The 50,706-nt window shown below is 61.4% G+C and carries 37 protein-coding genes and 1 rRNA gene; 11 read left to right on the forward strand and 27 right to left on the reverse strand.

The genetic code is table 11. The annotated features are described in order from the left end of the window. Positions 1–267 precede the first annotated feature (267 nt). From F4X08_01380 to dnaA, 14 genes are all read right to left on the reverse strand, one after another. Entirely contained in the window at positions 268–1,320 is a 1,053-nt protein-coding gene (locus F4X08_01380) for a [LysW]-lysine hydrolase (GenBank protein MYD24454.1), read from the reverse strand. Further along, positions 1,317–2,540 (reverse strand): aspartate aminotransferase family protein, encoded by a 1,224-nt coding sequence (locus F4X08_01385; protein MYD24455.1) that lies wholly within the window; start codon positions 2,538–2,540, stop codon positions 1,317–1,319. The genes F4X08_01380 and F4X08_01385 overlap by 4 nt, the downstream gene beginning before the upstream one ends. 127 nt (positions 2,541–2,667) lie before the next feature. Further along, the gene (locus tag F4X08_01390) at positions 2,668–3,465 is read right to left on the reverse strand and encodes a [LysW]-aminoadipate kinase (GenBank protein ID MYD24456.1); all 798 of its coding nucleotides are present in this window, start codon (positions 3,463–3,465) and stop codon (positions 2,668–2,670) included. Beyond that, positions 3,462–4,727, reverse strand: a complete 1,266-nt coding sequence (locus tag F4X08_01395) for a histidine--tRNA ligase (GenBank protein ID MYD24457.1) — start codon at positions 4,725–4,727, stop codon at positions 3,462–3,464. Before F4X08_01395 ends, F4X08_01390 begins: the two co-directional genes overlap by 4 nt. A 21-nt stretch (positions 4,728–4,748) precedes the next feature. Further along, positions 4,749–5,795 carry an N-acetyl-gamma-glutamyl-phosphate reductase gene (locus tag F4X08_01400; GenBank protein MYD24458.1) on the reverse strand — a complete coding sequence of 349 codons (1,047 nt, stop codon included), beginning with the start codon at positions 5,793–5,795 and terminating at the stop codon, positions 4,749–4,751. After that, positions 5,789–6,628: a lysine biosynthesis protein LysX gene (gene lysX, locus F4X08_01405; GenBank protein ID MYD24459.1), complete on the reverse strand. Its 840-nt coding sequence runs from the start codon at positions 6,626–6,628 to the stop codon at positions 5,789–5,791. The genes F4X08_01400 and lysX overlap by 7 nt, the downstream gene beginning before the upstream one ends. Next, the gene (locus tag F4X08_01410; protein MYD24460.1) at positions 6,625–7,479 is read right to left on the reverse strand and encodes a RimK family alpha-L-glutamate ligase; all 855 of its coding nucleotides are present in this window, start codon (positions 7,477–7,479) and stop codon (positions 6,625–6,627) included. The genes lysX and F4X08_01410 overlap by 4 nt, the downstream gene beginning before the upstream one ends. Positions 7,480–7,735: 256 nt before the next feature. Beyond that, positions 7,736–7,903 carry a lysine biosynthesis protein LysW gene (lysW, locus tag F4X08_01415; GenBank protein MYD24461.1) on the reverse strand — a complete coding sequence of 56 codons (168 nt, stop codon included), beginning with the start codon at positions 7,901–7,903 and terminating at the stop codon, positions 7,736–7,738. Positions 7,904–8,036: 133 nt separating this feature from the next. Then, positions 8,037–10,535, reverse strand: coding sequence for a DNA gyrase subunit A (gyrA, locus tag F4X08_01420; GenBank protein ID MYD24462.1), 2,499 nt, complete (start codon positions 10,533–10,535; stop codon positions 8,037–8,039). Positions 10,536–10,592: 57 nt separating this feature from the next. Then, positions 10,593–13,043 (reverse strand): DNA topoisomerase (ATP-hydrolyzing) subunit B, encoded by a 2,451-nt coding sequence (gene gyrB / locus F4X08_01425; GenBank protein MYD24463.1) that lies wholly within the window; start codon positions 13,041–13,043, stop codon positions 10,593–10,595. A gap of 5 nt (positions 13,044–13,048) precedes the next feature. After that, a complete protein-coding gene (locus F4X08_01430) occupies positions 13,049–13,354 on the reverse strand; it encodes a DUF721 domain-containing protein (protein ID MYD24464.1) in 306 nt (101 codons plus the stop codon). A gap of 9 nt (positions 13,355–13,363) precedes the next feature. After that, complete coding sequence (gene recF / locus F4X08_01435) at positions 13,364–14,473, reverse strand: DNA replication/repair protein RecF (GenBank protein ID MYD24465.1); 1,110 nt, start codon at positions 14,471–14,473, stop codon at positions 13,364–13,366. 1 nt (position 14,474) lies between these two features. Next, positions 14,475–15,605: a DNA polymerase III subunit beta gene (gene dnaN, locus F4X08_01440; GenBank protein ID MYD24466.1), complete on the reverse strand. Its 1,131-nt coding sequence runs from the start codon at positions 15,603–15,605 to the stop codon at positions 14,475–14,477. Between the two features lie 782 nt (positions 15,606–16,387). Then, complete coding sequence (gene dnaA / locus F4X08_01445; protein MYD24467.1) at positions 16,388–17,767, reverse strand: chromosomal replication initiator protein DnaA; 1,380 nt, start codon at positions 17,765–17,767, stop codon at positions 16,388–16,390. A gap of 343 nt (positions 17,768–18,110) precedes the next feature. Here dnaA and F4X08_01450 point away from each other — a divergent pair, with 343 nt between their 5' ends. The 7 genes from F4X08_01450 (at position 18,111) to rsmG (ending at position 24,844) form a co-directional block, all read left to right on the forward strand. Continuing rightward, positions 18,111–18,245: a 50S ribosomal protein L34 gene (locus F4X08_01450; GenBank protein ID MYD24468.1), complete on the forward strand. Its 135-nt coding sequence runs from the start codon at positions 18,111–18,113 to the stop codon at positions 18,243–18,245. Between the two features lie 32 nt (positions 18,246–18,277). Next, entirely contained in the window at positions 18,278–18,649 is a 372-nt protein-coding gene (rnpA, locus tag F4X08_01455) for a ribonuclease P protein component (protein MYD24469.1), read from the forward strand. Then, entirely contained in the window at positions 18,634–18,915 is a 282-nt protein-coding gene (gene yidD, locus F4X08_01460) for a membrane protein insertion efficiency factor YidD (protein MYD24470.1), read from the forward strand. The genes rnpA and yidD overlap by 16 nt, the downstream gene beginning before the upstream one ends. A 39-nt stretch (positions 18,916–18,954) precedes the next feature. Next, positions 18,955–20,754, forward strand: coding sequence for a membrane protein insertase YidC (yidC, locus tag F4X08_01465; GenBank protein ID MYD24471.1), 1,800 nt, complete (start codon positions 18,955–18,957; stop codon positions 20,752–20,754). 87 nt (positions 20,755–20,841) lie between these two features. Beyond that, positions 20,842–22,224 carry a tRNA uridine-5-carboxymethylaminomethyl(34) synthesis GTPase MnmE gene (mnmE, locus tag F4X08_01470; protein ID MYD24472.1) on the forward strand — a complete coding sequence of 461 codons (1,383 nt, stop codon included), beginning with the start codon at positions 20,842–20,844 and terminating at the stop codon, positions 22,222–22,224. Between the two features lie 27 nt (positions 22,225–22,251). Continuing rightward, complete coding sequence (gene mnmG, locus F4X08_01475) at positions 22,252–24,189, forward strand: tRNA uridine-5-carboxymethylaminomethyl(34) synthesis enzyme MnmG (GenBank protein ID MYD24473.1); 1,938 nt, start codon at positions 22,252–22,254, stop codon at positions 24,187–24,189. Position 24,190: 1 nt separating this feature from the next. After that, positions 24,191–24,844: a 16S rRNA (guanine(527)-N(7))-methyltransferase RsmG gene (rsmG, locus tag F4X08_01480; GenBank protein MYD24474.1), complete on the forward strand. Its 654-nt coding sequence runs from the start codon at positions 24,191–24,193 to the stop codon at positions 24,842–24,844. Between the two features lie 182 nt (positions 24,845–25,026). Here the strand turns inward: rsmG and F4X08_01485 are convergent, their stop codons facing one another. The 9 genes from F4X08_01485 to F4X08_01525 all read right to left on the reverse strand — a co-directional run bounded on the left by F4X08_01485 (position 25,027) and on the right by F4X08_01525 (position 40,341). Next, positions 25,027–26,268, reverse strand: coding sequence for a molybdopterin molybdotransferase MoeA (locus F4X08_01485; protein MYD24475.1), 1,242 nt, complete (start codon positions 26,266–26,268; stop codon positions 25,027–25,029). Positions 26,269–26,290: 22 nt separating this feature from the next. Then, positions 26,291–27,562 (reverse strand): molybdopterin molybdotransferase MoeA, encoded by a 1,272-nt coding sequence (locus F4X08_01490; GenBank protein ID MYD24476.1) that lies wholly within the window; start codon positions 27,560–27,562, stop codon positions 26,291–26,293. Positions 27,563–27,636: 74 nt separating this feature from the next. Beyond that, the gene (locus F4X08_01495; GenBank protein MYD24477.1) at positions 27,637–29,316 is read right to left on the reverse strand and encodes an aminopeptidase P family protein; all 1,680 of its coding nucleotides are present in this window, start codon (positions 29,314–29,316) and stop codon (positions 27,637–27,639) included. 38 nt (positions 29,317–29,354) lie between these two features. After that, positions 29,355–30,566: a bifunctional glutamate N-acetyltransferase/amino-acid acetyltransferase ArgJ gene (argJ, locus tag F4X08_01500; protein ID MYD24478.1), complete on the reverse strand. Its 1,212-nt coding sequence runs from the start codon at positions 30,564–30,566 to the stop codon at positions 29,355–29,357. Positions 30,567–30,568: 2 nt separating this feature from the next. Continuing rightward, positions 30,569–33,808: a carbamoyl-phosphate synthase large subunit gene (gene carB, locus F4X08_01505; GenBank protein ID MYD24479.1), complete on the reverse strand. Its 3,240-nt coding sequence runs from the start codon at positions 33,806–33,808 to the stop codon at positions 30,569–30,571. Positions 33,809–33,955: 147 nt separating this feature from the next. Further along, complete coding sequence (locus tag F4X08_01510; GenBank protein MYD24480.1) at positions 33,956–36,688, reverse strand: tetratricopeptide repeat protein; 2,733 nt, start codon at positions 36,686–36,688, stop codon at positions 33,956–33,958. Between the two features lie 56 nt (positions 36,689–36,744). After that, positions 36,745–39,285 carry a DNA internalization-related competence protein ComEC/Rec2 gene (locus F4X08_01515; GenBank protein MYD24481.1) on the reverse strand — a complete coding sequence of 847 codons (2,541 nt, stop codon included), beginning with the start codon at positions 39,283–39,285 and terminating at the stop codon, positions 36,745–36,747. 175 nt (positions 39,286–39,460) lie between these two features. Beyond that, positions 39,461–39,676, reverse strand: coding sequence for a hypothetical protein (locus F4X08_01520; GenBank protein MYD24482.1), 216 nt, complete (start codon positions 39,674–39,676; stop codon positions 39,461–39,463). Between the two features lie 17 nt (positions 39,677–39,693). Next, a complete protein-coding gene (locus F4X08_01525; GenBank protein MYD24483.1) occupies positions 39,694–40,341 on the reverse strand; it encodes an ABC transporter ATP-binding protein in 648 nt (215 codons plus the stop codon). A 141-nt stretch (positions 40,342–40,482) separates the two neighbouring features. Here F4X08_01525 and F4X08_01530 point away from each other — a divergent pair, with 141 nt between their 5' ends. Further along, positions 40,483–41,715, forward strand: a complete 1,233-nt coding sequence (locus tag F4X08_01530; GenBank protein ID MYD24484.1) for a TonB family protein — start codon at positions 40,483–40,485, stop codon at positions 41,713–41,715. A gap of 38 nt (positions 41,716–41,753) precedes the next feature. Here the strand turns inward: F4X08_01530 and F4X08_01535 are convergent, their stop codons facing one another. The 4 genes from F4X08_01535 to F4X08_01550 form a co-directional block, all read right to left on the reverse strand. Next, positions 41,754–43,637 (reverse strand): sigma-70 family RNA polymerase sigma factor, encoded by a 1,884-nt coding sequence (locus tag F4X08_01535; protein ID MYD24485.1) that lies wholly within the window; start codon positions 43,635–43,637, stop codon positions 41,754–41,756. A gap of 337 nt (positions 43,638–43,974) precedes the next feature. Beyond that, positions 43,975–45,846: a sigma-70 family RNA polymerase sigma factor gene (locus F4X08_01540; GenBank protein MYD24486.1), complete on the reverse strand. Its 1,872-nt coding sequence runs from the start codon at positions 45,844–45,846 to the stop codon at positions 43,975–43,977. Positions 45,847–45,879: 33 nt separating this feature from the next. After that, complete coding sequence (locus tag F4X08_01545) at positions 45,880–46,884, reverse strand: DUF4932 domain-containing protein (protein ID MYD24487.1); 1,005 nt, start codon at positions 46,882–46,884, stop codon at positions 45,880–45,882. A 58-nt stretch (positions 46,885–46,942) separates the two neighbouring features. Then, positions 46,943–47,833, reverse strand: a complete 891-nt coding sequence (locus F4X08_01550; protein ID MYD24488.1) for a hypothetical protein — start codon at positions 47,831–47,833, stop codon at positions 46,943–46,945. Between the two features lie 350 nt (positions 47,834–48,183). On the opposite strand from F4X08_01550, the gene F4X08_01555 reads away from it, so the two are divergent. The 3 genes from F4X08_01555 to F4X08_01565 form a co-directional block, all read left to right on the forward strand. Then, positions 48,184–48,678, forward strand: a complete 495-nt coding sequence (locus tag F4X08_01555; GenBank protein ID MYD24489.1) for a TlpA family protein disulfide reductase — start codon at positions 48,184–48,186, stop codon at positions 48,676–48,678. A gap of 70 nt (positions 48,679–48,748) precedes the next feature. Beyond that, on the forward strand, positions 48,749–49,813 hold the full coding sequence (gene lipA / locus F4X08_01560) for a lipoyl synthase (protein ID MYD24490.1): 1,065 nt from the start codon (positions 48,749–48,751) through the stop codon (positions 49,811–49,813). A 343-nt stretch (positions 49,814–50,156) separates the two neighbouring features. After that, positions 50,157–50,706, forward strand: a 16S ribosomal RNA gene (locus F4X08_01565); the annotation flags it as partial.

Raw genomic sequence — 50,706 nt, forward strand, 5'->3', positions numbered from 1 at the left:
GCAGGTGTCAAAAAAAATGTGCAATCGGCGGATAATATGCGCGACAAGTTGTTTTGGCATTGGGAGTTTACATGCCTTCAGCAACGATTCAGGTTAGCCGCAAGCTCGGCGAAGATGCCGGCAAGCCGCGCTCCGATTAATCGAACGAAGGGTTGGCTGGCGTATGGGCAGGCAGGGAGAACCGTGGCGGCCTTCAAGCCGAACGGGAGAACAGTAGATGCTTCTTGCGGGTCGGAGAGGGGATCAGTGCGGCCGACCTGAGGCCGGTTAGGCGGCTGAAGTGAGCTGCTTCAGCGCGGCCGTCAACACCTCGACGGAGCGCAGGTACTCTTCCAGGACGATGTGCTCGTCCGGCGTATGGTCCAGGCTGGAGTCACCGGGTCCGTAGGCCGCGATCGGGCACTTCCAGGCCGGACCGACGATGCACATGTCGGACGTGCCCGTTTTCTTCTTGAAGGTCGGCCGGCCGCCTTCCTGGCGGATACCACGCAGAAGGGCGCGGACCAGCGGCGTGTTCTTCGAGGCGACGACCCCTTCCAGCCGCTGGTCGCATACGATTTCGGCCGGCCCCGCCTGGTCCATCACGAACCCGTTCAGGCCATCCATGTCGTAACCGGGCGGCACGCGCACCGAGAAGTACGCTTCGACGCCCTCGGTCAACCCCTCGTCCGTAGTGTTGAACCGTCTCAACTCGAGCCGGGGAGACTCGAATTCGCTTTCCGTGGCCTGGCCGGCGACGCGCGCTTGTATGGCGTTGTACAGGTCGATCGCCCGTTCGGTCGCGCGCCTGTGGTCGCCGGCGTGATGGGCGTTGGGCTGCTCGAGGCGGTAGTCGAACCCCACGTGGCCCTTGTACCCGATGGTAACGCTGTCCCAGCCGCTCGGTTCGCCGATGAACACGCAGTCGGGGCGCATGCGGTCCACCAGGTGGCGGGCGCCCTTCGAGGTGGGGCATTCCTCCTCCACGGCGCCGACGACGGTGATCCGGCCGCCGGTGGTTTCCGTGAGCCGGCTCGCGGCAGCCGTGAAAGCGGCCAGGGACCCCTTGGCGTCTACCGTGCCGCGGCCGTAGAGACGGCCCCCGTCCTCCCGGATGGGAACGATCCCGGGCACCGTGTCGATGTGCCCGACCAGGGCAATATGCGGTTCGCCGCTGCCCGCCTCGCCTACCGCGTTTCCGGCTTCGTCCACGCGGGCACGGAGCCCTCTCCGGTCCATGGCGTCCACCAGGTAGGAGACAGCCTCGCCCTCGTTCGTGGAAGGGCTGTACCGTTCGACCAGGCCCCGCAGCAGCGCGATGTCGTCGTGGGCGGTACTCATTCGGTCTCCGGGGCGGCTACCTGGCTGGATCCGGCCCGGCGGCCCGCCGAACTTCCCTCCAACAATCCCAGCACCGCGCCCACGGTCTCCACGACCTGATCGATCTCCTCCCTGGAAATCGTCAGGGGCGGAAGGAAGCGCAGCACCGTGTTGCCCGCGGGCAGGGCCATCACGCCGCGTTCCATGAGTCCGCGGAGGACGGGGGTGACCCGTCCCTTCATCTCGACGCCGATGATCAGGCCCACGCCCCTGATCTCCCGGACGAAAGGCGCATCCAGCGCCGCGAGGGCATCCTGGAAGTACGCGCCGTTCTCCCGGGCATTTTCGACGAGTCCTTCCTCCTCAAGCACGCGTAGCGTGGCCAGGCCGGCCGCGCAGACCACCGGACTGCCGCCGAAGGTGTTGCCGTGGGACATGGCGGGGACATCCCGGACCGTTTCGGCGCAGAGCGTCGCGCCCACGGGCAGGCCGCCGGCCATGGCCTTGGCCAGGCAGAGCATGTCCGGACGCAGGCCATGGTGCTCGCAGGCGAACAGGGCGCCCGTCCTCCCGAATCCGGTCTGTACTTCGTCCACGATGAACAGGGCGCCACGCTCCCGGCACAGGTCCGCCACGCGGTTCAGATACGCACCGTCTCCGATGCGAACGCCACCCTCGCCCTGCACCACCTCCAGGATCACCGCGGCCGTCTCGTCGCCGATGGATTCCTCCATGGCGGTGGCATCGTTGTATTTCACGTGGGTGAAACCGGGAACGAGGGGTTCGAAGGGGGCGCGGTACTTGGGATTCCAGGTCGCGCTCAGGGACCCGAAGGTACGTCCGTGAAATCCGCGCTGGGCCGCGATGATGCCGGTCCGGCCCGTGGCGACACGGGCGAATTTAAACGCTGCTTCCACCGCCTCCGTACCTGAATTGCACAGGAAAAGCCGGTCCAGCCCCTCCGGGGCGACCCGGGTCAGGGCCGTGGCCAGTTCCGCCCGGAGGTCGTTGTAGAAGGTGTCCGGACAGATCACGAGCCGCTCCGCCTGCCGCGCGACCGCCTCCGTCACGGCCGGATGGCAGTGGCCTACGTTGGCCGTGCCGATCCCGCCGATGCAATCGATGTACTCCTTGCCGTCACTGTCCCAAAGGCGGGCGCCGCTGCCCCGGACGATCACCACGTCCCGCTTGGGCAGAATGCCCATCGACGCCTGGTTTTCCATGGCCTGGTAGTCAGTCATTTTCTGTGCTCCGATTTACGATTCCGTGTCGCCTCGAGTCGTCCTGCGCGGTGCGCTGGGCTACACCGGATGGCCGCTTCGTTCGGCCGCCGCTGTCCGATCATGCTGTCCGCGCCGCGCAGGGCCGCTACCCGATCACCGTGCCCGCACCGCGCAGGGCCGCCGTGACCGGTTCGGGTATCCGGCCGTCCCCCAGGATCACCTGGCCTACGCCGACCTCCAGCGCCTCCTTCGCGCCGAGCAGCTTCTTCTTCATACGGTCCCTGGCATGGGTCTCGATCTCCCGGTCGATTTCGTCGCGGGCTATCCGGGGTATCAGCGTACTTTCATCGTCCGCATCCTCGAGGAATCCCGGCGTGTTGGACAGTATGACCAGCCGTTCCGCGCCGAGGGCATCGGCGATCACGGCGGCCGCCCGGTCCCCGTCAATGTTGATCACCTCGCCTTCGTAGCTGATGGCGGGGGGACTGACGACGGGCAGGTAGCCCTGGTCGAGGAGCGTGGTCAGAAGCGAGACATTCGCCTTTTCTACCCGGCCGGTGTAGTCGTCCCGCAGGATCTTCGTCCTGCCGTCCTCCACGATGCGGATATTGGGCTTCCGGCGGCCCTCGAGCAGGCGGCCGTCCACACCGCTCAGGCCGACGGCGTTGACCCCCAGCTGCTGCAGTTTCTCGACGATGCGGGTGTTGCGCTTTCCGCAGTACACCATGGTGAAGATGTCCAAGGTTTCCTGATCGGTGACCCGGCTCGTGTATCCCGACGGCGACGTGACCATGCGGGGCGGCTTGCCCAGTTGCTCGGAGATCTGGTTCAATTCGTCGGAAGCGCCGTGCACCAGCACCAGCGGTTCGGTCTGCCGGGCGATGTCCTCCAGAACGCAATCCAGGTTGATGCCCCGGCTTCCGCCCGTCTTCACCACAATCATGAAGTATTCCCTTCCTTAACGGCGGCCACGGCCTGAGGTCGGGGCACGGACGCCTGCGTGCTGTCCGCCATGCGCCGGATCATCACGACGCCGTTTCTCACCTCTTCTTCGCCGAGGATCAGAGTAAAGGCGGCGCCGAGCCGGTCGGCCTGTCTCATCTGGGCCTTCAGGCTCCGGTCTTCCCACAGCGCCGTCGCACCCACGCCGGCCGCGCGCAGCTCCTGCGCCAGGACCACCGCCGCAGACTTGGCCTCCGCACCGAGATAGGCGACGAATACCCGCGGCTTCGGCACTCCGGGAGGCTCGATCCCCTCCTGCTTCATCGTGAGTATGATGCGTTCGATGCCGGAGGCGAACCCGATTGCCGGCGTCTCCGGACCGCCGACCATGCCGATCAGCCCGTCGTACCGGCCGCCGCCGCACACCGCGTTCTGCGCCCCGATGCCCTCGGCCCAGACCTCGAACACGGTCTTCGTGTAGTAGTCGAACCCCCGCACCAGGCGATGGTTGACCTGGTAGGGCCGCCCCAGATCGTCCAGGTAGGACCTCAACCGGTCAAAGTGGGTTCTACATTCGTCGCACAGGGAATCCGCGATCCGCGGAGCCTCGTCCGCGATCGCGCGGCAGGCCTCCTTCTTGCAGTCCAGCAGCCGGAGCGGGTTCTGCTCGTAGCGGCGCGCGCATTCGCCGCAGATCCCGTCCAGGCGGTCCGCGTACCAGGCCCGCAGCGTTTCGATGTATCCCGGCCGGCACGCCGGGCACCCCGTGCTGTTCACCTGGAAGGACAGGTTCTTGATGCCCACCGCTTCGTAGATCTGCCAGGCGACCTGCATGACCTCGAGATCGATGGCCGGGTCCTGGCTGCCCAGCACTTCCACGTCGATCTGGTAGAACTGGCGGTACCGGCCCGCCTGGGGACGCTCGTACCGGAAGGCCGGGCCGATGGTGTAGAGCCGAAGAGGCTGGGGCCGGCCGTGCAGCTTGCGCTCGGCGTAGGCCCGGCAGATCCCGGCGGTGAACTCGGGGCGCAGGGTCATGCGCTCCTCGTTGCGGTCGAGGAAGGTGTACATCTCTTTCTCGACGATGTCCGTGGATTCGCCGACGCTCCGCTCGAAGAGGCCGGTCTGCTCGAAGACCGGCACGTCGATCTGCTCGTAGCCGAAGAGTTCGCAGACCCGGCGCGTGGTCTCGGTCACGTGACGCCAGTGGGCCTGGTCTTCGGGCAGGATGTCGTAGGTGCCTCTCGGTGCCCTGTAGTTCATATTCGTCCTATACCGGGTGGACTATACCGGGTGGAGGCCCGGAAACTCCAGGCCCGTCCGTTCGTCCCACCCGTGCATGATGTTGAGGGCCTGCACGGCCTGTCCGGCCGCGCCCTTGACCAGGTTGTCCAGCGCGCCCATGACCACGACCCGGTCGCTGTGCTCGTCGCGCTCGAACCCGACGTCGCAGTAATTGGTGCCCGCGAGAAACTTCGGATCGGGATAGCGGAACACGCCCTGCCGTTCCTTGATGATGCGGATGAAGGGCTCCTGGTCGTAGGCTTCCCGGTAGATGCCCCAGATATCCCTGTCGGACAGGTTGCCGTTTGCGAAAGCGTGCGTGGTCATCAGGATGCCGCGCACCAGCTCGATGGCCGTCGCCGAGAAATGCACCGTGGGCGCCGGCCCGCCGAAGGTGAGCTCCTGCACGATCTCCGCCGTGTGGCGATGGCCTGTGGGCTTGAAGGACCGCACGGCCCCGCTGCGGTCCGGGTGGTGGGTGGACCGGTCGGCCCGGTGTCCCGCCGCGGAGGAGCCGATCTTGCCCTCCATGAACAGCCGGGAGGGGTCGACGGCGCCGGCCCGGACGAGGGGCGCCAGCGACAGGATCGCCGTGGCGGCCAGGCACCCGGTGCACGCGACGCATTCGGCGTCCCGGATCTCGTCCCGGTAGAGTTCGGCCAGGCCGTACACGAACCGGCCGAGGACGTCGGGATGGGCATGGGCATGTCCGTACCAGGTCGGATAATCCGCCGGATCGCGCAGGCGGAAGTCGGCGCTCAGGTCGATGACGCGGGCCGACAGGCCGGAGAAGTCGTCCCACCTCTTCATCGCCTCCCCGTGGGGCAGGCACAGGCACAGGACGTCGCAGGGATCGAGGTCGGCCAGGGCGCTGAACTTGAGGTCCGTGACCCGCCGAAGGTTCGGATGGGACCGGCCGACGGGCTTGCCCGCGAGCGATTCAGACGTCACCTGCCCGATTTCGATTTCCGGGTGGAACAGGAGCAGGCGGAGCAGTTCCCCACCGCCGTATCCGGACGCGCCGGCGATAGACACCTTGATCATGATTGGGCCACCTTTACCAGATAGTCGATGATTCGGCCGGGAATGTCCACGCCCGTCGGCTTAATGCTGTTCCGGAATTCCATGGTGTAGTTGACCTCGTTGACCATGATCCCGTCCGGCGATTCCAGCAGGTCGACGGCCACCACGCCGCCGCCCACCGCTTCCGCGGCGCGGGCGGAAAGCATCCCCACGTCACCCTCCACGGGACAGTCGGCCGTCGTCCCGCCCAGGGCGGTGTTGGTCTTCCAGTGGTCCGAATACCGGTAGACGGCGCAGATGGTCTCGCCGTCGACCACGAAAGACCGGATATCGCGTCCGGGCTTTTCGACGTACTCCTGGATGTAGATCACCGAATGCTGATAGGACCCCAGGGTCTCCTTGTGCTCGAGCACCGCTTCGGCGGCATGACGGTCGTTGACCCGCGCGATGAGGCGCCCCCACGAGCCGATGGGCGGCTTGACCACGACGGGATAGCCCATGGATTCCATTTCCTCCAGGGCCGACTCGGCCGTGAACGCGACGCGGGCTTTCGGCGTAGGCACCCCGTGGTCTACCAGCGCCATGGTCGTCAGGAACTTGTTCCCGCACACGCGGGCTACCTCGTAGGAGTTGACGGTCCTGATGCCGCTGGCGTTGAGTATCTTCAGCGAGTTGAGGGCCCTGGAATGGTTGATGCACCGCTCGAGTATGACGTCGTGGTCGTACCGGTGGTTCTCCAGGTCGAAGACGATGCGCCGGTCGTCCAGCCGGTCGAAGACGATACCCCGTTTCGCCGCGGCCTCGAAGAGCATCTTCTGTTCCGTGGAAACGATGGACAGCAGCATGCCGATCTTCACGAGTTTCGTACCCCCTGTGCCACCGAGTCCGCCACGTAGTCCATGATCTTCCCCGGTATATTGACGCCGGTGACGTCCGATGCGTCCGAAAGCCCGGACGGCGGGCCCATCTCCTGCACGAACCAGGCATCCTTCGTGCGAACCATGTCCACCACCGCGATTCCGCCGCCGATCGCCCGGACGGCTGCGACCGCCAGGTCGTTCAGTTCCTCCGTGACGGGCTCCTGCTTCATCAGGCCGCCGGCGGTGATCGTTCCGATCCAGTGGTGGGTCAGCACCGATACGGCGGCCACCGTCTCGTCGCCGACCACGTACGCCCTGATGTCGTGTCCGGGCGAATCGATGTGCTTTTGCATGAAGAAGATGGAGTGGTGATAGGCGCCGAGGATGCGTTTGTGCTCCAGGACCGTCGCCGCCGTATACTTGTCCCCGATACGGGAAACGAGCTGGCCCTCGGGACCTTCCACGGGCCGGAGGACGACCGGGTATCCCATGTCCTCCATGGCTTCCAGGGCGGAACGCGGCGTGTAGGCCACACGCACTTCCGGCACCGGCACGCCGTTCTCCCGCAAGGCCAGGGACGTCAGCAGCCGGTTCCCGTACGTCTCCACCACCGACTGGCGGTTCACCGTCGGAATGCCCCAGTGGTCGAAGACGGTCAGCGCGTACACGGCGCGATGGTGATCGATACAACGCTCCAGGACCACATCCAGGTCCATATGGCGCCGATCCAGTTCGAAGACCAGCCGCGTGTTGTCGATCGTCGTCACGTCGATGCCGCGGCGGCCCGCCTCGGCGATCAACCGCTTCTCGTCCTTCCTGATACGCGACAGCACGATGCCCAATTCCATGAATTCCACTTCCTCCGGATATCCCGGACCTTTCGGATATCCCGCGTCCACTTGCCCGTCATGCAAAAAAAAAGAGCCGGCCTCTTCGCTCAATCGAAGAGGAACACGGCTCCCAACTGTTCCCGTGGCCCCATTATCCCTTTCGCAGGATTACCGCGGGGCCCGATGAGCGGACGAACGCAAATCACAATCATGTTTACCATGTTTATGTTTCATTCGTTTGCTCATCTTGATTTCCTTCCATCCGTCCGCGGGCTTATTCGCCCCAGTCTTCCTCTTCTTCCGGTGCCAGCGCGAACTCCAGCGGGTCTACGCTGACCACTTCCAGTTCCGCGCCGCACTCCGGGCACGTGATTATTTCGCCTACCACGACATCATAATCCAGGGTGATCTCGGCGCCACATTCCGGGCAGATCCCGCTCATGATACCCCCGTTTTACACACATGCAGCCTTGGAACGAATCTTTTTCGAAGGCCCTTTCACCCTTCGGGGAAGGCCTTTCCTCCTGAAGAACGGACGCAATATAGGGTGCGCGCTAAGGGTGTCAAGCGCTTTTTTATTCTTCCTCTTCGCCGTCCGTACCGGGTGATTCAGCCGTTTCGGAAGTCTCCGGATCGTCCTCTTCGTCGCCTGGCGTAATCCTGGAAACATCGATCACCCGGTCCCCCTCGCCCAGGTTAATGAGCCGGACGCCCTGGGTGTTCCGGCCGATGGGGCGCAGGTCGCGGACCGGCAGGCGTATGATGAGGCCGTTCGTGGTAATGATCATCAGCTCGTCTTCGTCGGAGACCGCGTGAATCGACACGACGGGGCCGTTGCGTTCGCTGGTGCGTATGTTGCTCACGCCCTTGCTGTGGCGGCGGGTCAGCCGGTAGTTCTCGATGTCCGTCCGCTTCCCGTAGCCGTTCTCCGTCACGGAAAGCAGCGTGGAGTCCCGATCCGATGCCAGCATGCCCACGACCCGGTCGCCTTCGCCGAGGCGTATGCCCCGCACCCCCTGTGCGCCGCGGCCCATCGTCCGGACGTCGCTCTCGTGGAAGCGGACGGCCTGGCCGTTCCGGCTGGCGATGACGATGTCGTTGTCGCCGTCGGTCAGCAGGGCCTCGATAAGGGCGTCGCCCTCGAGGATGTTCAGCGCCACGATGCCGTTCCGTCGGGGATTCCCATAGGCCGACAGCACGGTTTTCTTCACCAGGCCACCCCGCGTCACCATCAGGATATAATGCTCGTCGTCGAAGTTCCTGATCGGCAGGAAGGCCGCGATGCTCTCTCCCTGGTCGAGCTGCAGCAGGTTGACGACGGCCTTGCCGCGGGCGGTGCGGCCGGCTTCGGGGATCTCCCACACCTTGAGCCAGTAGCATTTGCCGCGGTTCGTGAAGAACAGGATGTAGGAGTGGGTCGAGGCGGAGAAGAGGTGCTCGACGAAATCCTCTTCCCGGGTCTTCATGCCGGTGATCCCCTTGCCGCCGCGGTTCTGGCTGCGGTAGGTGTCCATGGGCAGGCGCTTGACGTAGCCGGCGTGGGATATGGTGATGACCATCTCCTCGTCGGCGATCAGGTCCTCGATGCTGAGATCGCCCTCGATGTCGATCAGTTCGGTACGTCGCTCGTCGCCGTAGCGCTCCTTCAGGTCGATCATCTCGTCCTTGATGATCTGCATCCGCCGTTCCAGCCGCGAGAGGATGTCCCGGTAATCGGCGATCCGCGCGACCAGCTCTTCGTATTCTTCCTCCAGCTTGTCTCTTTCCAGCCCGGTCAGGCGCTGCAGGCGCATGTCCAGAATGGCCTCGACCTGTGCGCGGGACAGGCCGAACTCGTCTCCCAGGACCTCCATGGCCTCCTCGCCGGTATGCGATCCGCGGATGACTTCGATCACGCGGTCCACGTTGTCCAGCGCGACGCGCAGGCCTTCCACGATATGGGCCCGCTGCTCGGCTTTCTCGAGGTCGAAGGTGGTCCGGCGCACCAGCACCTCGTGGCGGTGGTCGATGAAGTGCTGGATGCACTCCTTGATGTTCAGGACCCGGGGCCGCCCGTCCACGAGCGCCAGCATGGTGACGCCGATGGTGGTCTCCAGCGGCGTCATCTTGAAGAGGTGGTTGAGCACGATGTTGCCCGGGATGTCCCGCCGCACGTCGATGGCGATGCGCATGCCCGACCGGTCCGACTCGTCCCGTATGTCGGTAATGCCCAGTATCTGCTTCTCCCGGACGAGGTCGGCGATCTTCTCGATCAGGCTGGACTTGTTGACCTTGTAGGGGATCTCCGTGACGACGATGGTTTCCTTTTCGCTTTGCTCGTGCACCTCGATCGTCGTGCGGGCGCGCACCTTGATCTTCCCGCGGCCGGTGTGGAAATACTCGTTGATCGCGTTGCGGCCGTAGATGATGGCGCCGGTGGCGAAATCGGGTCCCTGGATGTGCGCGGCGAGCTCCCCGATGGTGATTTCCGGGTGGTCGATCACCGCCACGATGCCGTCCACCACTTCGCCGAGGTTATGGGACGGGAGATTGGAGGCCATGCCCACGCCGATGCCGAGGGAGCCGTTGCAGAGCAGGTTGGGGAACTTGCCCGGAAGCACGGTTGGCTCGTCTTTCGACTCGTCGTAGTTGGGCATGAAATCGACCGTGTTCTTGTCGATATCCTCCATCATCTCGATAGCCAGGCGGGACATCCGCGATTCGGTGTACCGCATGGCGCCCGGCGGATCGCCGTCGATGGACCCGAAATTGCCCTGGCCGAAGACCATGGGGTAGCGCATGCTGAAGGGCTGGGCCATCCGCGCGAGGGTATCGTACACGGCCAGGTCGCCGTGGGGGTGGTAGTCCCCGATCGTCTGGCCGACGATCTTGGCGCACTTCCGCGTGGGCCTTCCCGGCGTGAGGTTCAGGTCGCGCATCGCCACGAGAATGCGCCGCTGGGACGGCTTGAACCCGTCGCGGACGTCCGGAATCGCCCGGGACAGGTTCACGCTCATGGAGAAATCGAGATAGGAACTCTTCATCTCGTCTTCGATGAAGATCGGCTGGATGTTGTCGTGTTGTTCTACCGCCATGCTTTCCCCTTGAACGTGTTAATTTGTGATGTGGTCACGCCGGGCGGGTGCCGGATGTCAGTGCAGGTCCAGGTTGTTGACCAGCAGGGCGTTCCGCTGGATGAAATCGTTTCGCGCGGCCACGTTGTCGCCCATGAGGATCGTGAAGATCCGGTCCGCCTCCACCGCGTCGTCCAGGGTGACCCGGAGCAGCGTGCGGGTTTCGGGGTTCATCGTGGTCTGCCACAGTTCCTCGGCGTCCATCTCCGCCAACCCCTTGTACCGCGAGATGGTGGCGCCTTCGCGTCCCACGTCCAGTACCGCGTCGATCAGCTTGCCGACCCCCCTGACCCGCTTCTCGGTCTTGTCCGTGCTGACCACCATCTCGCTGTCGATGACGTCCTCCAGCCGGCGGCACAGCTTCCGAAGCCGGCCGTACAGGGAGGGGTCCAGGGCCTCTTCGACCGGATCCACGGGCACCGGGACTTCGCCGGCTTCTTCCTGCGCTTTGCGTGCTGCCGCCCGGTCGCGCAGATCTCTGCGGTATGCGTCGTACTGGTCCCGGTCTCTCAGCATATCCAGAATGTGCTCGCGCTTCATGCCCGTCTTGACCAGTCGTCCGATCTGCTCTTCGAAGTCCATCATCTCGCGGAGATGGGCCAGCAGCTTGTCTTCGGTCAGGGCGTGCCCGTTGCCGTTCGCGTCCGCCCGCTGCACCTTCGTGCGGTCCACGCTCTGGTTCAGGAGGTATTCCCAGAGTTCCCGGTCGTTCTTGAGATAGTCCTCCCGGCGTCCCTTGCGCACGCGGTAGAGCGGCGGCTGGGCGATCAGGACGTGGCCGTGCTCCACGAGCGGACGCATGTAGCGGAACAGGAAAGTCAGCAGCAGCGTGCGGATGTGCAGACCGTCATGGTCGGCGTCCGCCATGATGATCACGCGCCCGTAGCGCAGCCGGGACAGGTCGAAATCCTCGTCGATGCCGACCCCGAGCGCGGTGATGATGGGCTGGAGCTTGTCGTTGCTCAGCACCGTGTCGATGCGGGCCTTCTCCACGTTGAGCGGCTTGCCCCAGAGGGGGAGGATGGCCTGGAAGGTCTTGTCGCGGCCCGACTTGGCCGTGCCGCCGGCCGAATCGCCCTCGACGAGGTAGATCTCGCAGGCCATGGGATCCTTCAGGGTGCAGTCGGCCAGCTTGCCGGGCAGGGTGGTGTTTTCGAGCGCGCTCTTCCGACGGGTCAGTTCCCGCGCCTTGCGGGCGGCGTCTCGGGAAATCGCCGCCTGGATGCATTTCTCGACGATCCTCTTCGCCGTGGCCGGATGTTCTTCCAGGTACACGGAGAGCCCCTCGCCGACCACCGACTCCACGACGCCGCGGATATCGCTGTTGCCGAGCTTCTCCTTGGTCTGGCCCTCGAACTGGGGGTCGGGGATGATCACGCTCACGATGGCGGTGATGCCTTCCCGCGTGTCGTCTCCGGTGATGGGCACCTTGAGGTTCTTCAGCAGGTTGTTCCGCTGGGCGTAGTTGTTGATGGAACGGGTGAGGGCCGTCTTGAAGCCCACGAGGTGGAAGCCGCCCTCCGAAGTCCGCACGGTGTTGGCGTAGGTGAAGATGTTCTCCTGGTAGCCGTCGTTGTACTGGAAGGCGACGTCGATCTGGTTGCCGTCCCGTTCCTGGCGGATGCCGATGGTGTCATGGATGGCCGTCTTGTTCTCGTTCAGGTACTCGACGAACTCGACGATGCCGCCGCGGTACTCGAATATGGCGGATTTGTCCCTGGCCTCCTCGTGCAGCTCGATGCGCATGTGGCGGTTCAGGAAGGCCAGTTCCCGGAAGCGGTGGGCGATGTGGTCGAAGTCGAACTCCGTCGAGTCGAAGATCTCGTCGTCGGGCTTGAAGGAGACGGTCGTCCCGTTCTCCGTCGTCTCGCCCCGGACCTCCAGGTCGCATACGGGAATGCCCTGCTCGTACCGTTGGTAGTAGATCTTCCCGTCGCGGCGCACCTCGACGACCAGCCATTCGGCCAGGGCGTTGACCACCGACACGCCCACGCCGTGCAGGCCCCCCGATACCTTGTAGGACTTGTTGTCGAACTTCCCGCCGGCGTGGAGCATGGTCATGACGACTTCCACGGCCGGCCGGTTCTCCGTGGGGTGCATTTCGACCGGTATCCCGCGGCCGTTGTCGATCACCGTGATCCGCCCGTCTTCTTCGATGTACACCTTGATCGTATCGCCGAAACCCTGGAGATGCTCATCGATGGCGTTCTGCATCACCTCTTCCACGAGATGATGCAGGCCGGAGGCGCTGGTGCTCCCGATGTACATGGCGGGCCGCTTGCGAACCCCCTCGAGCCCCTTGAGGACCTGGATGTTCTCCGCGTCGTACTGATCGTTATCCGGGGCGCCGGGACCCGTCTCCGGCAAATCCGGGCCGTTCGAGTGTTCCGGACGGCCTGGGCGATCCAGGTTTTCCGGTTGATCCGGGCGGTCCAAGCGGTCCGATGAGTTTTCGTGTATTTCTGACATCGATTTTACCTTCTGGTATTGGTGAATATGATGTCCCGGACCAGGGGTCTTCCGAAAGACCGGTCCAGTCGGTTCAGAATGTCCGGCTTCATGTAGTGCAGCTCCTGGCTCCAGGTGGCGCTGTCGCACTCCACGAACAGCTTTCCGCCGTCGAAGAAGACCGCCCGCGCGTGCGCCGCGACACGCTCCCCGACGACCCGGGGCCAACGTTCCACGGCCTGCTGTTCCTCCAGCTTGCCTTCCATGCCGAGGTTGCGCACCAGTTCCCGGAGTGCGTCGCCGAGGGTGGTGCTCTTCTTCAGTCGCGTCATGCCCGATCCTCAGTCATAGGGCGTCACCGCGCCTTCGTGGACTCGGAACCGGGTGATCCCCCGGCGGTAGTCCCCGATATCGCTTTCCTTGGCCGTCGTGATGAAGGTCTGGCCGTAGGCGGGTACCATTTCCATCAGGCGGCCCGTCCTGGCGGCGTCGATCTCCGCGAATATGTCATCCAGCAACAGCAGCGGGGGGGCCTGCAGCCGGTGCCACAGAAAGCGGGCTTCCGCCAGCTTGAGGGCCGTCGCCGCCGTCTTGTGCTGTCCCTGCGAGCCGAAGGCCTGCAGCGAGACCCCGTTCATCCGGATGGACAGGTCGTCCCGGTGGGGCCCCACCTCCGTCATGCACCGCGCCTTCTCTCGCAACGCCGCCCGGTCCAGCGCCTCCTCGAAGGCGTGCTCGAGATCGGCGAGGACCTCGTATTCGAAGGAGGGCGCGTAGTCGATCTCGAGGCACTCGTTGTCGTCACTGACGGCGGCGTGAATGCGGCTGGCTTCTTCCTTCAGGTCCTCGACGACTTCCACCCGCTTTCTCATGATCCGGCTGCCCAGCGCGACCAGGGGGGCGTTCCAGACCTCCAGGCCCTCCGTCCTCCCCGGCCGCTCCTGGCATGCGCGCAACGCCTCGTTGCGTTGGCGGACCACCCGCCTGTATTCCTGCAGGGCCGAAAGATACGCCGCGTTGGACTGCGAGATCGCGATATCCAGGAATCGCCGGCGCGAACCCGGCGAGCCCTGGACCAGCCTCCGGTCGTCCGGCGAGATCACGACGGCCGCCAGGATACCGTACAGGTCCGACAGGTTCCGTTGGGGCGACTCGTTTACAAAGACCTTCTTCCCCGAAGGGCGGGCGTACCTGATCTGTACCTCGACCTCCCTGCCCTCCGCGGAGCGTCCCTGCCCCTGTATCAGGAAGTGGTCCGCCCCCATGCGCACGAGATCCCGGTCCTGTGCCTCGCGGCAGGACCGGGCCACGCAGAGGTAGTAGACCGCTTCCAGGAGGTTGGTCTTTCCTTGTCCATTCGATCCGATGAAAACATTCGTTTGCAAATCACAGGCCAGCGACAGGGATGCGTAATTCCTGAAATGACTGAGGGACAGCCCTTGAAGGTGCACCTTAGCTTTCCGCCTCGGTCGTCCTGAAGGGCATGATCAGGCACTGGTAGTCCTCGCCCTCCGCTTCCTCCCCGGACGGGGTGATGATCCCTGCGCTGACCGGCGTATCCAGTTTGAAAACCACTTCTTCGCTCTCGATCCGCTCCACGACGTCGAGGAGGTAGCGGAAATCGTAGGTCGTATCCATGGCTTCGCCTTCGTATTCGGCCGGCACTTCTTCCCGGGCCTCGCCGCCGATATCGTGGCTAAAGGAACTCAATTCGACGAAACCCGGTCGGAAGGAATACCGAATCTGCCGGGTGGAGGGGTTGGACAACACGGACACGCGGCGGACGGCGCTCTCCAGCTCCTCGCGGTTCACCTTGACCACCTTGTCGTTGCCCGTGGGAATTACCCTCTCGTAGTCCGGATAGGTCGCTTCGATCAGCCTGGCGAACAACCTGGCGTTCTCCAGTTCGAACAGGACGTGGTTCTCGCCGATGGTGATCCGGGACGGCGAATCCGATTCCCCGATGAGGCGCGAGAGATTGTTCAGCGCCTTGGGCGGCACGATGATCCCCTCCGTGGCCGCATCGGAAACATCGCAGGGGAGCGTCGTCTTGGCCAGCCGGTGCCCATCGGTGGCCACCATCCGGACGGCGCCGCGGCCTATGCGTAGGAACGCGCCCCAGAGACTCGGGTGGATCTCGTCCTTCGATACGGCGTACACCGTCTTCCGGATCAACCGCTGCAGCGAAGACGACGGAATCTCTATGGTCTGTTCGGACGTCACATCCGGCAATGCCGGGTACTCGTCCTTGCTGATGCCCACCAGACGGAATACCCCGCGGTCACACCGGATGATCACCTTGACCCCGTCCACCTCGATATCCACGGGCGCGTCCGGCAGCTCGCGCACCATTTCCGCGAATTTCCTTCCGGGCACCGTGATCGATCCCTCCCCCGATATCTGGGCGGGGATCTTCGTCATGATGAATATGTCCAGGTCGGTGGCCCCAATGCTCAGGTGGCCGTCTTCCGTCTCCAGCAGCATGTTGGACAGGATGGGCAGGGTGGTCTTCGGCGGAACGACATTCAGAACGGTCTGTATTCCGCTCATCAGGGTGGAACTGGACGGAATGGTGATTTTCACAGAGTACTCCTTTGGGCAGTCTACTGGGCGTTCTTCGCCGGTTACCTCGTAGGGTCCGAACTGTACAGAATGAACCGGGGAGGTTTCTTGTACAGTAACCTATTACTATTATTGAATATAGATCACGCTCAGGACAGCGCAAGGGTTTTGTGAGTCAAAACCACCCTATATTGTATAACGTCGCGGTATGGCGCTAAAAACGTACAATATATTGTGTATACTATGAATTTTAATATGTATGTATAAGAAAGGAATAATACTAATAAGGAATGTGGATATGTGCATAAACACGTATTTATGATGATAAGTAATAATAAAACCAAACATTTGCGGGGAAAAAAAGATGTGGAGAAATTGGCAACTAAACAGGTGTTTATCCACATAATCCACACACTAGAAACCGAAACGGGATAAAACCCCCGTTTATACACAAATCATCGACACACCCCATCCCCTTATCCCCCGGGTTATCCACATCATCTCCAGCCCGTAAATGCGCCAGATGTGCGCTGGCGTGCAATCGGGCGTATGAAAGCCGATTTGAAGCCGGTTCCAGGTCGAAACGAGGCCATTTTGCGCCGCGGCCGGAGACCTTTCCACACCGAGGTGGACTAACCCTGGTGGATTGGTGTGGAAATTCGGTATATACAATATGCAACATTATGCCGGGGCGGGAGTTACGACAGGCGCGATTTGTTGACAAAATGTGGATAAGTTGTTGGTTATCCACACATACCGGAGCGAATTAACCGTGTGGTGTGCGTTGCTGAACGTCAGGCGGGCTAAGAAAGCGAATTTCTGATCTTATCGAGGTCTTCCTGCAGGCTTTCGTCGTGCAACAGGAGCTTTTTGACCGTCTGGCAGGCGTGAATGACGGTGGTGTGGTCTCTCTTGCCGAAAACCGCGCCGATATCCTTAAGCGACGCACGGGTCATGTCCCGGCAAAGGTACATGGCGGCCTGGCGGGCTGCCACCACGTGCTTCTTACGCGTCTTCGCGGCGAGATCCTCGACGGACACGCCGTAGTGGCCGGCCGCGGCCTTCTGTATGTCTTCCATTCCCACGGAGCGCTGTTTTCTGCGGATCTTGTTGCTCAGCACCCGTTTCGCCACTTCGATGGTAATGTCGCAGTGACTCAGCGACGCGTAGGCCAGCAGGCTGAGCACGGCGCCTTCCAGTTCCCGGATGTTCGATGCGACGCGGTCGGCGATATAGGCGATGACGTCCGGGCTGAGGGACAGTCCGTCCTTGTCCGCCTTCTTCTGTAGAATGGCTTCCCGGGTCTCGTAGTCGGGCGGCTTCATGTCCGCGAGAAGCCCCCATTCGAACCGGGACACCAGCCGTTCCTCCAGGCCGGAAAGCTCCTTGGGAATCCGGTCGCTGGTCAGGACGATCTGCTTGCCCTTCTGCCGGAGCACGTCGAAGGTGTGGAAGAACTCCTCCTGGGTGCGGTCCTTGTGCCCCTTGCAGAAGAACTGGATGTCGTCCACGATCAGCAGGTCGACGTTCCGGTAGGTCTGCGCGAACTCCTTCGTCTTCTTTTCCTGGATGGACTCGATGAATTCGTTGTAGAAGATCTCCGACGTGACGTACCGGCTGCGGTCGACGGTGCCGAGCCGCTTCGATTCGTGGGCGATCGCCTGCGCCAGGTGGGTCTTGCCCAGGCCGACGCCGCCGTAGATGACCAGGGGATTGAAGGTCTGCTGGCCCGGGGATTTCACTACGGCCAGGGATGCCGCGTGGGCGAAGTCGTTGCACTCCCCCACGACGAAGTTCTCGAAAGTGTAGTTGTCGTAGAGGTTGTCCGTTTCCGCTTCGCCCGCGGCCAGTTGTTCCCGGTCCGCCCGGTCCGCCCGGTCCGTCACGTAGGAGGGCAGGTCGGTAAGCACGGGGATGATCTGTGAATTGCCCTCGAAGATGTGGTAGTCAATGACGACCTGGCGGCCGAGCTGGGTCGTCACGACCTGGCTGATCTTGTCGTGAAACCGCTTCAGCATACGTTCGCCGGAGAACGGATTCGGTACCTCGATCGTGAATTTTTCCGGGGTTACGTTATGCCCCCTGGTACGCTCGAACCAGGTCGCGAACGTCTGTGCGGGCATCATGCCCCTCAGTTCCGACAAGCACACCGACCAGAGCTGTGCAGGATCTTCCTGCTTCATCGCGTATTACCTTGTGGACCGAAGGGAATGAAACGCCTTTGAACGGACCGGTGCTTTTCCGGCCCGAAAACACACTCGTACGCTTGCATGCAACATGCTAAATTGTTGAAATTACTACATTTAAGGTGGTATTAGGTGCGACAACAAATCCACGGCAGGCGGAAACGTTGCGGGTCGTATCTTCATCTTAGTATGTATGGTGAGTGGGGTGCTGTCAAGAGAATATCTCGAAAAGATTTGCTACCCGGGACCGACCAAAAACAACTTGACTTTAACGCGCTCCGGGGGTAATATGGAGGGCTGTTGTTTTTGCGAAAACAGGTAGAAAAAACGGGAGTAAACGATGAAGCGGACCTTTCAGCCGAGCAATCTCAAGCGGCACCGCAGGCACGGGTTTCGTCGAAGGATGAGCACCAGGGCGGGACGGTTGATTCTGAACCGCCGACGAGCCAAGGGAAGGGTACGCGTTGCCGTTTAGGCGCCGCCCGAACGCGGCAGGACCGATGCATCATGGCCGCCGGTTCCCGACGTTTTCCCCACGACGAACGCATGAGACACCGGTGGGAGTTCGAACGGGTCAGGAAATGCGGACTGACCGTCCGCGGACGTTCGATGACCCTGTCTCTGGCCGCGTGTCCGGACCGGCTTGAGCGCCGGGTAGGTTTCATCGTGACCCGGCACTACGGCGGTGCGGTCAGGCGTAACCTGGTCCGCCGGAGAATGCGGGAGATCTACCGGTTGAACAGGTGCCGCCTGAAGAGGGGGGTGCACTTGGTGCTTATCGCCCGCAGTCCCGGCCGGGAATGGACCTACCGCCAGATGAACGAAGAGTTCCTGTCCCTCTACCGTACCGCGGTGACACGCTTATGTGGAAACGGCTGACCAGGGCAATCACGGCCACGCTCGTCTGGGGCGTCCGCGGCTATCGGCTCGCAGTCTCCCCGCTCCTCCCGCCAAGCTGCAGGTTTACCCCCACCTGTTCGAATTACGCCATCGAAGCACTGGAACGCAAGGGCCTGTTCACCGGGGTCCGCATGGCCGCGTGGCGGCTGCTGCGCTGCCATCCCTTTCACCCGGGCGGCTACGATCCGGTGGAGCGACCGGACGGGCCGGCTGGAACTGGCGGATCTGGCGGACCACGCGATTAGCCGCAGGCCACGGCTTGAAACCCCGGAATCACAACGACCATGGAAAAACGGGTACTCGGCGCATTCGGACTGATCATACTGACCTGGATCGGTTACTACTACATAATATACCCCATGTACGCGCCCCAGCGTCCTGCCCAGGTCGACCGGGTGGTCCCGCAGGGGCAGCCGGGGGATTTCGCGACCGGGGACGATCCCGCGGGCGCCTACCCTCCAGTCGAGACACCCGGACAGGCTTTCGACGCGCCGCAGGATGCCACAGGGCCGTCTTTTGACGCGCCGCCGGACGCCGCCGTAACCGAGCCCGGGCGGACGCCGCCTCCCCGCATCGAAGATCGCCCCCGGCAGGACGTGGCCGCGGACAGCTGGGACCGATCCGAGCGCGTGTTGTTTCTCCCCCCGGTCGAAGGCACGCCGGCGCCCCGTGAAATCGTCGTCGAAAACCAGTACTTCCGGGGTGTGATCAATACGATGGGCGGTGTGATAACCAGCTGGAAACTCAAGGGTTACAGGGGAATCGGCGGGGAAGAAGTGGAACTCGTCCCCCCCGATCGGGAGTCCGGCCCCGACATCGTGCTTACCACGGAGCGGGGGCCCCGCAGCACCCGCGCCCTGCGCTTCGCCGCGGACCGCGACGCGGTCGTGCTGGGTCCCGGACAGTCCTCGGGATCCGTGACGCTGACGGCCGACGCGCCGGGAGGCCTGACCATCACCAAGGCCTTCGTCATCAACCGGGACGATTACGCCGTGGATCTCCAGGTGCGGATCGACGGCGGACAGGACCTGGCCCTGGGCAGCAAGTACTATCTCCGGTGGGGCGGCGGGATCAACGTGACGGAGCAGGACTGGGACCAGGATCTGTATGCCTTCAGGGGATTCGCCTCGCTCAACGATACGGTGATCGACGAAGACCTCGGGACCGAGTTCGAAGATCCGCGGCCCGAGACCACGGGAGAGACCCACTGGGTCGGCGTGCGAAGCAAATACTTCTTCACCGCCATGGTGCCGGTGGACCGAAAGGCCAGGGGATACCGGCTGAACGGCCGGCCCGTGCAGCGCCCCCAATACGACGACCGGCAGATCGCCGTGGAACTGTCCATGGGACTCGCGTCACCCCTGGTGGACAACTTCCTCCTCTATCTCGGCCCGGTCCACTACGATACCCTGGAAAGTTACGGATACGGCCTCGAGGGCGCCGTCGATCTCGGTTGGACGATCATTCAACCGATCAGCCGGATCACGCTCATTTCCCTGGTCTGGCTGCACCAGTTCATCACCAATTACGGCGTCGTGATCATCGTGCTCTCCATCATCGTGAAGATCCTGCTCTTTCCCCTGACCCACAAGAGCATGAAGGCCACGCAGGGCATGGCCGCGCTCCAGCCGAAGATGGAATCGCTCAAGGAGAAGCACAAGAACGACTCGACCAAGCTTAACCAGGAGATGATGAAGCTGTACCGGGACGCGGGGGTGAACCCGCTGGGCGGCTGCCTGCCGCTGCTGCTGCAGATGCCGATCCTCATCGCGCTCTACACCATCTTCAGCAGCACGATCGAACTGCGGGACGCGCCTTTCATCGGGTGGATCCAGGACCTGTCCCTCCGGGACCCGTACTACGTGCTGCCCGTCCTCATGGCGGCCACGATGCTGATCCAGTCCAAGATGACGATGAAAGACCCCCGGCAGGCCATGTTCGTCTACATCATGCCCGCGGTGCTGTTCTTCATCATGATGAACCTGCCTTCCGGACTGATCCTGTACTGGACCATGATCAACGTGCTGACCATCGTGCAGCAGGCCTTTCAAAACCGGTTCTTCCCCGTTCAACCCGCCAAGTGACGCACCCAAAGGGCACCGCCGCAGGCACCGGGCCCAAGGGCACCGACCCGCAGTGCACCGGGCGCGGCAGCAAGCCTCGTTAACCCCATGACCTCGCAGGCCCCGAACGATACCATTGCCGCGATCGGAACGCCGCCCGGCGAGGGCGGACTGTGCGTGGTGCGCATGAGCGGTCCCGACACTTTCGCCATCGCCGACCGGGTGTTCGGAGGCACCAGCCGGCCTTCCGAGTGCGGGACCCACACCATCCATCACGGCCACGTCATCGATCCCCGGAGCCACGAGCGGGTCGATGAAGTGCTCATGTCCGTATTCAGGTCGCCCCGTACCTACACCCGGGAGGACCTGATCGAGTTCAGCGGCCACGGCGGCATGGTTCCGGGCGGGATGATCCTGGACGTCCTGATCAGGTCGGGCGCCCGGCTGGCGGAGCCGGGGGAGTTTACAAAGCGCGCCTTTCTCAACGGAAGGATCGACCTGCTGCAGGCGGAAGCGGTGGGCGAGTTGATCCGGGCGCGGACCGATGCCTGCGCGCGGGCGGCCCTCAGGCAGCTGAACGGGACCTGCTCGCAACAGATCGACGAATTCAGGATCAAATTAATACAAATAATTGCATATATTGAAGTTACGCTTGATTTCACCGAGGAGGGCATCCCCGATATGACGCCGCGGACCTTCCTCGACCAGCTCCGACCCGTCCGGGAAGCGCTCGGCCGACTCATCAAGTCTTCCCACGAAACGCGCGTACTGAGGGACGGGGTCCGGGTCGCGTTGCTCGGCAAGCCGAACGTGGGGAAGTCCAGTCTGCTCAACATGCTTACGGCGCGTGACCGGGCGATCGTGCATCCGGAATCGGGGACGACGCGGGACACCATCGAGGAAAGCGTCGACATCGAGGGCGTGCCCGTTGTCTTCGTGGATACGGCGGGTATCCGGAAGACCTCGAACCGGGTGGAACAGCAGGGCGTTATCCGGTCGCGCACGGAACTGGAACAGGCCGATATCCCGCTGGCCGTCTTCGACGCCACAAGCCCGCCGGACGACGACGACCGGCAACTGGTGAAGATGTTGTCCGGGCGGACCGCCGTGTTTATATTCAACAAGTGCGACCTGGATGCTTACGATCCGGACGCATACCTGGAATTGACCGCGGGCGGCCGGTGGATCCGAACCTCGGCAAAGCACGGCGAGGGTCTGGAGAATCTCAGGGAAGCGATTCTCCAGACCGCGCGGTTCGATCCCGCCGGTTTCGAGTCGGGACTCGTCGTCAATGCTCGTCAGGGCGAGCTGCTTGACCAGGCGAAAACGAGTCTTGACCGGGGTATCGGGGTACTGGAAGAAGGGCTCGGCGCCGAAATGGCCGCCGTCGATCTGAGGGAATGCGTGCACCGGCTGGGTGTACTCGTGGGAAAGGAAATCGGCGATGCGGTACTCGATCATGTGTTCTCCAGGTTCTGCATCGGGAAATGATGTTCCACGTGGAACAGGGACCGGGTAATGGCTGAAAACGAACGGCTGACATCGGTTGAAGTCCTCGTCATCGGCGGAGGCCACGCCGGATGCGAAGCCGCCCTGGCTTCGGCGAGAATGGGCGTAAAGACGGCGCTCGTAACCCTCGATGCTTCGAAGATCGGGCAGATGTCCTGCAATCCTTCCATCGGCGGCCTGGGCAAGGGACAGCTCGTGAGGGAGGTCGACGCGCTCGGCGGGGAGATGGGCAAGGCCGCGGACGCGACGGCCGTGCAGGTCAGGATGTTGAACACGCGCAAGGGTCCGGCGGTACAGTCTCTGAGATCCCAGAATGACCGCGTGGCATACCGGGATTATATGCAGCGGGTCATCGGGGAAACGCCGAACCTGACGGTAGTGGAAGGCGAGGTCGCGTGCCTGGACGTCGACCAGCGCTGCGTGACGGGGATCCGGACCAACGATGGGCGCGCCATATCTTGCCGTGCCGTGGTCGTGGCTTCAGGCACTTTTCTGAACGGCGTCATGCATCGGGGCGCGAGCAGTTCCTCCGGAGGACGTCTGGGAGAAAGGGCGGCCACGGAGCTGTCCGACTCCCTGCGGGATCTGGGGTTCGACATCGGCCGGCTGAAAACCGGCACGCCGCCCAGAGTAGATGGTAAATCCATAGATTACAATGAGTTGGAAATCATTGCGGGCGATGAGCTTCCCGAGCATTTCTCCCAGGAAAGGCTGTCACCGGCCGATGAGCAACTGCCCTGCTACCTGACCTTCACGAACGCCCGGACCCACGACATCATCCGTTCCGCCCTGGATCAGTCGCCCATGTACTCCGGCCGGATCACCGGCCGCGGTCCCAGGTACTGTCCATCCGTCGAAGACAAGATCGTACGGTTCCCTGATCGGGACAATCACCAGATCATCCTGGAACCCGAGGGGTGGAATACCGACGAGGTATACGTAAACGGCTTCTCCACCAGCCTTCCGGAACCGGTGCAGGACCGGGCGCTGCACACGATAAAAGGCCTGGAGAAGGCGGAGATCCTTCAGTTCGGATACGCCGTCGAATACGATTTTATCCCTCCCGAAAACCTGACACGTTCCCTGGAAACGCGCCAGGTAGACGGGCTGTTCCTCGCGGGTCAGATCAACGGTACCACGGGCTATGAGGAGGCCGCGGCACAGGGTATACTGGCCGGCATCAATGCCGCGCTGAAGGTCGGTAAACGCCCGGCGTTTACCCTCGACCGGGGAGAGGCTTACATTGGCGTGATGGTCGACGATCTCATCACGAAGGGAGCGGACGAACCTTACCGGATGTTCACTTCGCGTGCGGAGTACCGCCTGCTGTTGCGGCACGACAACGCGGATATGCGCCTGTCGGACCGGGCCTTCGAGATCGGTGTGATTTCAAGAGAACGTCACGAGGCCACAGTAACCCGTCGCCAGCTGGTGGAATCGGAATCAAACCGGCTGAAAGGGGAATACGTGGCTCCGGACCGGATAAACCCCATACTCGAGACCAGGTTCTCGACGCCGGTATCGGAGCCGGTGTCCCTGCACAAGCTGCTGTCCCGCCCGGAGATACAGTATTCCGACCTCTATACCGTAGACCCGGATCCCATGGACCATGAACCGTCTGTCATCGGCCAGATTCAGACAACGGTCAAATACGCCGGGTACCTCGAACGCCAGCACAAGGAAATTGAACGCATGCGGTCCTGGGAATCCCGTGCGATCCCCGGGGAATTCGATTACGCTTCCATCCGGGCCATGTCCCACGAAGCACGTGAAAAGCTGGCCATCATCCGGCCGGCAAACGTGGGGCAGGCGTCGCGGATCCCGGGCGTAACACCCGCCGATCTGTCCATCCTCGTCGTACATCTCGAACGCTTTACGGCGAAGTCCCGCACCGAAAAGTCCAGCCCCGAGAACCAGGTGTTCCACGTGGAACATACCAAGACATGACATGGACACTTTCGAGCATTTCGTCCATGGTATGGAGAATCTCGGTCATCGGCTTGACGCCCGTAAAATCGGGGCATTCGAGCGATACCTGTACGAAATCCTGCGTGTAAACCACGTACTCCGCATCATATCCACGAACGATCTGGAACGCATACCTTCGCGCCATTTTTGCGATTCGCTCATGCCCGCACTGAAGGGTGTCCTGCCCACGGGCGGCGTGATCGTGGACATCGGAAGCGGTGGCGGTTTCCCCGGGATACCCCTCGCCATTTTCGTGCCTGGAACACGCTTTGTTGCGGTCGAATCAAATCAGAAGAAGTGCGCTTTTCTGAAGTTGGCACGGCGTGCGTTGTCGCTGGATAATCTGAATGTCTGCAATATACGGATAGAGCAATTACCGGAACGTGCGCCGGATGGCATGTATGACGGCGCGGTGGCGCGGGCGGTCAGTTCTATCGGCCAACTCGTGGAATGGAGTAGTCCCGTCTTGAAACCCGGAGGGAAGCTGGTCTGCTACAAGGGGCCCGGTCCGGAGGAAGAGATCGAATCGGCTGCATCGATCATGGAGGCGCAGGGCATGGTATGGGAAGCTATCGTTCCATACGAAGAAGGGGTTGTTAGCTCTCCTACCCTCGTGGTGCTTAAGAAAGTGTGAGATGGTAGACCGTTGATTCAGGAAGGGTTATCGTATCGAAAAATTATCGTCAGATGGCAAGAAACCCGCCGATGAAACAGGCTACCCCTTCCCCGATCGCCCCATGTGGAAGGTATACGGATATACATAATAATATACGTATTTATGAAGCGAATTTGAAAATGCCGTAAGTTATATAATTATCAGTAGTTACGATCAGCAGAGAGCCCGCTGTAACCCCCGAGTAACATGACCTCGATTTCCTGGCCGGCCGGCATGAATTCCTGATCTTCGTGACTTACGGCCAACCCGTCGGCGATGGACATGGATCTCAGAATGCCTGAGCCCTGCGCGCCGGTACGCGACGCGAAGTATTGGTCTCCCCGCTTCTGGAGGGTCACGCGAATGAACTGTTTGCGTCCAAGCGATTTCGTCAGGTCTTCCAGCAGGCGTGCCTTGATCGTGGGGCGGAAGATACGGGTGTATCCCTGCATCGTGAGCAGGGCGGGACGCATGAAGAGCTCGAAGGTAACCATGGAGGCTACCGGGTTGCCGGGCAGGCCGAATACGATGGTGTCGTCAATTGAACCGAAGGCGAGGGGGCGACCGGGCGTCATGGACACCTTCCAGAAGGCCATGGAGGTGCCGACGGCCTCGAGGGCGGCCTTGACGTAGTCGTATTCTCCCACCGAGACCCCGCCCGAGGTGATGACCGCGTCCGCAAGGAGTCCGTCGCGCAGCGCCTCTTCGAGCGCTTCCTGGGTATCGGGAATGATGCCCAGCCGCAGGGGTATGCCGCCGGCGTCCGCCACCAGCGCGGAAAGGGCGTATCCGTTGCTGTCCACGATCTTGCCGTCCTCGAGGGGTTCGTCCACGTCGACGATCTCGTCGCCGGTGGACAGCACGGCAACCCGCGGCCGGCGGTAGACCGTTACGTGGGAGCGGTTGGTCGAGGCCAGCAGGCCGACTTCGGCCGGCCGGATCAGCATGCCGGACGGGATGATGAGATCCCCTTCGCGGATGTCTTCGCCGGCACACCGGAGGTCCGTTCCGGGTTCCACGGCCTGGAGTATGCGTACGCGGCGCGCATCGATCCTTAGCGTGCGTTCGGCGCGGACGATGGTATCCGCGCCTTCGGGCACCGGCGCGCCCGTCATGATGTGTATCGCCTGTCCCGGTCCGACGGAACGTTTGGCCACGTATCCGGCGGGTAGGTCTTCGACGATCTCCAGTTCCGCCGGGGAATCGGGCGACGACGGTACCGTATCCGCGGCCCGCACCGCGTAGCCGTCCATGGCTGAATTGTCCCAGGGCGGCTGGTTTCTCGTGGCGTGTACGTCCTCGGCCAATACCCGGCCGCGCGCCGAGGCGATATCGACGCGCTCCACGCCGATCGGCCGGATCCGGTTCAGAATGGTGTCCCGGGCTTCGATAACGGAGATCATCGCGCGTTCCTCACGGTAAATCCTATCGGGCCTCGCCCTGTCCGGCCGCACTCTGCTCGGCCGCGCCCATCAGCAGCACCTGGACCTTGGATCCGCGGGGCACGGAGGTTACGCCCGTTTCCACGACGACGAGACCGTTGGTCCCGGTCATGGAGCTGAGCATGCCGGACCCTTGGCCCGCGACGGTCGAGGCGTAGAACCGTCCGCCGGTAGCGGTGATCCTGGCGCGCAGATAGTGCCGCCGGTCTCCGCCGGCCGTCAGATCGTTCTCGAGTTCCGCCTGGACCGTGGGCAGGCCCCAGTCATGGGGGCTGTAGCCCATCATCTTACGCATGGCGGGCCGTGCGAAGAGGAGGAAGGAGACCATGCAGGAGACGGGATTGCCCGGCAGGCCGAAGAACGGCTTCCCCTGCAGCAACCCGTAGGCGAGAGGCTTGCCAGGTTTCATCTTCACCCGCCAGAATCTCATGTCCGCGCCGAGGTCCTCCAGCACCTTTTTCACGTAGTCGTAGTCGCCCACGGAAACGCCGCCGGTGGAAAGGACGATATCCGCGCTCAGCGCCGACCGGATGGCCTTCGCGATCTCCGCTTCGCTGTCCCTGGCGATGCCCAGGTTGACCGGCCGGCCATTGCATTCCCGCACGAGCGCGGCCAGGGAATAGCTGTTGCTGTTGACGATTTTTCCCGGTACGAGCCGTTCGTCGATTTCGACGACCTCGTCGCCCGTGGAGAGGATGGCCACGGCCGGACGTCTGCGCACCGCGACCTGGGACCGTTGGAAGGCCGCCAGGAGGCCGATCTCGCCGGGACCGATTTCGGCGCCGGCGAAAAGGACCCGCTGGCCCTGTTTTACGTCTTCCCCCCGGTAGCGCACGTTCTGACCCGGCTCTACCGCCTTCAGGATCTCCACGCCATCCGCATGCTGCCTGGTGTTCTCCACCATGACGACGGCGTCCGCGCCTCCGGGGAGGAAGGCGCCGGTCATGATGCGCGAGGATTTGCCGGGAACCACGTGCGCGGACGGAACGGTGCCCGCGGGAATCTCTTCGAGGACCTCGAGGCGGCAGGGGGCGTCCTCGGATGCGCCCGACGTGTCCGTTGCTATTACGGCATAACCGTCGACGGAGGAATTATCCTGTGGCGGCACGTCGAACCTGGGCGCCACGTCTTCGGCGAGCACCCGGTCCTGGCTCTCGTACAGCGGTACGCGCTCGACGCCCGAGACGGAGACCGAATCCAGCACGATCTCCTGGGCCTCCTCCACGGTGAGCATTCGGTCCGCTGTCATGTTCATGTGTCCATCCCGGAAACCGGAGGTACGGTTTGCCGGCCGTCTGTGGGTGAAGCGCCCGGCTATCGGCCGGGTCTTCAAGGAGCGGGTTGCGCCATGAAGGCTTCGACGTCCTCGATCGACCGGGGCGTGCCTTCCGACAGCACACGGTGTCCGTCTTCAGTCACCAGCACGTCGTCTTCGATGCGCACCCCGATATTCCGGTACCGTTCGAAGGCGGGCCGTACCGCCTCGATCAGCGCCCGGTGCCGCGGGGTGTCGTCCAGGTTCTCCAGTGTGTCCTCCCGGACGTAGATGCCCGGTTCCACCGTGATCACCATGCCCGGCCTGAAGGGCATGTCCCTACCGCCCACGTCATGGACGTCCAGCCCGATCCAGTGGCTCGTGCCGTGCATGTACCACATGCGGTACTGGTTTCCCGACGTACTCGTGATCAGCCCCAGTTTCAGGAGTCCGTCCGCGATCACCTTCCGCGCCACTTCATGGACCCTGCGCATGGTCATGCCCGGCCGGACGGCGGCGACGCCCCGGGCATGGGCATCGAGGACAACCTCGTACACTTCGCGCTGGGCCTCCGAGAATACCCCGCCGACCGGAAACGTCCGCGTTACGTCTGCCGTGTAGTATCCGACGGCCGCGCCGATATCGGCCAGGACGAGTTCGCCGCTTGCGATCTCACGGTTGTTTTCCTCGTAGTGCAGGGTCGTGGCGTTGGGCCCCGAGGCCACGATGGACGGGAACCCCCAGTGCGCACCGTAGGCGCGATAAATGGAAAGAATAATGCCGTCGAGTACGGATTCGTTCAATGGTCCGCCTGGTCCGCCTGGCCCGCCCGTTCCGCCCGGTCCACTTGCCCTGCGCATGATGGCGCGCTGCGCCAGGCGGGTGATGTCGACGGCGCGTTGCAGCCGCTGCAGCTCCCAGGCCGATTTGACGACGCGCAGGTCCCGGAACAGGCCGGATGCCAATCTTACCTGGACTGCGGGAAAACGGGCGGCCTCCGAGGCGAACCGGAGGGCCCGGGGATACCGGCTCCCGTACCTGGAGCTGGCGTCGGCCAGGAGCCAGAGGGCCACGGGCGTTCCATTCTCGACGGATTCGCCGATGGCCCGGTAGTCCTCTGCGTCACCGGAGGGACGTTTTTCATAGGCCGATCCGTGGAGAACGGTCTCCACAAAGCCATCGAATTCTTCACTCGGCCAAACATGGGTGATCCCGGTCCGGCGGCGGGCTTCTTCCACCCCGATCATGTGGCCGGTCCAGATCTCACGGGCAGGGTCGCGCCTGGGGAGGAAGAGGATCTCCTTCTGGCTTCGATTCCCGGGCAGCAGCACGAGCGCGGCGCCGGGTTGGCTGATGCCGGTCAGGTAGAAGAGGTTGCTTTCCTGCCGGTAGGGATAGTTCACGTCGTTGCTGAATACCTTGGGTTCCGCCCCGAAGAGGATCATGATCCCGCCGCCCATGCCTTTGCGTATCCGTTCCCGCCTTTCCGCCAGCTCGTCCGCCGGCGCCGGCCCGGGGTCCGACGTGATCGACACGGATTCCGACTGGGCGGCGGCCGGGGAAGCCGAGGTTACGCCGTAGAGGACCATTCCCCAGAGCGCGGCAGTGAAGATCGTGCACAGCGCGGCGGAAGTAACCGGTCCGAGCTTGGTGGCGGCCGTTTGGGGTGTGGCGCGGGCCCTGCGCAAAAAGGTGCCGAGCGTGCGCAACCCGTTGCCGGCCGAAAAGTAAACAGTTTTATAAGGAGGATTCATGGGTCGGCGTCCTTGTATTCCGTGGAATCGTACGTGTATCAGGTGGTATATTCCGCATTCACGGTCACGTATTCGTGGGACATGTCGCAGGTCCACACCGTCGCCGCGCCGTCTCCCAGCCTGAGGTCGATTTCGACGGGAATTTCCTCGACGGAAAGGGCCTCCCGCATGGCCGGCTCGTCGAGGGGGAGCCCCTGGCCGTCGCGCGTCAGCTGGTGGCCGCAGAGGAACAGGTCGATCGTGTCCGGATCCGATTCGGCGTCCGCGTACCCGACGGCGCAGAGGATCCGGCCCCAGTTGGGATCGTGGCCGTAGATAGCCGTCTTAACGAGGGCGGAGTTCGCCACGCTCATGCCGATCGTCCGGGCGTCCTCGTCCGACCGGGCGCCCCGCACGCGTATCTCCACGAGTTTGGTCGCGCCTTCGCCGTCCCGGGCGATCTTCTTCGCCAGATCGGTGCAGACGTGCTCCAGCGCTTCGGCGAACCGCTCGTAGGCATCCCCGGCGGGCTGCGTGATCGGTGAATTGCCCGCAGCGCCGTTGGCCAGGATGAATACGGTGTCGTTCGTGCTCATGTCCCCGTCGACGGTGATGCAGTTGAAGGACTTGCCTACCGCCCGTCGGAGAGCCGACTTGAGGGCGCCCGGCGCGATGGCGGCGTCCGTAGTGACCACGCCGATCATCGTGGCCATGTCCGGGCAGATCATGCCCGCACCCTTGGCGATCCCGCCGACTGTCACGGCCGTACCATCGAGATCGCACCGCACCGCGCAGGTCTTGGGGACCGTGTCGGTCGTCATGATCGACTCGGCGGCGTCCGGGTCAGGACCCTGCGGCTGCCGGTCCAGCGCTTCCCGGATGCCATCGCGGATCACGTCCATGGGCAGGGGCCGGCCGATGACCCCGGTGGAAGCGACGAGGATCTCGCTCGCGGGCACGGACAGCCCCTCGGCCACCAGGGCGGCCATCTCCCGGGCGTCCGCCATGCCGGGTTCCCCGTTGCACGCATTGGCGTTGCCGCTGTTGACCACGACGGCCCGCGCCATGCCGGTCTGCAGATGGTCTTCCGAAAGGATCACCGGGGCGGCCCGCACCCGGTTCGTGGTGAACACCCCCGCCGCGGAGGCGGTCCCGCCCGCGGCGATCACCACCAGGTCCTTGCGGCTGCCCTTCGGACTGTTGATGCCGCAGCCCGCCGTGTTGGCCAGGAACCCCTTCGGAGCCAGTACGCCGCCGTCTGCCGTCTGCATGGTCAAACCCTCGCTTCCTTCAATGTCTCGTGCCACTCCTGCAGGCTCTTCACCGAGATCTCGCGCCCCTCGTTCTTGAGCGCCTGGATGGCCTTGACCGCGGACCAGGCCGCCGAGAGCGTGGTGATGCAAGGGATGTTCGCCTCGATGGCCGCGCGGCGGATCATGTAGTCGTCGTCCCGCGCGCTCTTGCCCAGGGGCGTGTTGATGATGAGTTGGATGTCGCTCCGCCGGATGTGGTCCACGATGTGTGGTTCGCCTTCCCAGACCTTGTTGACCCGGACCACCGCCAGGCCGGCGTCCTCCAGCGTGCGGCCGGTGCCGCTCGTCGCCATGATCGTGAAGCCCAGCATATCGAGTTCCCGGGCGATGTCCACGACGTTCTCGTGGTCGAAGGCGTTGACGCTGACCAGGACGGTGCCGGTCAGGGGCAGGGAGCCGCCCGCCGCGCTCTGCCCCTTGGCGAAGGCGATACCCGGTTCTTCGTAGATGCCCATGACCTCGCCGGTCGACTTCATTTCGGGTCCGAGCAGGCTGTCCGACCCCGCGAATTTCACGAAGGGCAGCACGACCTCCTTCACCGAGGCGTAGGGCGGGATGATCTCCTCGGTGAACCCGAGATCGCGCAGTGTCTTCCCGGCCATGACCCGGGCCGCGAGCTGGGCCAGCGGCACGCCGATGGCCTTGGACACGAAGGGTATCGTCCGCGAGGCGCGCGGGTTGACCTCCAGCACGTAGACGACGTCGTTCTTTATGGCGTACTGCACGTTGATCAGGCCGACGACCTTGAGGCTTCTCGCCAGGGCGTGGGTGTAGTTCCTCATGGTGTCGATATGCATGGGCTTGACCATGTAGGGCGGCAGCACGCAGGCGCTGTCTCCGGAATGGATGCCCGCTTCCTCGATGTGTTCCATGATCCCGCCCAGGACGACGTCCGTCCCGTCGGAGATGGCGTCCACGTCGTACTCGAAGGCGTCCTCGAGGAATTTGTCGATGAGGATGGGATGCTCGGGGGAGACGTGGACGGCGGTCCGCATGTAGCTTTGCAGGGAGTCGTCGTCGTAGACCAGGGCCATGTTGCGCCCGCCAAGGACGTAGGAAGGCCGCACCAGCACGGGGTAACCGATCTCGCCCGCCACCTCGCGGGCCTCTTCGAAGGAGAAGACCGTCCCGTGGGGCGGATGGGGGATGCCCAGCGCCTTCGTCAGGGCGCCGAACCGCTTGCGGTCCTCGGCCAGGTCGATGCTGTCGGGCGAGGTGCCGATGATGGGCACGCCCGCGCGCTCGAGCGGCAGGGCCAGCTTGAGGGGCGTCTGACCGCCGAACTGGACGATCACGCCGTCCGGCTTTTCCGTCTCGACGATGTTCATCACGTCTTCGAAGGTGAGGGGCTCGAAGAACAGCCGGTCCGAGATGTCGTAATCGGTGCTCACGGTCTCCGGGTTGCTGTTGACCATGATCGTCTCGTATCCGTCCTCCTTCAGCGCCATGACCGCCTGCACGCAGCAGTAGTCGAACTCGATCCCCTGGCCGATGCGGTTCGGCCCGCCGCCCAGGATCATAATCGTCTTCCGCGTCTTGGGCCGGGTCTCGTTCTCAGTCTCGTAGGTCGAATAGTAATAGGGCGTCATGGCCTCGAACTCGGCCGCGCAGGTGTCGACGGTCTTGAACACGGCGTCTACGCCCGACTCGAGGCGCCGGGTGCGGACCGACCGCTCGTCGCTACCGGTCAGGTGGGCGATCTGCATGTCGGAGAAACCGGCCTGCTTGGCCTTGTGCAGCAGGTTCCGGGGCATGGACCCGTTCCGGTGCGCGCCGATTTCGCCCTCGAGATCGACGATGTCCCTCAGGTTGTGCAGGAACCAGGGATCGACGCCGGTAAGCGCATAGATCTCGTCGACGGGCATGCCGAGCTGGAGGGCGGTCTTGATCTGGAAGATGCGCTCCGCCGTGGGCCGGGTCATCTGCTCCCTGAGATCGTCCAGCACGCCGTCCACCGCGTCCTTCCCGTCCGCGCCGAGGCCGTGGCGGTCGATCTCCAGGCCCCTGAGCCCTTTCTGGACCGCTTCCTTGAAGGTCCGACCGATGGCCATGGTCTCGCCCACCGACTTCATCTGCGTGCCGAGCTGGGTGTCGGCGTTGGGAAATTTCTCGAATGCCCACCGCGGGATCTTCACCACCACGTAGTCGATGGTGGGTTCGAAGGATGCCGGGGTTTCGCGGGTAATGTCGTTCGGGATCTCGTCCAGCGTATATCCGACCGCCAGTTTCGCGGCGATCTTGGCAATGGGGAAGCCCGTGGCCTTGGAAGCCAGGGCCGAGCTGCGAGACACGCGCGGGTTCATCTCGATGGCCAGGATGCGGCCGTCCTCCGGGCTGACGGCGAACTGGATGTTCGATCCGCCCGTCTCCACGCCGATTTCCCGGATCACCTTGATCGAGGCGTCCCGGAGCGCCTGGTATTCCTTGTCCGTGAGCGTCTGCGCGGGCGCGACCGTGATGCTGTCGCCGGTGTGCACGCCCATGGGGTCGAAATTCTCGATGGAGCAGATGATCACCACGTTGTCGGCCAGGTCGCGCATGACCTCGAGTTCGTATTCCTTCCAGCCGATGACCGACTCCTCGATCAGCACCTCGGTGATGGGACTGGTGGACAGGCCCCATTCGACGGCCTCGGCGTAATCCGATTCGCTGCGCGCGATGCTACCGCCCGCGCCGCCCAGGGTGAAAGCCGGCCGGATGATGGCGGGGAAGCCCGTATTCTTCACCAGTTCCCAGGCCTCTCCGACGGTCCGCGCGAAGCCGCCCCGGGGCACTTCCAGGCCGATGCGCTCCATGGCCTGCTGGAACAGTTCCCGGTCCTCTGCCATCTTGATCGCTTCGAGCTTGGCGCCGATGAGTTCGACCCCGTAGCGGTTCAGCGTGCCCGACTCGGCGAGCTCGACGGCGACGTTCAGCGCGGTCTGTCCCCCGAGCGTGGGCAGCATCACGTCGGGGCGCTCGCGCCGGATGACCTTCTCCACGTATTCCGCGGTGATGGGCTCGACGTAGGTCCGGTCCGCCATGTCCGGATCCGTCATGATCGTGGCCGGATTGCTGTTGATCAGCACGACCCGGTAGCCTTCTTCGCGGAGCGCCCGGCAGGCCTGGGTGCCGGAATAGTCGAACTCGCAGGCCTGTCCGATGACGATCGGCCCGGAGCCGATGATCAGGATGGATTCGATGTCGGTGCGTTTCGGCAAGATGACCCTCAAAGGCGCCCGCGGTGAGGCGCCTGCGGTGAAGCGCTCGCGCGTCACCAGCGTTCAGAAGGAGCAAACCGCATGAATATAAATTGAGAAGGCCCGAATCGCAACGTTAAAACCGGCCCGAAGGGCAGGCCTGCGCGTTCACTCCAGCGACCGGAGCAGGACTTCCTGGGCGGCTTCGAAACCCGGTGCGTCCTCCAGGGCTTTCAGCGCGGCCTTCCTGGCGTCGTCCTTCCTTCCCGCCGCCAGGTATGCGCGGGCCAGGTCGTACTGCGCCTGCACCCGGTCGGTGGTCTCGACCGCCAGCACGGCTTCATATTCAGGCACGGCCAGGTCCGGCCTTCCATCCCGTTCGTACAAACCGGCGCGCATCTTTCGGATCTCGGCGTCGAAGGGATCGATCATGACGGCCCGTTCCAGGATGCGGAGGGCGTCCCCGCGCCGGCCTTCCCCGGCGTAGAGCCCGGCCAGGGTCTTGCAGGATTCGATGTCGTCCTCGTCGACGGCGGTGAGGGCCTCGAGGGCCTCCATCGCCGCTTCCGTGTTCCCCTGTTCGAGGTAGATCTCCGCCAGCAGTGCGTGGGGACTGCCGGCATGGGTGTAGTTTGCGAAGAGGGTCCGGGCGCGTTCAAGCGGCGTGATGGCTTCTTCATACCGTTTCTGCATGTGCAACGCCTGGCCCAGCATCAGGTGGGCGTAGAAACTCTCCGGATGATCGGCCGCCATCGCCTCCAGTTCGGCCATGGTCGGCTTCTCGTCGCGCGACGGCTTGAATTGCAGGACGCGCCGGAGCCCGGCGATTCGCTTTTCGGTATAGTCCGCGAAAGCCCGGTCGAAGTCTTCCATGGACCGGCCCGTTACCTCGCGAACGACTTCGGCGGTGGTCCGATTCCGGTTGTACAGGTCCAGCATGCTCCGGACCGCCTCGAATCCGAAGGTGTCCACCATGTATTCCACGACGATCGAGGCCTGGTAGTAGGAAAGGACGATCTGGTTCCGTGACTTCGGCCGGGTGAAACCCCGGTTCAGTTCGCTGACGGCGAGCAATTCGCCCTGGACCGCCGCCTCGGTGAACTCCGCTTCCAGGTCCATGTCCCATTCCGGGCGGGCGAGACGCGTCTCGTAGACGGCGATGCCTTCCGCCAGCCAGCGGGGGATGCGGTTGCGCGTCTGCTGCAGATGGGTGACGTGGACGTACTCGTGCCAGAGCGTCTGCCCCCAGTTGAACGTCCCCTTCGGCCGGGCCCTGGGCGAATTTGCCACCACCACTTCGCCGAAGCAGACCCCCAGCAGGCCGCCCGTTCCCGGCACGCCGGCGATGCGCACCATGAAGTCGTCGTTGTCCGGCAACATCTCTACATGGACGTGCCCACCCGGCGTGAATCCGTACCGCGGGGCGATCGTCCGGTGGGCTTCTTCGAGCAGATCGAGGGCCAGCTTTCCGTACACGGCGTCTTCGTCCCGGTGGATCTTCAAGATAAACGGACCACTTTCCCGGGTCTCGAAATCTTCAAAGGAATCGAGCAGCTCCAGCGTGTTGTAGGTACGGGTGTCGAAGGGGTCTCGGTCGAAGGCCTGTTCCAGCATCCGCCGGGCCTCATCCATCTCGCCGACCCGGGTCAGGCTGATCCCCAACCCGGCATAGGCCGACCAGAGCGCGGGGTCGGTCTCGATCGCCCGGCGGCCCATCTCCACGGACTCCCGGAACCGGTAGCGCCGCGTGAGGTGGTTCGCGATGATTTCGTACATCCGGCCATAGGAAGGATTGATGTCCATGACACGCTGCCGGGCGGCTTCGAATTCGGCCTGGCGGCCCTGACCGTGGTAAGCGGCCGCCAGGAGGGCATGGGTTCCGGGTGATTCCGGGTTGACCTCCAGGGCTTGGTCCAGCTGGCCGATCGCATTATCATAGGCCTCGTCCGTCAGGTGAAGCCCCGCGAGGAAATGGCGTCCCTCCATGAGCGAGGGATTTATCGCTAGTGCCTTCCGTACCACGGCTTCCGCCGGCAGCGGCTGTTTCTCCGCAAGCGCCTCGGCCAGGCCGATCAGCGCGGGCGGATATCCGGAGTCGATCTTCAGCGCGTCCTCGAAAATCCCGGTCGCTTCCGCGCGGTTGTGCTTGTCGAGGAAGAGGCGCCCCCACGCTACGTAGGCATCGAGGTGCTCGCTGTCGACACGGGTGGCCGCGGCCAGAAAAGAGTTGGCCTCGTGAGAAAGTTCCAGGTACCGCGCGGCGAGCCCCGCGGCCAGCAGGTTCGGCGCGTTCGCAGGCCCTTGTGTTCCCGTGTCCCTCAGGACTTCGCGGCACAGTTCGAGGCCCTCCTCGGTCCTGCCCGTCGTGAAATACACCTCCGCGAGCCGAACGGTAGCCAGCGCCAGCCCGCCCTGGCGAGACCGGGCGGCAGCCAGCACGGATTCTGCCTCGACATGCCGCCCCACGTGCAGGAGAAGCCTGCCGAGCAACGCGCGCATCTCGCCCGTGTCGGCGGTCGCGGCTTGCGAATGGTTCGTCGCGCCCGCATCGCTTGTCGCGTCCGCTTGCCCCACTGCGCTCTTCAGGAGTTCGACTGCCTGCACATACTGTCCGACGGACGCGTGAAGCCGCGCAAGTGCCAGGATCGTCTCGTTGTGTCGCACCTGCTCATCACGACTGCCGGTCCCGGCGTTGCGCAGGCGGGCGTTCTGCCGCGAAACTTCCGTCTGGAGTTCCCCGATCCGGTCCACGTAGCGCTGGCGCGCCGCGCGGCCTTCCTCGATCGCTTCTTTGAAGGCGGCGCCGTCCTGGGCGGTTGCGTCCTGGGCGGTTGCAGCGGGAGGTGTTTCCACCGCGGCGAGCAGCAGAAACACCATGAACACGCGGGCGGTTCTGATCATATTGGACCGGGCAGGAATGTGGAGTTAAATATATGTTTGATAATGACTTATGTGCGTTACCGGAATATAGAAAGAGGGGATTTTCCTGTCAAGAGAAACCCATCCACTACTTGGCGGGGTGTAGGGCCGATGGGTGCTGGCGGCGCAAAGTGCGCCATGTCCCAGGACCGGCCGTTGCTGCGGATCATGACCGCGCCGCCCTCGTCCGTTCGAAACACCTCGGCTCCCCGCCGCCTGTACCGCTCGATGACCTCGGGCGAAGGATGGCCGAAGTTGTTGTATATGCCGGCGGAAACGGCCACCGCCTCCGGGTCGACGGCGTTCAGGAAGGCTGATCCGCTCGACGATTTGCTTCCGTGATGGGGTGATTTGAGGACTGTGCTTTTTAGGGAGGACGGCCGGCGAACAGTCGCGGCCTCGCCTTTTTCCTCGATGTCGCCGGTCAGCAGCATGCTAAACGCGCCAAGGGACAGGCGCAGGACCACGGACACCTCGTTGGAGCTGGACTTCGCCGCGCCGGTCAGGAACAGGGGGTCCGGATGGAGAAACAGGCCGCGCACGCCGCCCAGTGCCGCGAGGGTGTCCCCCTTCACGACCGCGCGGTAAGGGATGCCTTGCCGGTCGACAGCCTCGCGCCAGGCCCGGTAAGAACCGGATTCCGAACCGACGCCGCTTGAAAGGACTTCGCCCACTTCGACGGACTCCACAACGGCCCGGAGTCCGCCGTAGTGGTCCAGGTCGGGATGGGTGACGATGATCGTATCCACGCGGCGATATCCCTTCGCACGCATGAAGGGCAGGATGACGCGGGCGCCTGCGTCGTAGAAGGGCGTACGGGCGCCGCCGTCGACCAGGAGGGTGTGCCCGTTGGGACAGGCAACGAAAATGGCGTCCCCCTGACCAACGTCGAGGACGGTGATCCTCAGCGACCGGTCGGGCAACAGGTTGTAACAGAAGAGCAGTAGGCAGAGGGCCACCAGCCCCTGCCGTGCCCGCCGCGCCCGGACCCCATCCGGTTTCCAGAGCAGTAGCAGGCCCGCGCCGTAGAAGGATGCGAAGAAGAGGGTGGAAGGCGCCGGCACCTCGACCAGCGCGGACGGCGCGTCGGAGAAGGCCGTCGAGAGATGGATCATGGCGAAGAGGACCAGTGCGTTGGCCGCGCTGAAGAGTCGGGCGATTTCGATGGCCAGGGGGCCGGTCAGGGCGGTGAGTACGCCGAAGGTTGTATTCAGGAACACCAGCGGCCCGATGAAGAGATTCGCCACCGCCGACATCCAGGAAACCTGGTAGAACGTACCCGCCACCACGGGCAGCGCGCCTAGTTGCGCCGCGACCGAGACCAGCAGCCCGTCCCGCAGCCACCGGGCCCACCATTTCTCCGACCGGGAAATCCGTTCGGGGAGCAGTTCCTTCATCCTGGGATATCCCGTGATGATGGCATAGGTCGCCAGGAAGGAAAGCTGGAAGCTCAGGTCGAAGAGGGCCGAAGGCCAGATCAGTAGAATGACGATAGCCGCCACGGCCAGGATGTTGACGGTGTCGGTCTGACGGTCCAGCTGGCGGCCCGCCAGGAAGAGCGCTGCCATGATCGTGGCCCGGATGACCGACGGCGTCAGGTTGGTGATGAAGGCGTAGAGCACCAGGACGCCCAGCGTGCCGGCGACGACGATGTTCCTCGGCAGTCTCAGGACGGACAGTAGCGTGTAAATCACCAGCGTGATCAGCCCGACATGCAGTCCGGACACGACCAGGATGTGGGCCAGCCCGATCGTCCTGAAAGTCTGGAGCAGTTCCTCGGGCAGCTGCCGCCGCTCGCCCAGCAGGATGCCTTTCAGCAGGGCGGCGGAATCGCCCCGCATGGTCCGGTCGATGGACCGGTCGATGCTGTTGCGCAACGGATCGATGACCCCGGTCTGCCAGGTGAAGGACGTGTTGCGCCGCGTAACGCGATAGCCCGCCTCATCGCGCACGCTCATCAGCGCATGGACTCCCCTGCTCGTGTAGTAGGTCCGCGCATCGAACCCACCGGGGTTCCGCGCGGGTTGAGGGCTGCGCAGGCGTCCCGATACGAGGACGCGGTCACCGTAACGGCCGGGATCGATGCCGCTGGTCAGGCGGACCTGCAGACGTCCCGTTGCCGGCGCCATGCCTGTGGCGGCTGCCCCTCCCGAGGCCGGCGCCATGCCAGCCGATCCTGCCCGGATCCGCGATTCCCTCAATGTCCGCCCGGTGCCCGTCAGCGAGATGGCGTCCACGTCCACCGTGACCAGGGTGAAACGTTCCCTTGCATCGGGCGATCGGACGATCGTCCCGGCCAGCACATGCCGCTGCCGCTGGTCGCAGAATCGCCGGATGTCGTTCGCGGGCACGACCCGCACCTGCACCGCGTACCAGAAGGCGCCCGCGAACACGAGACCCAGGGCCATGCAGACCCGAAGGGCCAAAGCGTCGTTCCCACAGGTCCGGTAGAACGCGTAACCCGCCGCGATGACCGCGATTGCACCCAGCGCAAAGAGGACGGGCGATACGTGGACGCGGTGTCCCAGCAGAATCCCGATGACAAAGCACACCGCGATGAAAAGGGCCGGGCGTTGCATGGTGAGCGTTTACTTCCCCTGTTCAAGCAAAATGCGCTCGAGCCGGCTTCCCTTCGCCTCGCGCCAGAAGAAGATGAAGGCGGTCAGCAGGATCAGGGGCTGAGCCCAGAGATGTACGTTTTCCATGATGCTCCTTTCTTGGGGTTGCAAGTCGAACGTGGATGACCTAGACCATTCAGTTCTTCGTATCCGATTCAATGGGGTTGCTTTTCCGTACGAACGCCTCAAACAGCCCTTCTATCCGGGAAACGCGCTCGCCTAAATGCGAAATCCGTTCCTCGATCTGCGAGACCCGCTCAGAGAGTTGAGAAATCCGCATGTCGAGGCTGCGCCAGACGAAGAGCAGGATCCCGATCACAACCACATTGCTTATGACGTTGGTAGCGTCCATGTTTAGCTCCTTTCTAGTCATTCAGAACTTTCCGACCGGTCCTCCTCAATCACGCCGTCGCACAACCTGATGATCCTCCTGCAGTGCCTGGCGACGTGCGCTTCGTGCGTCACCAGTACGATCGTATGTCCTTCCCCGTTCAGCCGGTCAAATATCGCCATGATCTCCTCTCCGGTCCCGCTGTCCAGGTTTCCTGTGGGCTCGTCCGCCAGGATGATGGACGGCTCGCTGACCAGCGCGCGGGCGATGGCCACGCGCTGGCGCTGCCCGCCCGACATCTCGTTGGGCCGGTGGCGGGCGCGGTCGCTCACGCCCACCGCTTCCATGGCTTCCATGGAGCGCCAATGCCGTTCCCTGCTGTCCATGCCGCGGTAGAGGAGCGGCAGTTCCACGTTGTGCAGCGCGTCCATTCTCGGGAGAAGATTGAAGGCCTGGAACACGAACCCAATCATCCGGTTCCGGATGAAGGCCTGTTCGTCGTCCGTGAGATCTCCGACGGACCGGCCGTCGAGGGCGTACCTGCCCGCCGTGGGCGTGTCCAGGCAGCCCAGGATGTTCATCAGGGTGGACTTTCCGGATCCCGAACGGCCCATCACGGCCACGTATTCGCTCCGGTTGATGGTGGCGGATACCCCCCGGAGCGCGGGAATACGGCCGTCTCCCATCGGGAAGGACTTATGCAATCCCTCGATGGAGATCAGGGATGGAGAATGAAAGGAATGACGCACGACGCCTCCCTGTGACCGGGTGTGTGATTCGGTGCTATACAGGAATGGTCGTGTTTACGTGGGGGAATCTCGTGGGGAATGAGGATTTTTATGGAAGCTTACAAGACAGCGTGTGAGTCGTCAGTGAATACTTCGTTGCATGCGGGAACCAGTTCAGTTGACGGGACGTTTGCATCCCTGTACCATAGTTATCCCAATACAAATGTTGTTTTTCCTAAAATTAACGTCCCTGACCGGGTTATTGCCCCAAACCAAGGAAACAGCGACATGTCCACACCTGACTCACGCACGAACACTCGGCTGTACCTTTACGTCGCTTTTGCCGTCCTCGTCGCATTGAGCGCCGTCCTCCTCTGGCACAATGACCGGCAAAGGCAGGACGTTCAAAACCTGCAGCACAGTCTGTACAACGCCCAGGTGAGAATCCGTGTACTGCAGGCAGAGAAGATCTTCGGCACGCCGTTTATTGCCCCCTTCGCCGCGGTAGACCAGGAAGGCCAACCTGCTACATTGCCGAATCTGGGCAACGGGCACCAGCTCCTCTTGTTATTCGGGCCGCGGCACAATCCACTCATCCTCGATCTGATGTCTTCATTTAGATCGGTGCTCGGGGACAATGTTCCGGTCATCGGCGTTCTCCAGGGAGAATCGGCCGATGAGATCGCGCCGATCGTGGAGAAATTCAGGCTCCAATTCCCGGTGTACCTGGCCGTCGATTCTCCCTTTGAACTGCCGCGTGTACCCCACGGTGTGTTGATTGATGGGGTCGGCAACGTGTTGCACCTGGCACCCATCGGGTCCGATACCCCATCGGTGGAAGGACAAATCTCGGAATTTGCGCAGATGGTGAGGCGACTGGAATCGGATGTCCAACCGGACATGGCCGTCCGACTGGTACCGACGGTTCCGCCGGATCAGGAAGGAAGTCCACCGGACCAGGCTGTACAATCGGCCATGGAGGCCGATCGGTTGGCAGACGAAAGAGCCGGGATTTACCGTCCCAACACGGTGGACACGCTAGGCGAGATTTTGTATTTCCCCAAACTCCCCACCGAAGCCGTCGATCTCAATTTCAATGGCGATGTTGTGGTGCAACTCGTCGTAGCTACGAATGGCAACGTGGTGGCGGCACTCGTGGAAAAACCATCGGGTCGCGCCGAGGTGGACTCTTTGATACTGAACGAAGCTCAAAAAATGGTCTTTACGCCGGCAGTACATGACGGAGCCCGCGTAAAGTTTCGCACGGTGATGCCATTTATGTTCAGGACAAGAGCCCCAGCTCCTGTCGAGGAGGCCGTTACGGAGGAGTGAGGGGTGGGGCAGGTCTCGCAGTCTACTTAACGGTCAAATCAATGGTGTTTTCCGTTCTTCGTCACTTCGAATTCGACGGTGCCGCTTTCGGTAATGACCGTGATGTCGGGATCTGAAAGATCTTGGGTTGTCGCAAAGGACATCCAGTATTCGTTGTGCGGCCATGATGAAATTACGGGTATTCTCTTCTTTAATTCTCCATACTTCGCTACACCGCAAATCGTATGCATGACCAGGCTGGTGTTTTTTACACTACTTTCGTCCAACATTAGGCCAACGTCACCGGAAACAGATCGTACGTAGCATCGGTGCCCGATGTTGCGGCTACCCTGTGACAACCGGGTACAGCCATAGCGGTTGTAAATGGCTATATCTCCCTCCAGGTCAAGCGCGCTCAAGTTCATACATCCTACGTCGATATCCACTCCACCCTTGACCGATTCGATGATCCCTTCGTTCTGATAGGGATTTCGTCTGAACGTGTCGTTGTCCAGGCTACAACCTCCATCTCCGTACCCGTACATGCGCTGGAACAACGATCCGTCTACACTTCGTATTTCCGAGAAATTGCTGTTGAAAAGGAACACGTCACCTGTGATCTCGTTTACCCGGCAGGTTGAGCAGGCGTAAGCCATTAGTGAACCATCCAGACCATCGACATTTACCCGATCGGATCTGAAAACCGAGATATTCATGCCGGCTGGAACCGAAACCGAGACGTGGCAGTAGGTCGCAGGTCCGTATACCCTGGTGCTATCAGACTGCATAGAACGGAATATACGCTCTACCTTGTCTGACACGGCATCTCTTGTCATTCTGATGGGTCGCGCCTCTGAAGCATGAACCGTGATCCGCATCGATTTCCTAAGGGATTTCTCCGAAGGTTCCGGCAACGGCAGAAACAGATTGATTTCATGCTTCGAATCCGGTAAGGCGTCGACCATTTTCACCCCGCACAGCCTTTCATCGAACATACTTTCGTTCTCCAGGTCGCGCCTCCAGTATTTACTGATAGGTTCAGTGTACGGGACGTTATCGGGAAACCAGGACTTGACGCCGAGAAACAACGCTCCGTCGTGGGGGCCTGTTTCCAGATAGTTTTCGACCTGGTCATGAGATATATGTAAGCCGTCGAGGTTACCTCGCGCTTCTTCCTCCGTCAGGCCCAACGCGATCTTCGAACCTTTAATTACAACTTGATCACCTTCAGCCTGACTGATCTCGACCTCCGTATTCACGCCGCAATAGAGGACGATGTTTTCCACGTCTCCCATATCGATCTTTTCTTCGAAGTCTTCTCTGGCGATCTTGCAGAGTACATCCTGCACATCCTCGGTGACATCGATCTGGCTCATGACAAGGGTCTCCTGTTCCTGGGACGATAACGCGTTTTTAAGTCGGATTCGGGATTGATAGAGCCGTCCTTTCACCGTCGATTCTGGAATGTCCAGAAAGGCGGCGATTTCTTTCAGTGTAAAACCTGTGTAATAGTACAGATTGACGACCCGGCGATAGTGTTCGGGCAGTCTGTCGACTTCGTCCCAAAGCTCAAGGCTCTCGATGTAATTTCGATGGATCCGGTTCGCCTGGGGGTATTCACCACGGTTGTGTTCGGATTCCGGATCGATGCGGACCAGGTGACTGACTTTCTGCCGACGGCGCCATTCCTTGCAACAATTGACGACGATTCGATGCAGCCAACTGCCGAAGACGGACGGGTCCTTCAACTGCGACAACTTGCAGTAGGCGGCCACAAAGGCGTCCTGTACCACGTCCTCCGCGTCTGTCCGGTCCCGAAGGAAACCCATGGCCACGGCGAATGCGGCGTTCTGGTACCGCCGGACCAGCGGCTCAAAGGCGTCGGCGTTTCCTGCCAGGCACTGCAGGATGCTGTAAGCGTCATCGTGGGCAGTAGTCGTCATAGGATTGGCTCGTACTAGATAGGATAAACGGAAGAGTTACATAGAATAAGACGACCCTGCGGCCTCAAAGGTTAAAATCCGGATCGTGGAGTTGCTGCATGCTGTCGTGCGGATACGTTCTGTAGAGTTGAAATGCGGTCCATTTTACCGTAGGGAATGGCATTTCGAGGCCGACAACGGAAATTTGGTGTCGGTTCGTAGTGAAAGGTTCAGTTTCGAAAGGATGCAAGACTCATGCCCGGTATCGCAAGTGCGTTCAGATTCCTAAAGGCATAGTCTATTTTGGATGGAAGACCTCAAACGTGGAGTCATCTGCGGCGTTCGAGTTCTATTTTATTTACTTCGAATCTGGGCCATTTAACAACTCGACTTCGGCTGTGCCACTTTCTGTAAGAAGCAGATAGTCCGCTTGGGTTGTATCGTACGTAGTTCCAGCTGTGATGCGATGTCCGTCGTTGTACGTCGAATACATCCGCATTTCGTTCTTCGCCTTACCCAATTTCAAGACGCCACAGCGCGTATACATCACCAGGCTGACCTTCTTTGCAAGGCTTTCATCCAGCACCAGTTTTGTCTCCCCTGATACAGTCCTGAGGTTACACCGGGTCCCGGATTCCCGGGATGACTGGTAAAAGCGGGTTGTACCGAATCGATTGTAAATGGATACGTCACCCGCCAAATCCTGAGCATCCAATACTAAACGACCGACATCGATATCTACACCACCCTTTACGTTGGAGAGTTTTCCTTCCCACACATCCTTGTTACGTATAGTTCCCTCAAGGTAGTTCGCGGCACCGAATTCATACATGCGCTGGCAAAACATACCACCTACTTCATGTATATCCGAAAACATGCTGTTGAACAGGTACACATCCTTCGCGATATCAGTTATCTGGCAGGATTGGCAGGCATATACCATCAGACTACCATTCAACCCCTCCGCGTTGATTCGTTTCGCTCTGAACACCGAAATGTTCTTTCCGGCCGGAACCTCAATGGAAACATGACAGTACGAAGCCGGTCCAAAAACCTTTGAAGCATCGGACCAGTAAACCTGAAAGACGTCCTTGATACTTCCCGTCAAGGCAGTATTAGGTACATGAATCGGCCGTACTTCCATCGTGTGAACCGATATTCGCACTGATTTGCTCAAGCTCTCTCGCGCTTTTTTCGGTAGCGGAGGAAACGCATCGATATCAGATTTCAGGTCCGGATACAAATCGACCAACCTGACGCCGTTACACACTTCGTCCAGCATCCAGTTGTTCATCAGATCCCGTCTCCAGTGGTCGCTGATCCGGCTGGTCATGGCTGTGTTTTCGTTGCCTGATGAATCTACACCGACGAAAAGTTCGCCTTCATGGGGACCGGATTTATAGAAATCATCGACTGTATCGTGAGAAACGGCAAATCCGCCAAGGTTGTGGCGTGCCTCTTCGTCGGTATAGCCAAGTCCGATTTTCGACCCTCTGACAAGCAATTGCTCTCCTTCGGTCCGGATGATTTCCACTTCCGTACTGACGCCGCAATAAAGGACGATGTTTTCTACGTCTCCCATGTCGATCGTTTCTTCTAAATCCTCCCTGGCAAGCTTGCAAACGACATCCTGAACTTCCGCCGTTACATCGATCTGGCTCATGGCGATGGACTCCTTTTCCTGGAGCGACAGCGCTTCTCGCAGACGGATCCGTGACTGGTAAAGCCTCCCTCTTGCGGTCGATTCGGGGATATCCAGGAAGGCGGCAATTTCCTTCAGTGAAAAGCCCGTGTAGTAGTACAGTGAGACAACATCACGGTAGTGTACGGGCAACTTCTCAACAACATTCCATAGTTCAAGACGCTCGATGTATTTTCGATGAATACGATCCGACATGGCGTGTTCATCGCGTAATCCATCGGAATTCGCATCAACGCGGACTCTACGACCGATCTTGCTACGGCGGATCCACTCCTTGCATCGGTTGACAACGATTCGGTGAAACCAACTGCCGAAAACGGCCGGATCTTTCAGTTGCGATAGTTTACAGAAGGCCGAGATGAAGGCATCCTGTACCACATCCTCGGCATCTGACCGGTTTTGGAGGTATCCCAATGCCACGGCGAAAGCGGCGTTCTGATATCGCCGGACTAACGGTTCGAAGGCGTTCGCGTTTCCGTCCAGGCAAAGCCGGACGTTATAGGTGTCGTCGTTTGTGCGTGTCGACATGTTCGAATCAAATCGAGTTCTGAATACTGACGGTCATTCGAGATAGGTATCCAAAGCCTTCAGCAATGCAGGATAGTAATCTTCGAAGGTCTGATTTTGAATATGATGCTGCTCGTAATCCTCAAGTGCGCGTAAAAGGGCAGGGAGGTAGCGAAATCCCTTTTCTATATCCCGCACGAGTAAACGATCACCGTGTTTCGGACCCCATTCGCGGTGAAACAATCGAGATGTAATGGCGCGGATCAAATGTTCGTTAAGGCATATCTCCCAATCTCCGTAACCACCCGTTTTTGCCATTTTCTCCAGAATTGGATCTAACAACAGAGCATACTTCCCAATGTCGGGGCGATGTCGTTCAGTAACGGGATTAACGAACGAATGGCCGAACTCATGCCAGATGAGTTCCAGCAATTCGTCCCTGGTTCCGAACACCGGGATACCATCAACCGATCCAACCGGCCCGATTACGCTGAAAATGGACAGCCTGTTATCAGGGTTTCGAACACGAGGCCCGATTCCACCGTGTTGAAACAAGGGACTTAAAACCAGATTGTAGTCCTGTTGTCGCATTCCGTAGTATCGTTCCAGGACGTCGATCAAATTCTTACTGTTCAGCGTTTTAGCAACTGTGTCGATTAAGGATTGGTAATATAAGGTTTGGCTTTCAAAAAAAGTGCCGAAGTCTGATTGGATCGCAAAACCACTTAGTAGTTCGTAGAACGTTCGAAACCGGGTTTCGTCTTGAAATGCTCGAATGTAGTATTCGTAGTTTTCGAAGGGGAATTGAGGCGTAAGTTCCGGCGGTTTCGACAGCGACAACACCGGACTCAGGTAGGCGTCCGAGTAAGTGCGATGCTCTGTAATTTCTTTAAACAGTTTGACTGCCTCATGGGTTTTAAATGGTGAAAAGTAATCCCGCATGGACTGGGAATACGCCACGTCGTACCTGGTTAGTCCTTCATAATCGCACAGCAACTTTATGGTGATGACAAGTTCAATTCTGGGATCTACGTCGATGTTCAAACTGGCCATCACCATGTCTCCGTTTTTTGGGACGAAGGAGCGGGTATAGCTCGATCTGAGATACCTAATGTGTTTAATGACCGTAACCACTATCCTTCAAAAATCGAAGCGCGTCGGGACTGTTCTTAATCGAGAGAATGCCTTCTATAGCCGCCTTTTTGTCGGTCGTCTTCTCGTAGTAAGCTTCACATATCTTGTAACCCGCGTAGTATCCCAGGTCGGCCGGCCTTTCTGCTGTGGACCTGCCTCCGTTGTATAGCCAGTTGTCGAAGTTGGTTTGTAGCATGTCTTTCGAGAACGATTCCCACAGTTCAGATTCGTGAGCATCTCCATACACGTGCAAATGGGGATTTATGTGTTTTCCGGTTGCCAGCTCTCCAAGAAAGTCGGCGGCACCTTCGTTTATAGACTGACCCAGTAGTGTGTTATCTCCATAATCATAGGCCTGCTGTGTGTGCATAAGTTCGTGAATAACGATATATGGAATGTCTTCTACAGGTCTGAGGACTTCAAAATACCACTCGGTCAGTTCGTCCGTGGGGAGATCGTCCGTTCGACAGGAAATCTCGGTCCCAATTAAAAGGCCATTGCTCGATGTCGTTCCTCCAGAAGTCATTTTACCGATCAGAAAGTACACGTCTGGGTAAACCGCTTTGTCGTACAGTTGCTTCCAGTTGTGCATATACCCGCGGATCTGATCGGTTAAGTCCAATACACGGTTTGAGCTCTCCCTTATTGAAGCGTAATACCTCGGCCGGGCTTCGATTACCTCGACCAACCCCTCCGCGCTTTCGATTCTGGCGTCGATGAAATCCTTAAGACCGATACTGCCCTTTGCGAAGTATTCCGATTCGAAAATGTTGATCTTTTCTTCCGTAGTCTTGCCTTCCGACAGATCGTACGCCAGCCAGAAATGATCGATATCGGTAGTAACCAACCGGACTTCATCGGGATCGCTATTCATCGAGGAGAACCTCCCGGCCTGTTTGTTGTATGTGTTGGTTGCTCAGTGAGAGACACAACCTTCTGATAGTTAAGACGTTTCAGAACCCCGGTTAATCAAATTCATATCTACTGATTCTAAAAATCCGCCTATGGAAGTCCATACACGATCGTAATAGTGACCATTTTTATCGAGTGTTTTGTCTTCGATCTGGTGGTATGTTCTCTTACTTTCCCCACCCACCGAATCATTGACACCGGCCCCATATCCCCTATATTCATTATTAGTAGTACTACATATATAGTCATATATAATCGAAGCATGGTTTGAACCTGGCATCACTCAATTTTCAACCTGAACGGGAGTAATCCATGGCGTTCCTGGAAGCCGGGGTCGCGGCCCCGGAAGTCGCGCTGGAAGACGTGGACGGCAATTCGACATCGCTGGCTGACCAGGCGAACGGCGGCTGGCTGCTGGCGGTCTTCTACAAGGTGGGCTGCGGGACCTGCAAGTTCAGCGCCCCTTATTTCGAGAAGATCCACCAGGCCTACGGCGGCAACGGTGGATTCCGGGTGCTCGGCGTCTCGCAGGACACGCCGGAGGACACGCAGGCGTTCATGTACGAGTACGAAGCGTCCTTCCCGAATGTGTACGACACGACCCACTGGGCTTCATCGGATTTCGGACTGACGAACGTGCCGACGTGGTTTCTCATGGACGAGGGCGGCGGCATACTCGACAGCAACACGGGCTTCTGCCGGACCGACCTGAACGACCTGTCGAAGACCATCGCGGGCCACCTCGACGAGGAGGCCGTGGTCATTTCGCCGGGGGACGACGGCGCGCCCGAAATGAAACCTGGATGAGGCTCGAAACAACCGGTCGGGCCTCGACCGTAACCCGGATAGCAAAGAGCAAGTAAAGTACCTGACATCCATGGCGGCCGCTTCGGCGCGGAACGACGGTTCACGGCGCCGGAGGGTCGCTTTTTGTTCCTGTAGAGCCATGAGCGAAACAACCAACTCCCACGTGCCCAAGCCCCCGTGGCTCAAGGTGCGCCTGAAGCAGGGGCCGAACTTCCAGGAATTGAAGCGGCTGGTGGGGGACAACCGGCTCCACACCATCTGCGAGAGCGCCCAGTGCCCTAACATCTGGGAATGCTGGGAGCAGCGCACCGCAACCTTCATGATCCTGGGCGACATCTGCACGCGCAGCTGCGGGTTCTGCGCGGTGAAGACGGGCCGGCCGGACCAGGGGCTGGATTGGGACGAGCCCGAGCGAGTGGCCGGGGCCGTGGAGAAGCTGGGCCTGCGGTTCGCCGTGATTACCTCGGTAAACCGGGACGAGCGGGCCGACGGCGGCGCGCCGATCTTCGCGAAGACGATCCGGGCCATCCGGCGCCGGTGCCCGGGTGTGGGCGTGGAGGTGCTCATCCCGGACTTCAAGGGCTCGGAATCGGCGCTTCAGACCGTGCTCGATGCCCGTCCCGACCTGCTCAATCACAACCTGGAGACGGTGCCGGACCTGTACCGGACCGTGCGGCCCCAGGCTCGGTACGACCAGTCGCTGGAGCTGCTCGAACGCGCGAAGGCCCGCGGCGCGAAGACCAAGACGGGCATCATGGTGGGGCTCGGCGAGACCGGCGAAGCCGTCCATGCCCTGATGCGCGACGTGGCCGCGGTGAACTGCGACATCCTCACGGTGGGACAGTACCTGCAGCCGACGAAGAAGCATCTGCCGGTACGCAAGCACTATCATCCGGACGAATTCGCCCGGTTCAAGCAGGCGGGCGAGGCGTACGGCATCCCGCACGTGGAGTCCGGCCCCCTGGTCCGCAGCTCCTACCACGCGGCCGACCAGGCGGAAAGCGTGGGAAATGGGCAGGCGGGCGACGCGGCATCAGGTAACGGTGGCGGTCAGGCCGCAAATGAGAATGGCGGGCTTGCGGGTGGCGCCGCCACGGACAACAACGGACTGCTGACCATAGAACCGGCCACGTAGTCCCGAGCCTGAGCCGGTCTGGAACTAACCGGCAGCCGACTCCGTAATCCTGGGCGAAAATCGGGCAGCGTGGGAGCCCCGAAATCCGGCAACTTGAAGCCGTAAATTAGGGCTCCGTCTCGGCCCCCGAATCCGTTTGTAAAACGCACGTTTGGTCAACAGGAATTAAAAATAAAGAAACCTGTTGACTTCAACTACCCGGCTGTGTATCTTGCGCGGGTTGCGGTAAGTTTACGCTCTTTGAAAACATGGCAGCGTGCATGTCCTTAAGTCGTCTGACAAGGCTCTCCGGATCCGTCCGGGGAGTTCACAGCAGATGCAATTCCAGATTGGACTTTTCTTATATGGAGAGTTTGATCCTGGCTCAGAACTAACGCTGGCGGCGTGTCTTAGTCATGCAAGTCGAACGAGAAAGCGTTCTTCGGAACGTGAGTACAGTGGCGGACGGGTGAGTAACACGTGGGGAACCTGCCCTCAAGCTGGGAACAACCCGCCTAACGGCGGGCTAATACCGAATGTGGTTGTCAGTCCGCATGGTATGACAACTAAAGGTGGCCTCTCCTTGGAAGCTACCGCTTGTGGATGGCCCCGCGCTCAATTAGCTAGTTGGTAGGGTAACGGCCTACCAAGGCGACGATTGATAGCCGACCTGAGAGGGTGATCGGCCACACTGGGATTGAGATAAGGCCCAGTCTCCTACGGGAGCCAGCAGTCTAGAAATTTGGGCAATGGGCGAAAGCCTGACCCAGCGACGCCGCGTGGGGGATGAAGCTTCTCGGAGTGTAAACCCCTGTTAGGTGGGACGAAAGCCCGTATACGAATAGTAGGCGGGTTTGACGGTACCACCAGAGGAAGCTCCGGCTAACTCCGTGCCAGCAGCCGCGGTAATACGG

The sequence above is a fragment of the Gemmatimonadota bacterium genome (assembly GCA_009841265.1).
In the GTDB taxonomy this organism is placed as follows: Bacteria; JAAXHH01; JAAXHH01; order JAAXHH01; family JAAXHH01; genus JAAXHH01.

Bases quoted from the DNA above. Each gene is read 5' to 3' on its own strand.
- F4X08_01385 (MYD24455.1), bottom strand. From the start codon at position 2,540: ATGACTGACTACCAGGCCATGGAAAACCAGGCGTCGATGGGCATTCTG.
- F4X08_01550 (MYD24488.1), bottom strand. From the start codon at position 47,833: ATGAATAGCGATCCCGATGAAGTCCGGTTGGTTACTACCGATATCGAT.
- F4X08_01530 (MYD24484.1), top strand. From the start codon at position 40,483: ATGAGGATTTTTATGGAAGCTTACAAGACAGCGTGTGAGTCGTCAGTG.
- gyrB (MYD24463.1), bottom strand. From the start codon at position 13,043: ATGTCAGAAATACACGAAAACTCATCGGACCGCTTGGACCGCCCGGAT.
- F4X08_01555 (MYD24489.1), top strand. From the start codon at position 48,184: ATGGCGTTCCTGGAAGCCGGGGTCGCGGCCCCGGAAGTCGCGCTGGAA.
- F4X08_01410 (MYD24460.1), bottom strand. From the start codon at position 7,479: ATGGAATTGGGCATCGTGCTGTCGCGTATCAGGAAGGACGAGAAGCGG.
- mnmG (MYD24473.1), top strand. From the start codon at position 22,252: ATGGCTGAAAACGAACGGCTGACATCGGTTGAAGTCCTCGTCATCGGC.
- F4X08_01510 (MYD24480.1), bottom strand. From the start codon at position 36,688: ATGATCAGAACCGCCCGCGTGTTCATGGTGTTTCTGCTGCTCGCCGCG.
- F4X08_01490 (MYD24476.1), bottom strand. From the start codon at position 27,562: ATGAACATGACAGCGGACCGAATGCTCACCGTGGAGGAGGCCCAGGAG.
- yidD (MYD24470.1), top strand. From the start codon at position 18,634: ATGTGGAAACGGCTGACCAGGGCAATCACGGCCACGCTCGTCTGGGGC.
- F4X08_01380 (MYD24454.1), bottom strand. From the start codon at position 1,320: ATGAGTACCGCCCACGACGACATCGCGCTGCTGCGGGGCCTGGTCGAA.
- rnpA (MYD24469.1), top strand. From the start codon at position 18,278: ATGGCCGCCGGTTCCCGACGTTTTCCCCACGACGAACGCATGAGACAC.
- argJ (MYD24478.1), bottom strand. From the start codon at position 30,566: ATGCAGACGGCAGACGGCGGCGTACTGGCTCCGAAGGGGTTCCTGGCC.
- F4X08_01540 (MYD24486.1), bottom strand. From the start codon at position 45,846: ATGTCGACACGCACAAACGACGACACCTATAACGTCCGGCTTTGCCTG.
- F4X08_01520 (MYD24482.1), bottom strand. From the start codon at position 39,676: ATGGACGCTACCAACGTCATAAGCAATGTGGTTGTGATCGGGATCCTG.
- gyrA (MYD24462.1), bottom strand. From the start codon at position 10,535: ATGGCGGTAGAACAACACGACAACATCCAGCCGATCTTCATCGAAGAC.
- F4X08_01395 (MYD24457.1), bottom strand. From the start codon at position 4,727: ATGAACTACAGGGCACCGAGAGGCACCTACGACATCCTGCCCGAAGAC.
- rsmG (MYD24474.1), top strand. From the start codon at position 24,191: ATGGACACTTTCGAGCATTTCGTCCATGGTATGGAGAATCTCGGTCAT.
- mnmE (MYD24472.1), top strand. From the start codon at position 20,842: ATGACCTCGCAGGCCCCGAACGATACCATTGCCGCGATCGGAACGCCG.
- yidC (MYD24471.1), top strand. From the start codon at position 18,955: ATGGAAAAACGGGTACTCGGCGCATTCGGACTGATCATACTGACCTGG.
- F4X08_01390 (MYD24456.1), bottom strand. From the start codon at position 3,465: ATGATTGTGGTGAAGACGGGCGGAAGCCGGGGCATCAACCTGGATTGC.
- F4X08_01545 (MYD24487.1), bottom strand. From the start codon at position 46,884: ATGGTGATGGCCAGTTTGAACATCGACGTAGATCCCAGAATTGAACTT.
- F4X08_01450 (MYD24468.1), top strand. From the start codon at position 18,111: ATGAAGCGGACCTTTCAGCCGAGCAATCTCAAGCGGCACCGCAGGCAC.
- dnaA (MYD24467.1), bottom strand. From the start codon at position 17,767: ATGAAGCAGGAAGATCCTGCACAGCTCTGGTCGGTGTGCTTGTCGGAA.
- F4X08_01525 (MYD24483.1), bottom strand. From the start codon at position 40,341: ATGGGAGACGGCCGTATTCCCGCGCTCCGGGGGGTATCCGCCACCATC.
- F4X08_01430 (MYD24464.1), bottom strand. From the start codon at position 13,354: ATGACGCGACTGAAGAAGAGCACCACCCTCGGCGACGCACTCCGGGAA.
- lysW (MYD24461.1), bottom strand. From the start codon at position 7,903: ATGAGCGGGATCTGCCCGGAATGTGGCGCCGAGATCACCCTGGATTAT.
- F4X08_01515 (MYD24481.1), bottom strand. From the start codon at position 39,285: ATGCAACGCCCGGCCCTTTTCATCGCGGTGTGCTTTGTCATCGGGATT.
- F4X08_01535 (MYD24485.1), bottom strand. From the start codon at position 43,637: ATGACGACTACTGCCCACGATGACGCTTACAGCATCCTGCAGTGCCTG.
- lipA (MYD24490.1), top strand. From the start codon at position 48,749: ATGGCGGCCGCTTCGGCGCGGAACGACGGTTCACGGCGCCGGAGGGTC.
- F4X08_01495 (MYD24477.1), bottom strand. From the start codon at position 29,316: ATGAATCCTCCTTATAAAACTGTTTACTTTTCGGCCGGCAACGGGTTG.
- F4X08_01485 (MYD24475.1), bottom strand. From the start codon at position 26,268: ATGATCTCCGTTATCGAAGCCCGGGACACCATTCTGAACCGGATCCGG.